Here is a 55082-nt window from a genome sequence, read left to right as displayed (position 1 = left end):
CCAGGGAGACCATGCCGAACCTCTCGATCCCCTCGCCGCAGACCCCCAGCTCGTGAAAGGCGTTGAGGACGCTTCCCCGTGCGGCGCCCGAGCCCCCACCGCGATGCACGATGAGCCGGATGGCGCAGTTCTCCGAGCGACGGACCACGTCGCCGGCCCACCGCACGCCGTCCTCATCCGCCGTGGTCGTCACGATGTCACCGCACGCCACCCCACGGACGAACCACGGGATGTTGTCGAGCTTCACCGTCCCGTCGCCCTGGTCGACGGCCCACAGGCTTTCCACCGTGGCGGGAGGCCAGTCGTCCTCGATCTCCAGGTGGAAGTGAACCTTCACGTGCTGCTCTCGGACCTCTGTCATCCCGCCAGGATGCGCGGCCACTTCGGCCCGACGTCCTGCAGGTCCCTGAACAGACTGAGACCCCCTCGCTGCGAGCTACCGGCGGTGTGACCGCCGAGGTCACCAATCGCGCCACTCGTCCGTGATCTCGAATCGGCCGATGCCGTTCCTCTCCGTCAGGGCCGGGATGTCGATACCGCGCTCGCTCAGGGCCTGGTCGATGTACGCGCACAGCTGCTCACGCTCGTCGGTCTCGTATCCCGCGCCGTCGTGTTCTTCGTTGATCTCGTTGAGCGCCAGAACGACATGCTTGATCGTCTCGAAGACCTGCTCGTCGGAAGGGTTCCGCAGCGCCCTCACGTCCGCTTCGAACGTCTGCAACGTGGTGTCGGTCGCCTCCAACAGGGACTCCGGGAAGAGCTGCGCCATATAGGCACATTCCGGTTTCAGCACCCCGGCCGCAAGATCCCGCGCTTCCTCAGCCACCCGGGCACGCCACTTGTCAGATGGTCTGATCGCCATACCCCGGACCGTATGCCTCGGCACATGAGGAGCACTGTCCCTCACAGTTTTCCCCCGACCAGGACCGTGCGATGGCCACCCAGCACGTGTGCGAATCGACTGAGGAAGCCGGGGCTGAACTCGGGCCAGTCCCAGAACTCAAAGCCCAGGTAGCCGAATGCGTAGTAGTCGTCGTCCCAAGCCCACGTGGTCAGATCGCCGGCTCGGCTGCAGCGCCGGCAGGTGATGGTGGCCCGGCCTGTGTCGTGCCACGTCTCCATGGCTATCCCGAAGGGTTCCCAAGCATCCGCGATCGTGTCCCCCTCCTCGGTGAAGAGGTCCACGTGGGCGGCACAGTGGGGACAAACGGCGTACGTGGCATCGCCCTGGCCACCGTGGAAGACGGTTCGGCCGGTCTCGATCTTGAGTCCGTCGCTGGGCTCCCAGTCCCCTTGACCGACCGCCTTGGCCCAGAGCAGCCCGGGCGGGTGCCCCAGCGGGGCACCGAGAACACAATCCGTACGCTCGGCGCGGACTATGCCTTCCTCGACAAGCCAGTCAAGGCCGCGGGCTGCGAGTGCCGGCGCGTCTGCCGAAGTGGCATCCAGGTCGACGATGGTCTGGAAGTGGCTTCCCATGCCCGTGACAGTAGAAGGCCCCACTGACAATTGACCGTGGGTCACCGCGGGTCACCGCGTCTCTGGTGCGGACGTAGGCGGTGCTACAGACCGCAGAAGCCGGGGCGAAGGCCACCAGAGTTCCTCTCCGAGATGCCTCGGGCGGCCCAGGGACGGCCCAAGACGGCGTGTGGATGGCACGTTCGGTGGCCTGCCAGCCGGCTCTCCACCGCACAGGGTTATCGTGCCGCCGTGACCCACTCAGTGGAGCGCCCCATCCTCTTCCTCGACGTCGACGGCCCCCTCATCCCGTTCGGGCCTTCGCACAGCCGGCTTCAGACGCCTGCCTCCGTCTCTAAAGCATTCCCTGATCAAGGGAACCCCCTGCTCGGGCGGCTCGACCACGCCGTGGGGCCGCGTCTGATGGCGCTGGGGTGCGACCTGGTGTGGGCCTCGACGTGGATGGATGAAGCCAACGAGTCCGTCGCCCCACGGATCGGACTGCCCAGCCTGCCCGTAGTGGAGTGGCCCGAAGCCTCCACCAACGACGGCCCACGCGGCCTGCATTGGAAGACCCGCCCCCTCGTAGAGTGGGCCGACGACCGTCCCTTCATCTGGGTCGATGACGAGATCAGCGGTATGGATCGACTCTGGGTCGCTGCGCAGCACCAGGCACCATCGCTCCTTTACCGTGTCGACCCGACCAAGGGCCTCACCGAAGGCGACTTCTCCGTACTTGCTGATTGGCTCCGTACTACCGCGCCCAACCTCGACTCGGGAACAGACGCCTAGAGGATGAGCGCAGGGCCTGACGGCTTCGTACCGGGCCGTGATCGACCGCCAATGCCGCCGTCGCCCATGCTTACTGCCGTCAGCGCTGCCGTCACTGTTCGGCGTGGCCGTGGAGCTGCGTGGCTGCGTCGCCCGAGCCGGGTTGTGCAAGGGCGCCGACGTACGAGGCCGTTGATGTCACTCGTGGATGTCAGTGCGGGCTAGCGCTTCTTGCGTATCTTGCGCTTCTTCTCCTTGGCTTCCTTCTCCTTGCGCTGGGCTACGCCGTACGCCGACCAGGGCCCTTGGTGGACCGGACACCGGGCGGTACCAGTCATCACCTTCCTCTGACACCGACCGCCTGTCTTCGTCGGCGCGCCACACTTCGTCATGCCGTCTCCCCTTCGGCTTGATGGTGAACTCGTGGTTCTGGTCACCGTGGCCCGGGTCCTGGCGCTTGTGAAGGCGCACGTCGATTCGCGCGGGAGCGCAACGAGCGCACGGTCGCGAACATCAGCTTGGGCCGTGGCCTTGTCGGGCTCGGCTGCCTTCACCGTGATCCCCCGCTGTTACCCGCTGGATCTGGTGCGCTTGTGGTGCGGGGCCGAACGGCGCTGCCATGGTTGCCGAGCGGTTGTCAGCGCCCATGGCTAGGGTCTCAGTCGCGCGGCCGGCTCCGAGGTGTCCAGCTCTGCAGAGCAGCTGCATCCCCGGCACTGTCTGGGGGCGGTCCGGAACAACCCAGGGCCTAACCAACGGTCGGGCTTCGTCGATGGCCAAGAGTGAGACCTGCCAGCGTCGGCCGCGCGCCAATCCCGCCGTACGCCGAGGGCAAACGCACGCAAGTCTGTTGGTGGGCGTGCGGGGTGCGGTTCGGGTCGTTCACCTGAGTTCATGGGCGGTTGACGAACTCGCCCAGCTCGACATCAGCGAGCAGTCCGCCAGCTGATCCAGACGGCCTGGGCCCTCGGCGCACGCAAGCAACTGGAAGACCTCCGGCTCCGCGCATGGGCCCACATGCGCGGCTTCTGCGGCCACTTCTCCATCGAGTCCCGTCGGCTACTCCGTCACCCTTGGCACCCCCGCACCGCCCGCACCGGATGGCCCCGCGCCCAAGCCGCAACAGCCACCGAGGGCGACACCGGCACGACCTCGTCCTCTCGCACAGGGCCTTCGCCGGCACTGGCCTGTCCTCGGCCGAGGCCTGGCTCGCCGCATCCGGTCCGCACGCCGAGCCATGTGAGAACCGCATGCACGCCGTGCGGCACTTCTACGCCGCGGTGCTCCTGGACGCCGGGGAGAGCGTCAAGGCGCTCGCCGAGTACCTCGGGCACTCGGACCTGGGTCTGACGCTCCGGGTGTACGCCCACCTCACGCCGTCCAGCCAGGAGCGGACTCGGAAAGCTGTGGCCTCGGTGCTTGGCAGAGCTGAGGGGAGAAGCGACGAGGACAACGGTTCTGCGTACTCGTGAAGGACTACTAGAAGACGTGGAACAGCGCGTCAGCGAAGTTCGAGTCGGAGAAGAAGAGTCCGAAGACCACTCGAAGAAGAACCCGGATCACAAGCACGGAAACTTGAGGGTATTAGTTACGCGTGAGAGACTCAGATCCAGTTAGCTCTAGTTAGATCTAGGCTTCATCCGGCTCTAGATAGCTCACAAGAGCTGCGAGGACTAGAACGACCGAGGACCTGGATCCGGCAGCAACCAGATCCAGGCCCTCATCCAGTCAGCGAGCCCGGTCGCGTAGGAGCAGACCGGGCTCGCTGCATGTGCAGCACCCGATCCCGACCGTTCTCGCGCGTGACTCGCTCATCGAGCGAACTGCATCACGCTGGTAGCGATGGCTACTAGTAGGCCCCCTCCCGCAAGCCAGACCTGCCACCTCTCGGCACTGGTCCACCCACGGGGCTCGTCCTTCTCAAGACTCACCTCTACCGCCTCCCTTCTCCTCCAGCCGACCCGCTTCTCGGGCCGGAGCCTTAGAACTCACGTGCTCTAGCGCGGAGTTCAGGAGAGTTCAGACGAGGCGGGACAAGCATACCGGTCACATCGCTGTTAACGGAGGTGCTCAGGAACCCTTGAGAACAGTCCTGAATCCCTCCCACGGCCCACAGACGGCCCACAGACGGCCCAGCGCACCAAAAAGCCCCCCACTACGCGGAAAACCCGCAGGTGGGGGGCTTCTTCAGCTCTGGTTACTTCTTCTTGCCCTGGTTCTTGACGGCTTCGATCGCGGCTGCCGCGGCGTCTGCGTCGAGGTAGGTGCCGCCCGGGTTGGTCGGGTGGAAGTCGGCGTCGAGGTCGTAGACGAGGGGGATGCCGGTCGGGATGTTCAGGCCCGCGATGTCGGCGTCGGAGATGCCGTCGAGGTGCTTGACCAGCGCGCGCAGGCTGTTTCCGTGGGCGGCGACCAGGACCGTACGGCCGGTCAGCAGGTCCGGGACGACGTTGTCGTACCAGTACGGCATCATGCGGACGACGACGTCCTTGAGGCACTCGGTCCGCGGGCGGAGCTCCGACGGGATCATCGAGTAGCGGGGGTCGTCGCTCTGCGAGAACTCCGTGCCGTCCTCCAGGACCGGCGGCGGGGTGTCGTACGAACGGCGCCACAGCATGAACTGTTCCTCGCCGAACTCGGCGAGCGTCTGGGCCTTGTCCTTGCCCTGGAGCGCGCCGTAGTGGCGCTCGTTGAGCCGCCAGGAGCGGTGGACGGGGATCCAGTGGCGGTCAGCGGCTTCCAGCGCGAGCTGCGCGGTGCGGATGGCGCGCTTCTGGACGGAGGTGTGCAGCACGTCGGGCAGCAGGCCGGCGTCCTTGAGGAGCTCACCGCCGCGGACCGCCTCCTTCTCGCCCTTGTCGGTGAGGTTGACGTCCACCCAGCCGGTGAACAGGTTCTTCGCGTTCCAGTCGCTCTCGCCGTGGCGGAGGAGGATCAGCTTGTACGGTGCGTCGGCCATGGGCCAAAGCCTAATGGACCCTCCTGACGGCACCCGGCCCCGTCCCGGCTGGCCGGATCCGTCCGGCCGGGCCCGCCCTCGGTCGGCCCCCGCCGTCAATTGACTGGCGCCGGCGAGGGGGCCGTAAGTAAGTTGCGCGTAAGTTGCCTTTGGCCGTCTGGCCACTTACCACCGCTGTCCTGGGGGATGCCGCATGTCCGTCGCCACGTCCGTCGCCGGTCTGAGACGTGCCGCGAGGGAAAGCGTCTCGGGACTGCCCCGGGAGTTCTGGTGGCTGTGGACGAGCACCCTGGTCAACCGGCTCGGGGCATTCGTCGCCACGTTCATGGCGCTCTATCTCACTCTGGACCGGGGCTACTCCGCCTCGTACGCCGGTCTCGTGGTCGCGCTCCATGGACTCGGCGGGGTCGTCTCCTCGCTCGGCGCGGGGGTGATGACCGACCGGCTCGGCCGCCGGCCCACCATGCTGATCGCGCAGTCCTCGACGGCCGCCTCGGTGGCGCTGCTCGGTTTCATGGAGGGTCCGGTGGCCATCGCGGCGGTGGCGTTCCTGGTCGGAGTGACCTCCAGCGCTTCCCGTCCGGCCGTGCAGGCGATGGTGGCGGACATCGTCAAGCCGGAGGATCGGGTACGGGCGTTCTCGCTCAACTACTGGGCGATCAACCTGGGCTTCGCGGTCTCGGCGGCGGGCGCGGGCTTCATCGCGCAGCACAGCTATCTCGCGGGCTTCCTGGGCGAGGGGGCGCTGACGCTCGCCTGCGCCGTACTGGTCTACCTGAAGCTGCCGGAGTCCCGGCCCGAGCGCGCGAAGCCCACACCGGAGAAGCTCGCGGGGGCAGGAGCCGGGGCGGAGGCCGAGGCGGAGGTCCGGATGGGGACGGTCCTGCGGGACGGCCGCTTCATGACGGTCGTCTCGCTGTCCTTCGTCGTCGCACTGATCTTCCAGCAGGGGTACGTCGGTCTGCCGGTGGCCATGGGTACGGACGGGTTCTCCAGCGTCGAATTCGGTATGGCCATCGCGGTCAACGGTGCGCTGATCGTGGTGATGCAGATCCCGGTCACCCGCTTCATCCAGCACCGCGATCCCCGCCGGCTGCTGATCATCTCGTCGCTGGTCGCGGGGTACGGCTTCGGGCTGACGGCGTTCGCCGGGTCGATCGCCGTCTACGCGCTGACCGTCTGCGTCTGGACGCTGGCCGAGATCGTCAACGCCCCCACCCAGACCGGCCTGGTGGTACGGCTCTCCCCCCTCCACGGCCGGGGCCGCTACCAGGGCATGTACACGATGTCCTGGTCGGTGGCAGGCCTGGTGGCCCCGCTGATGGCGGGCTTCGTCATCGACCGCTTCGGCGCGGAGTGGCTGTGGGGGGCGTGCGCGGTGCTGGGTACGGTGGCGGGGCTGGGCTACTGGCTGCTGATGCGGGGACTGTCGGAACCGGAGGCCGAGGCGGCGGTGGAGGTGCGGTCGGCAGCGGAAGCGCGGTCGGCGACGGAGATGCAGTCCGCAGCGAACGCGGGCGGTGAGGCTGCGGCCGGTCAGGCCGCAGATGCTCGGATCGCGGACAGTCAGCTCACGTAAGCCTCGCTCATCGGGACATGCGGCTGATGCCGCATACCCGACCGGATGCTGGCTCTCGCTTATCAGATCGAGGCGTCGTCGGTCAGCGAAGGCACGGCGCAAGGACGCAGGACCATGAGCGAGTCTTCCAAGGTCGCCACCATGGCAAAGGGGAACCGGTCGAGCTCAAGACAGAGTGCGACGTCATCAGGATGGACTCCTTGGCGCACACCCTCCGCCAGCTCGGCGGCGGCGCGCGACGCGGCAGCGCGGCGGAGGAAATCGGCAGCATCCGTCCCAGCCCCGGCGGCTCTCCGAGCGATGTATTGAGCGCACGCCAGATCTTCATCGGCCTGTCCACCTTCGCCAGTGACCACGAACGTGACACTGTCACTCTCGCGTGTCCGCAAGAGCCGAGCCGTTGCCTCCGCCACCACGAAGCTGGCGCACAGCACCAGCGACGCCTCCTTGACCGCGAGGGCGCCGACTGTCCCTGCCGTGGTTTTCTGCACAACGGTCCGTCCGCCAAGGTCAATAGACCGCAGCAGGCCCGGCGAGTTGACGGTGTCGAACCCGGGCGCGGACGGACCGTCTTTGAGCGCCACCCAATCCGGGTGGCGGGCCTTGAGCGCCAGGGCTTCGTCCAGCGACTCAGCAAGAACGATCTTTTCCGCCCCCTGGGCAAAAGCCCAGGCAGCCACGGTGAAAGCACGCATGACGTCGACCACGACCGCCACGGACGGGGCTTCGGCCAGCTCAGCGATACCAAGAAAACGAGTGTCCATTCCGGTCATGATCGCGCATGCCCGTCGCCAGCCGGGTCTCCGCGATCCGCCAGCACGTCCTGGAGATGCCCGCTCCCGTCGTCGCCGACGCCCTCGCCCTCGCCCTCGCCCTCGCCCTCGGCAGATCAACTACCGGTTCGTCGGCACCAGGGCAGGGCCGTGGTCATACCGGCTCGATACGTTCAACATCTCCTACGGCCCCGCCTCGCCCGAGGTCTTCCTCGGCACATCACCGACACGCAGAGTGGACGAGCGCGGCTTCCTGCGCTGAGCCGTGGGGACGCTTGGACGGTCACAGAGGGTCGTCATCAGACCTTTGTCTGCGGGTCAGGGCCGAGGGGTAGTCGGGGTGGGTCGGGTCGTGTTGAGCACTGTGGGGCCGCCCCTTTCTGTGTGAGTGTCGCGGCTCCGGGCCGGGCGTCAAGGGCGCTCCTGCGTCGCGTCGGCTGCGCTCCACCCTTGACCCCCGTCCCTCCACCGCAAGTGACTCTTTGAGGGGGGCGGCCGGGGGAGGGTTCCCCGGGGAAGATCCGCTGTTTCCTGGGGTCCGTTCCCGGCCGCCAGGTTGGTGGGTGGTCTGCGCGGCAGTGGAATGGGGCGGCCCGGCTCGGCTTAGCGGCTGACCACCGTCCGTGGCCGAGGCACAAGCAGGTGTCTGGGCTCCGTGACCGCATGACAGCCCAGAAGCGGGTACGAGAGGCGCTCGGCGCCCTGATATGTACCCATTTGCCCGGCTGGTTGGGGTCCTCGGAGGACTGCGCTGTGTCAGGAGGTGCGTTAAGCGGGTTCCCGAGCACATCGGAGCCCTCTACCGGCCCACTTCCGTCCCATACGTCACACCCACCCCGCCACCCACCCGGCTCAGACACCTGCTTGTGCCTCGGCCACGGACGGTGGTCAGCCGCTGAGCCGGTGCCGGGCCGCCCCATTCCACTGCCGCGTACACCACCCACCGACCCGAGGTCGGCAAAGCGCCCCCGCCCATAGCAAGCCTGCCCGGGGAACCCTCCCCCCGGCCGCCCCCCACTGCCTTCACTTGCGGTGGAGGGACGGGGGTCAAGGGTGGAGCGAAGCGGAATCGGCGCAGCCGACGCGACGCAGGAGCGCCCTTGACGCCCGACCCGCAACCGCGACACTCAAACAGAAAGGGGCGGCCCCACCCGACACCACACAACCCGGCCCACCCCGACTACCCCTCGGCCCTGACCCCTACCGACGCACCTCGCGCTGTGCCTCGTACAGGTTGCGCGGCCTGATGTCCTCCGGACGGCCGTACGCCTCCAGGCGCGCGTGCAGTTCGCCCGCGAAGTCCGGGACGTCGATCTGGTCGAACTCCCTGACCTCGCCGATACCGGCCGTCACGCTGTACGGGGCGATCTCGTCGATCTTGATCAGGCCCGCACGCTCATTGGTGACGGTGACGTTCCAGTGCGCGAACCGCGCTCCGTACAGCGGTCCCGCGATGGCGTCGCCGCCGTGCCGCCCGTCGTTGCTGACCGTGATCTCGGTGCGTACGTTGGCGAACGGCATCCCCCGGTGGGTGTCGAAGGTGCCCATCTCCATCCGCCCGCGCGACCAGACGTTGTAGCTGGACAGCCCCTCGACATTGATGCCGTGCAGCTGCGTGCCCGCGGGCGCCGGGACCGTACGCCCCTCGATCACGAAGTCCTCGATCAGGTTGTCGTGCGAGCCCTCGCGGCAGTAGTACGGATGGTGGGAGCCACGGCCCGCGACGCGCGTACGGCGCAGGGTGCACGCGGACGCGGCGATCAGCCCGAAGCCGTTGTCGACATGGCGTACGACGACGTCCTCGGCCCAGCAGTCGTACGCGCACTGGAACGCGACGCCGTTGTGCCCCTTGTCGAGGAGGTGCGGGGACTGCGGCGTCTCGACCGCTTCGAGGGTCAGCCCCTCGACGCCGGAGCCGGTGAGCGGCGTGGCCAGGGTGGTGAACTTCGGCTCCCACTCCGGGCGTACGTCCAGCGGAAGCGGACGCTCCAGGGTGACCTTCGTACCGTGTACGGCGGTGATGCGCACCGGCCACTCGTAGGGCACGTAGGACGTCAGCTTGGTCATGGCGTTCCAGTCGTACGCCTCCGCGCCCGGGCCGCCGCCCGCCATGTGCTGCAGGAGGGTGTGGTCCGCGTCGTCGGCGAGCCGGAGCAGGACGAGCTGTCCGCGCGTCAGCTTCGAGGCGTCCTCCACGGTCACGGACCGGTCGCCACGATCGGCGCGGGCGACGGCGGTGAGGGTCCGCCACTCGTCGCGCTTGTTGCCCGTCCAGCCCTCGAACGGCCAGGCCCGCTCCTTGATGGCGGTGGTCAGCGTGTTCCAACGCTCCTGCGGGCAGAGCCAGATGAGGCCGCCGGCCCAGGACCAGCTGGACTTGTCGCCGCCGTACCGGCTGCCGTACGGGCCGATCAGCTCGGTCAGGTTCTTCGTCGCGTACAGCTTCGTACGGCCGCTGCCGGCGCCGCGCAGGACGACGTCGCTGTGCCCGATCCGGATCACGTCGTCGATCCGGTACGTGCCGGGCGGGAGGGTGACCGTGCCGCCGCCGCGCGCTCCGGCAGCGGCGAGGGCACGGTTGATCGCGGGGGCGTCGTCCACCGAGCCGTCGCCCTTGGCGCCGTACGCGCGCACGTCGGCCACGACGCGATGCCGGGGGAAGCGGGTGGCACCGGCGCGCTGGCCGGCCTGCCCGACGTACGGGATCTGGGGGTGCGTGTACGGCGACTTGGCGAACTCACGCCATAGCGCTGACGTCCCGGCCGTCCCGGAAGTTCCGGACGTCCCGGCTGTCCTGGAAGTCCCGGACGCGGCGGATGCTCCGGGCGTTCCGGCTACTCCGGCCGCTCCGGCCGCGGCGACGACGACGGCGCTGCCGAGCAATGCCCGTCTGCTGATGGCGCGATGACCGTACTCCATGAGCCGCCTCCATGTATGTGAACGACGTTCAGGTCTGCGTCTGGAGTGAGCATGCCATGGGGCTCAGGCGCCGGGGAAGAGCCGGGAAAGAGGTTGCCGTACGGACGCTGAGACCGCGTCAGGCCGAAGGGCGCTGGGTCAGATGAGCGAACGCGTCCAGGTTCCGGGTGGACTCGCCCCGGGACACCCGCCACGCGTACTCCTTGCGGATCGCGCTCGCGAAGCCCAGCTCCAGCAGCGTGTTGAAGGAACCGTCCGCCGCTTCGAGAACCGAGCCGAGCAACCGGTCGATCTCGTCCTCGGTGACGGCCGCGAGCGGAAGTTTGCCCGTCAGATAGATGTCGCCGAGGCGGTCGACCGCGTAACTCACGCCGTACAGCTTGAGATTGCGCTCCAGCAGCCAGCGGTGGACGGCCTCGGCGTTCTCGTCGGGGTGGCGGATCACGAAGGCGTTGAGGGAGAGCGCGTGCCGCCCGACCAGCAGGGAGCAGGTCGTGGACAGCTTGCGGGTGCCGGGGAGGGTGACGACGTACGAGCCGGGCTGCGGGCTCTCCCACTCCAGCTCCGCGGATGTCAGCGCCAGCTCGATGACGCGGGTCACGAGCGCCGCCTCATCGGTTCGCTGTACGTCAGCCATGGTCCGAGCGTACGTCAGCCATGGTCCGAGCGTTGGTCAGCGCGGACCTCAACCGCTGTCCGCGCGCACGTCAGCCATCGTGCGAGCGTTGGTCAGCGCGGACCTCAGCAGCCGCTGCGCGCACGTACGTCGTACCTCACCCGTGGTGCGCGCGCACGCGGCGGCGGTGATCCTGCATGGCCGCCGTATACACGTCCGCCGTCGCCGAAGCCGCCGTGTCCCAGCCGAAGGACTGCGCGTGGCGTGAGGCCGCCGCGCCCATCCGGTCGACCAGCTCCGGGTGGTCCAGGAAGCCGCGCAGCGCACGCGCGTACGCCGCCGGTTCGTGGCCGGGGACGAGGAAGCCCGTCGATCCGTCCCGTACCGCCACCGGAAGACCGCCCACGGCCGCGGCCACCACCGGGGTGCCCGCCGCCTGGGCCTCTATGGCGACCAGGCCGAAGGACTCGCTGTACGACGGCATGACCAGGACGGACGCCGCCCGGAACCAGTCCGCGAGCCGGTCCTGGCCGACCGGCGGCCGGAACTGGACGATGTCGGCGATCCCCAGGCGCGCGGCGAGCTTCTGTAGCCCCTCGGGCTTGGCCAGACCACTGCCGCTCGGACCACCGACAACCGGTACGACCAGCTTCGTACGCAGCGAGGGATCCTGCTCCAGAAGCACGGCTATGGCCCGCAGCAGCACGTCAGGAGCCTTCAGCGGCTGTATACGGCCCGCGAAGAGCGGTATGAAGGCGTCCTGCGGCAGCCCGAGGCGGGCGCGGGCGGCAGCGCGGCCGTCCGCCGGACAGAAACAGTCCAGGTTCACCCCGGGGTGAACGACGGCGGCCTTCGCCGGGTCGGCGTCGTAGAAGCGGACGAGTTCGTCGGTCTCCTCCGCCGTATTGGCGATCAGCCGGTCGGCGGCGCGCACGATCTGGGTCTCGCCGATGACACGGGCCGCGGGCTCGGGGGTGTCGCCCTCCGCCAGCGCGGCGTTCTTGACCTTCGCCATGGTGTGCATGGCGTGGACGAGCGGGACGCCCCAGCGCTCGGAGGCGAGCCAGCCGACATGTCCGGACAGCCAGTAGTGGGAGTGCACCAGGTCGTAGTAGCCGGGGCGGTGGCCCGCCCAGGCCTGCATCACACCGTGGGTGAAGGCGCAGAGCTGCGCGGGCAGCTCTTCCTTGGCCAGGCCCTCGTAGGGGCCGGCGTCCACATGCCGTACGAGCACGCCGGGCGCCAGTTCCACGGTGGGCGACAGGCCGCCGGTCGTGGCGCGCGTGAAGATCTCCACCTCGATGTCGATGGCGGCCAGCCGCTTCGCCAGCTCGACGATGTAGACGTTCATACCGCCCGCGTCGCCCGTCCCCGGCTGGTGCAGCGGGGAGGTGTGGACGCTGAGCATGGCGATCCGCCGGGGCCGGCGGTGGTGGCCGGGAAGCCGGAGACGGGGTGGTCCGACGAACGTGCCTGCGATACGGGACACGTACTGGCTCACGTCCACGGTCCTCTCGCTCGGAACACTGAGCACGGCAAAGGGAGGGTTTCGAGGCCCTCTGAAGGCGGCCAACAACGGAATGGGCTCCTTCATTCCGCTTTGCCAAATCATTGCCGGTGAGGGCTCAACCCGCTCAACCCTCATCGTCCGACGGGTGGCCCGCCCCGGGACGGCAAGGCCGGACCTCTCGGCAGACCTCTCCGGCCTCTCGTCCGGGTACCCGGGGTCGTTACGCTCATCCGTATGCCGTACGCGTCTGTGCCCTCCCGCCCGGCGTCCCGCCCGGTGGGCGCGGTGACCCGCGGCACCACCCACCAGAACCGGCTGCGCCGCATGGACCGCTGGATCAGCGCCGCGCACGGCCCCGCGCTGCGCCGCTCGGCCGACCCCGTCGTGGTGGATCTGGGGTACGGCGCCGCCCCCTGGACCGCCGTCGAGCTGCTGCGGCGGCTGCGTACGGCGGAGCCGCGTACCGAAGTCGTCGGCATCGAGATCGACCCGGCCCGGGTCGCCGCCGCGCGGCCGTACGAACGCGACGGGCTCCGCTTCCGGCACGGCGGCTTCGAGATACCGCTGGACGGCGGCCGGCGGCCGATGCTCATCCGGGCGGCCAATGTGCTGCGGCAGTACAACGAGGGCGAGGTCGCCGCGGTGTGGGCGCGGCTGTGCGCGCGCCTCGCGCCCGGCGGCCTGCTGGTCGAGGGGACCTGCGACGAGATCGGCCGGCGGCATGTGTGGGTCGCGCTCGGCCCCGAGGGACCGCGGACGGTCACCTTCGCGACCCGGCTCGGCTCGCTCGGCCGGCCCTCCGATCTGGCGGAGCGGCTGCCGAAGGCGCTGATCCACCGCAATGTGCCGGGCGAGCCGGTGCACGCGTTCCTGCGGGACTTCGACCGGGCGTGGGCGGCGGCCGCTCCGTATGCCTCGCTGGGGGCGCGGCAGCGCTGGATCAGGGCCGTACGGGAACTGGCCGCCGACTGGCCGCTCGTGGCCGATCCGCGCCGGCTGAGGCAGGGCGAGGTGACGGTGAAGTGGGCAGCCCTCGCGCCCGGTTCCGGCCGGGGCAGCCAGCGGTGACCGCGGGAACACGAACGGCTGCCCGTTCGTCCCTCATGGGGTGGGTGCGACCTGTGAGGTTCCGTCTGCCTCTGTCGTTTTGCCGGAGGGCATGGCACGATCACGGCGATGGCAGGACGTAACTGACGGTTTATCAGGTATGTCTGGTGTGGGGTTGGCTCGGAGGGGGAGCTTGTGAACCGACGTCGCTGGGCCACTGCCGCGATCACTGTGGCCTGTGCGCTCGCCGTGCTGGCGTCACCCGATCTGATGAATCAGGCGTACGCGGCGCCCGCCCCGCGGCCCGTATCGTCACCGCCCGCCGTCCCCCCGCCGCCGGTCGAACTCCCCCCGGGAGCCGGGACGCCCGCCGGGATGCCCGCCGCCCCCGGCAAGAAGTCCCTCGACGACATACGCAAGGAGATCGACGGCCTCTACCAGAAGGCCGCCTCCGCCACCGACGCGTACAACCTCGCCGAAGAGCGGGCCACGAAGCAGTCCGCCGAAGTCGTCCAGCTGGCCGAGGACATCGTCGAGGGCCAGCTGCGGATCGACGACCTCAAGAAGCGCGCGGGCGCCGCCGCCCGCGCGCAGTACCGGGGCGGCGGGCTGCCGCCCGAGGCGCAGCTCGTCCTCACCGACGATCCGCAGCTCTTCCTGGACGGCGCGGGGCGAATACAGCAGGGCCAGAAGGCCACCCAGGACCTCATCGTCGAACTGTCCCGGGCGCAGGAGGACTTGACGACGTACACGGCGGACGCGGGCACGCAGTGGCAGAAGCTCGAATCCAACCGGGCCAAGAAGGAAAAGGCGAAGAAGGAGATCACGAAGCGGATCGCCGCCGCCAAGAAGCTCGAAGCGAGCCTGGAGAAGGAGGAGCGCGCGCGGCTGGCGCAGCTGGAGAGCGACGCGGCGTTCCAGGCACAGTCGGCCTGGCTCAGTTCCGGCGCGCTCAAGGACATCAACCGCGCGTCGAGCGCGCAGGGCAAGAAGGCGATCGAGTTCGCGACGGGGCAGATCGGCAAGCCGTACGTCTGGGGCGCGGAAGGCCCGTCCTCGTACGACTGCTCGGGGCTGACCTCACAGGCGTGGGCGGCGGCCGGCCGGGGTATCCCGCGCACCTCGCAGGAGCAGTGGCGGCTGCTGCCGCGGATCGACATCAAGGACATGCGGCCCGGCGATCTGATCATCTACCACCAGGACGCCAGTCATGTGGGGATGTACGTCGGCGACGGCGCGATCGTGCACGCGCCGCGGCCGGGGCGGAATGTGACGCTGGCGGGCGCGGGCTCGATGCTGATTCTCGGGGTCGTACGCCCGGACAAATAGGGTGAGCGGGGTTGCGAGCAAGGTTGTGGCGCCGCCGTCCGCAGCGGTAGCCGTGGCGCCGGTCACAGCAGCCATGTGACGCAGCCCACGTTCCCCGGCGCCGGAGCGCGTCCGCGCGCGTGATGTTCGTCATGGAAACGCTCCCATATCGCCATGGATGCCTGATGGTGAGCGGCATATGACAGTGGCTCTTCATCCATACGCCATTCCGCTGAGGCCGTGGCTACCGCTAAGGTCCCCGTCTGGCGGAACGTCGATCGTCGCTCCGCCGCGCCCTCGGGGGGAGGGAAGGAAAACCAGACCGATGCCCGTACCCGTACCGCGGCAGCGCACAGGTTCAACAGTGGAGACCCACCCCGCCGCGGAGACCGCCAAGGGCGGCGACCTCATGCTCCTGGTGATCGAGGACGACCCGGCGGGCACTTTCACCGCTCCGGAGCTGCCCGAGGGGGCCGGTACGCGCGTCCGTATCCGTACCGCGCGCAACCTCACCGAGGCCGAGCGGCTGCTCACGGACGACATCCACTGCATCCTCGTGGATCTCGCCCTGTCGGGCATGAACGACAGCGATGAGCTGGCCCCGCTGAAGCATGTCCTGCGGCTCGCGCCCCGCCATGCCGTCCTCGCGCTGGCGGCGGAGGGCGACGTCGAGCGGGCGGCCGCGGCGGTACGGGTCGGAGCGCAGGACTATCTCTTCCGCGACGAGCTGGACGGGCGGCTGCTGAGCCGAGCCATCCGGTACGCCGTCGAGCGCAAGCGCGCGGACATCGCGCAGCGCCAGCTGACCGAGTCCCGGCTGCGCGCCCAGGAGAACGCCCGGCTGGAGCGCGGCCTGCTGCCCACCCCGCTGCTCCAGGGCTCGGACCTGAGCTTCGCCGCCCGCTACCGGCCCGGCCGCTCCAGAGCCCTGCTGGGCGGGGACTTCTACGACACGGTCCGTACGCCGGACGGCACGGTCCACGCGATGATCGGCGATGTCTGCGGCCATGGCCCCGACGAGGCGGCGCTCGGCGTGGAGCTGCGGATCGCCTGGCGGGCGCTGACGCTGGCCGGGCTCTGCGGCGACCAGCTGCTCTCCACGCTCCAGCAGGTCCTGGAGCACGAGCGGGAGAGCGAGGAGATCTTCGCCACGCTCTGCACGGTCGACATCTCCCCGGACGGGCGGCGGGCCGGACTCTGTCTGGCGGGCCACCCGTCGCCGCTGATCACCCGCCGTGGACGGGCGGCGCAGCTGCTCGCGTACGAGGAGGGCGGCCCGGCCCTGGGACTGCTGCCGCGCGCCCGCTGGCCGCGCCGGCAGGTCGAGCTGGGCGGGTCGTGGAGTCTGATGATGTACACCGACGGCCTGATCGAGGGCCGGATGGGCCCTGGCGCCACGCAGCGGCTGGGCCAAGAAGGCATGGTCGAGATGATCAACCGGCAGCTGGCGCAGGGGCTGGGCGGCGACGACCTGCTGGAGGCGGCGGTCGCTCAGGTGCGCGAGCTCAACGGCGGTGAGCTCACCGACGATGTGGCGGTCCTGCTGCTGGGCCGCGGGGCCTGAGGCCCGGCGGCCGCGCCGCAACCGTTTCAGCGTCCGCCGTTGTAGGGGCCGTAAGGACCGTCGCTGCTCGATCCGCCGCGCCGGCCGCCACCACCACCGGAGATCTGCCGGACGGCGGGCCGTACGTCGACGAGAAAGACGATCGTGGCGACGAGCCCCGCGAGCTGCAGGAACAGGATCTGCAACGGCACGAAGAGGTTCACGACGATCGTGAGACCCAGAATGATCAGCCAGAACTTCTTGGTCTGCTTGTCAGCAGCGCGGTAGGCGTCCTCACGGGCCATCACGGAGAGGCCGAAGGCGAGGACGGCGAGGACGAGCATGCCCAGATTGAGCAGCCAGAGAAATGTGCCGAATCCTGAGAGCAACAAGCTGAGCACCGCCTGATTTGTGGAGGAAAACGCCTCTCGGCCCGGTACGCCAAGGTACCTGGAGAACGGGCCGGACACCCTTGAGGTGCCCGGCCCGTCTCCTTGGATACGTACCTCTTAGCCCCTGCTACCCGCTGCTTACCCGCTGCCTACGCGCCGCTCACTTGGCGGACGGCGGCGTGTTCTTCTTCGCCGTCGTCTTGCGCGGGGCGGGGGTGACCTTCTTGGCCACGGGGGGCTTGGGAGCCGCGGCGGGCTTCTTCGCCTCGGCCACCGGAGCCGGCTTCGCCTTCTGGGCGGGGGCGGGCCGCTGCGCGGAGGCGGGCTTCGGCGTGGGCTTCGGCGCGGGCTCGGGCTCGACGGCGACGGCGATCTCGGTGATCTCGTCCGCGGCCTCACCGCGCCACGACCGTACGGTCTGCTCGCCGCGCTCGGCGACCTTCTCGTACGTCTCACGGGCCCTGACCGCGTACTCCGCGGCCACACCCACGCTCCGCAGCGCCAGGTCCTGAGCGGACTCGCCCAGCTTCTTCAGATCGGTGTCGAACGAACCGAACACCTCGTTGACCTTGGCCTGGACGGTCGCCTGGGCCTCCTTGGCCTGGATGGTGACCCGGTCCTGGACAACCTTGGGGTCGGAGTTGCGTACGGCGTCGAAACGCACCGGGGCCTCGGCCCGCAGCTGCTCGATCAGGCCGGGCACCTTCTTGGCCTGCTCCACGGCGAGATCGGCGGTACCGGCCGCGAAGTAGAGAGGCGTCGGGTCGGTGAGGGTCTTGCGCAGGTCATCGGCGATGGCCATGACTGTGGTCCTCCCGGATCAGTGTGAGGGTGGGCTTTCGGCACCGCCGCCGGCCGTGCCGGGGCCGTCGGCGGAGGTGTCCTCGAAGACCCCGGCGACGTCGACGTCCGCACCGGCCGCCCGTTCCGTGGTCTCCTTACCGTGCGTGCTCTCCGTACTCTCCGCGTCGAGCGCGTTTTCCTTGCGGAACGACTCGTAGATCTGCAGCAGCACCTGCTTCTGCCGCTCATTTATCGAGGGGTCGGCGAGGAGGACGGCACGCGTCTCCAACTCCTCCCGCTCCCGCTCGTCAAGCATCCCGGCCTGCACATACAGCGTCTCGGCGGAGATCCGCAGCGCCTTGGCCAGCTGCTGCAGAATGTCCGCACTCGGCTTGCGCAGTCCGCGTTCGATCTGACTCAGATACGGATTGGACACCCCGGCGGCATCGGCGAGCTGCCGCAACGACAGCTGCGCATTACGCCGCTGCTCGCGCAGGTACCCACCGAGATTGCCGACGTTGAGTGATGCCATACGCCCATACTGCGCCACCCCCGCTAACTTTTGCAAGCGCCCGCTTGCAAAAGTGTTCCCCGCAACATTCGCACCGCGCTGAGCCTGCTCGCTGCCTGATGTCCGTTCCCCAGTGGAAGTGACCAAGTCCCGCTCGATCTGATCGGCGAACTGTCAGGATCTCCCGCCGGTTCTGATCCGACGGGCACGCTTGCCCCGGTTGCATACGGATCTACGGGATTGAGAGACAGCGGCTCGAATCCGACGCTTGTACTCTCCGTGACGAACTGCCGCAGATGGCGGCGGTGGGTCATCGCTTGATGCGGTTGCGGACGGCGAGGACGGCAAGGGCCAGAAGGACGGGTTCGGTCAAGCGGGAGATCATCTCGATGTAGGTGCCGGAGGTGGTCAGGTCCTGGCCGGAGGAGCGGAACACCACCGAGTTGAGCGTGATGTTCAGGGCCTTCTCGAAGCGTTCGCCGGTGAACCGGTTGCCGGTGGGGTTCTTCGGATCGTCCTTGTCGATCTCGAAGGTGACTCTGCCTCCGTCGGCCGGGACGGTGCCGGTCGCGGTCTGCTTCGGAGTGTCCGTGGGGAGGCCGACGGCCATCAGCATCACAATGGTGAGGAGCATGGCGGCGCCGAGCCAGGCCAGGGCCCGGGAGGCGCGCATGCTGTAGCCAGACAACGCCCAGTACGCGGTCAGCAGGCTCCGTTCGCTGCGGGGAATGTCGCCGGCGTGACGGCGCATCTCCATCTCCCCGTAGTAGAAGTCAGCGGCCCCGGGCTCGTGTTTGCCGTCCTCGAAGGCTTTGCGTAACGCCCGGTACACCGGCGCCAGCTGCAACGGCCCAGCGCGTCCGGCGCCCAGGACGGCTACGTTCCAGCCCCGGACTGCCCCCGGCTGGCTGGCACGCCAGTGGTGTTCTTCGGCGAGGGTGCGGCGCTCGGTGAACCGTACGGGCGGCCAACGTCGCCAGTGCACGACGGGCGGGACCGTGTCGAACGTGCATGCGCCTTCCAGGCGCAGTTGGTCCAGGTGCACTGTGCCGACGAACAGACATCCCGACAGATCGACGTCGGCCAGGACCAGGTGGGCCGCATCCACGCCACGGAGCGACGCCAGCCTCACCCCAGGACTAAACGCACTCACGAGGGAAGCCTCTGCCAACTGCTGGCCGTCGGCGAGCACGAACGGATCCGGCTCTGCGGCGATCGTGAGGGGGTACTCAAAAACCGCATGAGCGAAATCCACCGTGGCGTAGCGCAGGCGTACCTCAGCTGTGGACGACCAGCGAGTCCGACGGCACTCCAGACGCTGTGCAGCAAACGAGAGGGTCACCGGACTGCCGAAGGTCGCCCCGGACATTAGGACCCGCCCGGCACATACCAACGGCCCAACGGTGACCGCTTTCTCGAAGGTCGCCGACACGAACAAGGCATCGCGCTCGAAAATCGCTGACCCGAACCCAGCGGCACCCTTGAAAGTCACGGACCCGAACCCTGCGAAGCCTTCGAAAGTCACCGACTGGAACCAGGCGCCGCGCTCGAAGGTCGCCGACCGGAACTCGGCGCCGCCCTTGAAGGTCGCCGACTGGAACCCGGCGCCGCCCTTGAAGGTCGCCGACTGGAAGCGTGCGGAGCCTTCGAAGGTCACCGAATCGAACCGGGTACCGTCTTCGAAAATCGCCAACTCGAACCTGGCGGCGCCCTCGAAAATCGCCAACTGGAACGACACGACGCCCTTGAAGGTCGCTGGCCCGAACACCGCGACGCTCTTGAAAGTCGCTGACTCGAACGACGCGTCACCCTCGAAAATCGCCGCCTCGAAACCGACGCGACCCTCGAAGGTCGCCAACCCGAACTTGGCGTCGCCCAAGTGGGGGTGTCCGGTTGCGGGGTCACGGAGTGCGTTGAGGAGAGCATCGAAGAGGGGTTCGGTGAAGGGCGTGCCGCGGTGGTCAATGTCAGCGCCGGGGGTCAGACCAGCAAGGTAGGCATCGCGGTCGGGGTCGGCCAGGTGGGCGAGACACGCAGTGTGGCCCGGTACGCGGATGCCTGGGCAGCCGAACGTACTTTCTGGACTGGCGTCCTCGGCACAGCGCGGCCAGGTAAGCGGTATTGGAGACGGTCCTTGCGGCGGCTGAGGCATACCCGAGAGACGAGCGAGCGCAGCCCATCGGTTGCCGATCTCACCACCGTGTCGCAGCACTGAAGGATGTAGTGAAAGGATCGTGCCTTGCCGACGTAGTTCGTCACGGAGAGTGCAAGCGCCAGTTCTCGCTCCGAAGTTCATGAGCCCCCGGGATACCGCGATGGTCGACGCCCCAATGGATCTGCTCAGTCCCAGTGAACCGGACCAGCTTCGGGGTGCTCCGCTCACTCCCCCGGGACGGCTAGACCGTCAGTTGTCCCAGCAGAACTGACCAGCTGCTGATCGGCTCCCGTCTAGCCGATCACTTCAATCGGGAACGGACACCTGACGTGTCTCACTGAAGCTGAGCCAGTCTCGGTCTATTTGAACCATCTGGTCACTTGTCACAGTCAACCTTGGCCATCTGTCGATCTGTCTCGCTCTTCTTGACCCACCGCCGCACCCGGCTCCCTACGGTCGTCGTACCAGGTCGGCGCCGAGTGGGGGTGGCTAGTGGAGGCGGAGGACTTCTGGCTGGAGTACGTCGACGCCTGCGGTGAGCAGCATGGTGGGCCGCTTGGGGTGATGTGGCCGACCCGTTTCGAGGCGGCTGGGCAGGTGCGTGGGTTCCCATCGTACCGGGGTCAGCGGAACTTCCCGGGCTGGTACTGGGCTGCTACAGGAGCTGACCTGGTGGGCTATGAGTCGTGGGTGGAGCTCGGGCACCTGATGCGGCTGGACGCCGAGCCAGATGTAGTGGGGGTGGCCTCGCAGCCTTTCCGGTTGTCGTGGCGGGACGGCGGCCGGGGTCGATGGATCCGCCATACGCCGGACTATTTCGTACGCCGTCGGGACGGCACGGCCGTGGTGCTGGACGTGCGCCCGGACAATCGGATCGAGCCCGAGGACGCGGCGAAGTTCGCGGCCACGGCCGTGGCCTGCGCCCAGGTCGGCTGGGACTTCGAGCGGGTCGGGATGCTCGATCCCGTGCTGGCGGCGAATCTGCGCTGGCTGTCGGGTTACCGGCACCCGCGGGTGTGGCGTGGGCCGCTGGTGGCGGACCTGCGAGCGGTGTTCGCCCGATCCCGTGGCCTGTTGAAGGGGGCTCGGATGGTCGGGGATCCCGTCGCGGTGCTGCCGGTGCTCTACCACTTGCTGTGGCGCCGGGAGTTGGTCATGGATTTGGAGGGCGAGCGGCTGTCGGCTGCAACGCTCGTGGGCTCGGCGCCCGCGGTTGCGGAGGAGGATTTCCGGGCCTTCCATGCCGAGTTCACACGGCGGCTCCCCAACGAGAGTTCCCTCCGCACCACCGCCAATCTCTCGCAGTCGAGCAGCGGACCGGCATCACTCTGGATCGCGTCCGTGAAATCGCCGAAGCCGTCCTCCACCCCGCCGACATAGAATCCGAATGACGTCGCACGTGGTTCTGGCTTAGCGTTTCGTCCATGAGCTCACCGGACGACGACACCGACGGCAAGCCCAGCGTGACCATCCGCTGTCAGGACAACACGTCCGTCGCCGTGACATTCTGTGATCGCTTCAGCTTCGACGCGGACTCCGTGCACTATGCCGTCGAGCTGCAGGCGCCGGGCATGACCGCTCGCACCAACGAGGTCGTCGCTTGGATCTGGGACAACGATATGGTCCCGTTCCTCGAAGAGCTTGCCGCCGACTTCCGAGGATGGGACGGCGAACGGAGGTGGCAGACAAACGACAGGGAGCTAACGGTGTCCGCTGTCTTCCGGACCGGCGGTCACGTCGGGCTGACGTGGACCTTGAGGCCATGGCCGAAGTCCACTGGCGGCTGGAGTGCCTCGATGACCACCTGGCTGGAGGCCGGCGAGCAGATGGCTTCCCTGGCAGCTGACACCCGGCAATTCCTCGCCAGGGAGCCGCAGTGACATCCCGCATGCGCATCACCTGGACGCTGGGGGCACATGGATGGGCCGACTGCACCCTTGAGGATCACCAGGCGAAAGCCGAGCTCATTGCGTCCTACATCAGTAATGCCCCCGAGGAGCTCTTGACGGCGGTGGCCCGGCTCATCGTCGGCGAGACGGAGACCCGCGCACAGTTCGAAGCCGAGCCGACGGCCTACCGCTGGATCTTCTATCGCGAAGGCAACGACAGCTGGGTCCGCGTGCTGGAACTGCGACATGGCAGCGAACACGACAACAAGGGCACCGAGATCTGGTCGGCCCAGCTCCCCGTCGACACACTCGCCCGAACCGTGATCCGCTGCTTCGACGAGGTGGCTCGGTCCTACGGCGAGAGCGGCTACCGCAGCAAGTGGGGCGAGCGCTTCCCTCGAACCGAGCTCGAAGCCCTCAGGCGCCTCTGGCGCGCTCACCACCGTGGCGACGACGCATAGCCCGCAGACGCCCGCTGCTCAGGTTGAGTAAGACATCCCAGCCGTTGTCATCGCACTCAACGTGAACCACCCCAGGTCACGGCCTCTCGATGGTCCACTTCTACTGAGACGGGACACCTGCTCGCCGCCCTGTCTCTGTGATGTCCGGGCAGGGTCGGAAGTCTCTGGGCAAGTGAGCTCACGTCTCAGTCAAGTCCGGCTGGACCCGCTGGTGAAGGGGATCACCTCGCAGCCGTCACGACCCGGACGGGTGGACCCTGCGCACCATCGATGGCAGCCGCGTACGCGGAGTACTCCGTCGCCACCACCAAGGACGACCCAGTGATCCCCACGCTTCCGTGAGGTGTGCGTCCGTCTTGCGCCCATGGCGAGTGCGGCTCGTCGACGAGGGCGCCGCGCCGCGAAGGGCTGTTGCTAGGAGGCCTTGCTCAGGGCAGGGTCGGTGCGCCAGACGATGGCGAGTTCGGACAGGGGTACGCCAAGTACCTCGCTGAGCCGGACGATGGTGCCGAACGCGGGCGTCGGCAGCCGGCCCGTCTCGATCTTGCGGAGGGTCTCCGGCGAGATCTCCGCCGCCAAGGCCACTTCAACGGGGCTGCGTCCGGCCCGGGCGGAGCGCAACGCGGCCCCGAGGCGTCGGCCCGCCTCGATCTGTTCGGGGGCGAGCGGATAGCGAACCATGCGCACATGCTAGAGCCGCAGGTATCCAGCGGCAACCACTCCACCCTCTGGTATAAATATACCTGTCGGTCGCCCCGGGGAATCGAGGATCGCAGTGATCGAGCACAAATCTCCCAAAGAGATCGAGCGCATGCACGTCACTGGACGGTTCGTCGGTCAGGTGCTGGCTGAGCTCGGTGACCTCGCCGCAGTAGGGGTCAACCTGCTGGACCTGGAGCATCACGCTCGCCGCCGGATCGAGGAGCGCGGCGCGGAGTCCTGCTATTGGGACTACGCGCCCTCGTTCGGCAAGGGCCCGTTCCGCAACGTGGTGTGCCTCTCGGTCAATGATGCCGTGCTGCACGGATTGCCGCACAGCTACAAGTTGTGCGACGGGGATCTGCTGACCATGGATATGGCGGTGGCCATCGATGGCTGGGCCGCGGACTCGGCCCACTCCGTCATCGTCGGCACCCCGGCCGACGAGGACCTGCGGCTGATCGAGGCCACCGAGGTCGCCCTGGAAGCCGCGATCAAGGTCGCCCAGCCGGGCAACAAGATTGGGGACATCTCGGCGGCCATCGGCGCGGTCGCCGCCGAGTACGGCTACCCGGTCAACCTGGAGTTCGGCGGTCACGGTATCGGCCGCACGATGCACGAGGACCTGCACATCCCCAACGACGGTCGTCCTGGGCGCGGTTGGAAGCTGCGTCCCGGCCTGACGATCGCGATCGAGCCCTGGTTCGCCGCTGGCACCAACAAGATCGTCTTTGACCCGGACGGCTGGACGATCCGCTCGGCCGACGGCTCGCGCACCGCTCATTCCGAGCACACGGTTGCCATCACCGAGACCGGCCCGCTCGTGCTCACCCGGCGCCCTCAGAGCAATAAGGGGCTGGAAGACCAGCGGGAATCATCGGCGACCGGACGCTGAAAAGGGTTTCATCGAGGATGAAGCCCAGATGGCCGACGACACGGCGACCGCGGTGATCAGCCGCGAGCGGGGCCGAGTTCAGCCGCCGGCTGGTCGGCGGTCGATCGCCGGCCACATGCGCACCGGCCTCGTCGCCGGCGCCCGCCAAGACCCATCGCGCTGGCCAAGGCCTCCACGTCCGCTGTCGACCACTACGGGCACGAGCAGATCATCCCAGTTGCACCTATGTGACCATATCTCGCCCCGTTCGACCCGGCGTCGCGACCGTCCGGAGGAGCCTTGCCCGGCACAGGACACCCTGTGCCGCTTCCGACGCCTGATTCTCAGCCGGGTTGCTTGGCCATGACGACCAGACCTGGCCCGCTTTGCTCATCTGCAGGGAGCCGAAGTTCGGCGACCGGGCGCAGTCCAGCCTGCTCGATCAGGTCCACGAGTTGTTCCGGCCGCCATTTGTGCGTCGTCCAACGAACGGATACGCCTCCGTATGCCTCGGTGCGCACCGCGTCTTCGTCGCCGACGTGTGTAGCGGTGATGAAGTGTCCGCCTGGCTTCAGGGCTCGCGCGAAGGCGGCGAGAACCTGAGGAAGGACGTCACGGGGGAGGTTGAACAGTGACCACCACCCGAGCACGCCGCCAAGGGACGCTTCACCAAGGTCGAGGTCGGTGGCAGAGGCGACGCTGAAGCGGCATTGCGGATGAAGACGGCGCGCGTTCTCAATCATGCGAGGAGAGAGATCGACCCCGGACACGTCGAGTCCGCGTTCGGCAAGGTAGGCGGTCACCGTTCCGGGTCCGCAGCCGACGTCGAGGACAGGCCCAAGCTCGCTCACGGTGTCAGCAAAGGCGTCGATTGATGCCTTGAGCCATGGATGGCTGCGGATGTCGCCGAATCCCGTCGTCACCACCATGTGGGCGTAGTTGTCGGCCACGCGGTCATAGGACTCACGGACCACGTCGAGATCGGCTGGGTGGTCAATATGGTGGGCACGCATCAGCCGACGATAGTGTGCGCCGGCCTACTGGCGGGCTCTCGCATTCAACTGTCACCAGTTCCCCGCGGAACCCAACCGGCCGGTGACCGCGTGTGTCCTCCAGCGGCGGAGTGGATCGTCGGCGCGGACAGCCAGTACCCAGGGCAGGATGCAGACCTATGACTCTCTCGTCTCGCATCGCCATGCCTGGCCAGGTCTGGTCCGTGGCTGCACAGAATCCGTCCGGACCGCTCTATGTGACGAGCTACGGGGCAAGCCCTCTGGAGACGGTCGTCACGATGATCGACTCCACGGGCTCGGTAGTTTGGCAGCGCGGGTACGCCGGGACAGGACGGCCGCGGTCCCGCCTGTCAGCGGATGGCACTCTATGGGTCGCGTACCCGAAGCAGGCCGGCCGGGTTCTGGAGGGCGTCCTCCCGGACGGGTCCACCTACCGGGCAGTCGCCCCGGAGAGCGAGGCCGGCGAGGAGGTCAGCGCGTTCGTCCTGCTCGATGACGGGTTCTGCATCGCCTGGGCCGGCGCCTCCCGCATTCTGCGGGTGTCGCAAGACGAGCAACCTGCCTTTCCCCGGCCTCGCGTTGCCCGGTACACGTGGGAGGGGAACTGCGTGTGGTCGACGCCGATCGTGCTCGGCGCCGTATCGCATCCGGGTGTGGCGGGGATGAGCGTGGATACCGGCTGGGAGGTGCGCCCCCTTCGGCCTTGGGTGCCGGAAGACGTAGGTGTCGATCACTGGGAGCCGTTGCTGGTCTCGGGCGACAGGGTCGCGGCCAGTTTCGCCGATGCGCGCGGTGGGCTCGGGAGGACCTTCTTCCTGGACCTGACCGGTGGCGCGATCGTTGCGGCCACCTCTCCTGCTCCCACGGGCCGGAAGGCGATAGCAGGTCCGGGCGAGTTCTTGATCGGGTCTCAGGGATATGGGGAATTCACCACAGGCCGCTACGACCGCGACGGTCGGGAAACAGCCCGATGGGCCAGTCATGGAGCAATGCTCGTTGACGGCCGGGGCACCATCTGCGGCCCTGAGCTGGAGAACTGCCTGCCATCGAAGTCACGGTTCCGGCGGCTGGCGCCGGACAACAGGCTTGTGGACGGACCTCCCCTGACGGGCTACTACACGTCCTGTCCGGCGATGGACCGCGAGGGCACCGCCGTGTTCTGGCGCGACGGCAAGCTCCTCGCAGTCGATACGGACATGGCTGCGGACGAGTTGTTCGCGATGGACGACAGCCGGAACATCATGGGTCGCACGCTGCTGTTGGGCGACGGCCGCGTCGTTGTGTCGTTGGACAGTGAGGTTCTCGCTTTCCACAGCCCTCTGGGGCCCCTGGCTGAGGGCCCCTGGCCGTGCGGGGACGCAAATCTCCTGGGCAACCCCGTGCTGGGCTGACGCCCAGCACGGGGCACCGGACTGCCGACCGCTGGACCGGATCGACGCGCGGTCGGCGGCAACACTGGTGCCTATGAGCAGGACAGGCGACTACAGACTCCGCGGTCGAGCCTGAATCGCAGGTGAACAGGAAAGACTCCCGCAGCAGGCTCAGCGGTGTCCGAGCCGATCGTTAGGATTCCGATCATGACCAATGATCCGGGTTTCACCTGCTCGTGCTGCGGGGCGCACCACGACGAACTCCCGATGAACTACTCGGCCACGGCCCCGTACGTCTGGGATCCGAGCTTCGCTGATGACGCGGACAGCATGCTTGCCTCGGATCAGTGCGTCATCAAAGCCCAGCACTACTTCGTCAAGGGCCTGATCGAGATACCTGTCATCGGCAGCGCCGACGTTTTCTCCTGGGCCGTCTGGGTCTCCCTGAGCCGCGACAACTTCGCTCGCGCGGTGGACAGGTGGAACGCCCCGGGCCGTGAAGCCGAGGAGCCGTACTTCGGCTGGTTGAGCACCGAACTCTTCCTGTACTCGCCCAGCACCATCAACCTGAAGACCCACGCCCACACCCGCCCGGTAGGCCGGCGCCCCTTCATCGAGCTGGAACCCACCGACCACCCCCTCGCCGTCGAACAGCGCACCGGCATCACCCTCGACCGCGTCCGCGAGATCGCGGAGAGCCTCCTCCACCCCACAGCCGACAACGCCTGAACCGGACGGGTAGAGGAGGGCCTGACGGGTGCCCCCGTCTGTTGGTCAAGGTCCGGGCCTTGCTCGCCTTCGACTCCGGGCGCACGTCGATCAAGCAGACTCCCGTCCGGGTCACGGCCAAGAAGGCCGGCGTGTGCTCACGCCACCCGTTCGTCGTACGAAGTCGCAGCCCCAGCGGCTGCGAAAGTACGTCGACGAGATCGGCCGCGATCGGGACCTCGGTCGCGACTCGCCACCGGACTGAACATTTCACCAGCCGGCGTACCCCCAGTCGATCACCACCCCCTGCCGCTCGGCACCAGCACCAGCATCGCTCAACCGGCCTCGCCTGATGAGCGGCAGAGGCAGTCACACGCGCTGAGCCTGAGCCCGAGCACGAGCCCGAGCCCGAGCCCGACAGGTGACAGCTGCGCGCTCAGCTGATGGCGGTGCCGAACCACTTGGGTAGCTGGCTGAGCAGATCCTGCTGGTCTTCGCCGGCCCATGCCACGTGGCCGTCCGGTCGCAGCAGTACGGCGGGCGCGTCCAGTTCCTCGCTGACGTCGACGACGTGGTCGACCCGATCTGCCCAGCCCGCCACCGAGAGCCGGCCGGTCTGGTCGAGCAGCAGGCCGCGGCCGCCGTGCAGCAGCTCGTAGAGGCGTCCCCGTTTCAGCCCCACGTCCCGCATCCGCCGGCCGAGCAGTTCGTGGCCCTCGCCGAAGTCGTAGCGGACCTCGACCGCGGTGATGATCCCGGTGACGTACCGGTTGACCTCCTCGAAGTCCATCAGCTTCGAGAACATCTCCCGCAGCGCGGTGGCACCCGGATCGGTACCCAGCAGCGTGATCTGCGCGCGGGTGTTGTCCAGCACGCGGGCGCCCACCGGGTGCCGTTCGGCGTGGTAGCTGTCCAGCAGCCCCTCCGGTGCCCAGCCGTTGACCTCGGCGGCCAGCTTCCAGCCGAGGTTGAACGCGTCCTGGACGCCGAGGTTGAGCCCCTGCCCGCCGGTCGGCGGGTGGATGTGCGCCGCGTCGCCGGCCAGCAGCGCCCGGCCGACCCGGTAGCGCTCGGCCTGCCGGGTGGCGTCGCCGAACCGGGACAGCCAGCGCGGCGAGTGCGCGCCGAAGTCGGTGCCCGCGAAGGTTCGCAGCTGCTGCTTGAACTCCTCGAGGGTCGGCGCGGTCGTACGGTCCTCGGCCACCCCATCGGCGGGCACGACGAGGCGGTACACCCCGTCTCCGTCGAGGATGGCGCCGAACCGCAGTTGGGTCTTGCGGACTTCCGTGACGATGGCGGCGATCGTCGCCGGATCCTCGGTCACCTCCATTTCGCCCAGCAGCGTCTCGACCGTTGCGGGCTCACCGGGGAAACCGACCCCGAGCAGCTTGCGCACCACACTGCGGCCGCCGTCACACCCGACGAGGTAGCGCGAGCGCAGGTGCGTGCCGTCCGCCAGCTCGACGGTCACCCCGTCCTCGTCCTGGCTCAGCCCGACCACTTCGCAGCCGCGCCGGATCTCGGCACCGAGTTCGAGGGCACGCTCGTTGAGCAGCCGCTCGGTGACCGGCTGCAGGGTGGTGAGGCCGTACGGGTGCGCGGTGTCCAACCGGTCCGGCCACGGCTTGTGGATGCCGCCGAAGAAACCGCCGACCTGGAACTTCTCACTGACCGCGAGGAACCGGTCCAGCAGGCCGCGCTGATCCATCACCTCGACGCTGCGCACGTGCAGGCCGCGCCCGCGGGTCTGCCCGGTCGGCTCGGCCAACTTCTCCAGCACGACCACGTGCACTCCGGCCAGCCGCAATTCGCCGGCCAGCATCAAGCCGGTCGGTCCGCCGCCGACAACGATCACGTCGATCATCACAAATCCCCATTTATTTCCGCAGGTTCTGCCTTCGGCTGGCGATTCTGCGCCACGACCCGGGTCTTGCCGCAAGCCCCCCGGTGCGCTATACCTTGAGAGTGGCGAGGAGTGGGTAACCTCCTTTCCGTCATCTGCTTTCCCTTATCGCGGGCGGCCGCGGCCGGGCCTTCGGCCCCGACGCCGGAGCAGCAGCGGGCTTACCTGGCGAGTTCGGCCGGTTCATCCATGCGCGTCAGCTTCCGTGGGTTTCTCATCACGTAGATCCGGGCCACCCGTCCGTGCTCCACCACGAGACTCACCGCGGCCGGCTCGCCGTCGATCTCTATCCGGCCCGCAGGCGCCCCGTTGAGCCATACGGGCTTCGCCTCGAACGCGGCCACCACCTGGTTCGCGCGCGCGAGCAATTTCGCCACTGGCCCTGCCCCGTGGATCGGAGCCCGAGCGGCGGCCGCGAACCCACCACCATCGGCGATCAGGACCACGTCCGGCGCCATGAGCTCCAGCAGCTCCTGCAACTGCCCGGTTCGCAACGCGATCAGGAACCGCTCCACCACGGCCTGCTGCTCCGACCGGCTCACCGGCACCCGCGGCCGCCGGGCCGCCACATGCTCGCGTGCCCGCCGCGCGATCTGCCGCACCGTGGCCGTGGACTTCCCGATGGCCTCGGCGATCTCGCCGTACGGCATCTCGAAGACCTCGCGCAGCACGAACACCGCCCGCTCCGCCGGCCCGAGCGTTTCCAGCACGGTCAGCATCGCGATCGAGACGCTCTCCGCGAGTTCGACATCCTCGGCGACATCGGGGCTGGTCAGCAGGGGTTCCGGCAGCCACTCGCCCACGTATTCCTCGCGGCGGCGCGACAGCGTTCGCAGACGGTTGAGCGCTTGCCGCGTGACGACTCGGATGAGGTACACCCGCGGGTCACGCACCTGCGACTGGTCGACGTCGGCCCACCGCAGCCAGGACTCCTGCACCACGTCCTCCGCGTCGGCCGCCGACCCGAGCATCTCGTAGGCGACCGTGAACAGCAGGCTGCGATGGGCGACGAACGGGTCCTCGGTCATGCCGTCGACGCCACGCCGGAATTCTCAGGACGCGCGGCGAGCGGAATCTCGCACGCGGCGGAGAAGCCCTGCGACTCGATCCCGAGCGCCGTGTTGCTCCTGGTCGCGAAGTTGGCGAAGGCGATGTACACGGTGAGCTCGATCATCGCCGCCGGGCCGAGCCGGTCGAGCAGACGCGCGGACAGTTCGTCGGTGACGGTCGGCGGCGTGTTCGTCATGGCCTCGGCGTACTCCAGTACGTCCCGCTCCAGCGGCATGAACACCTCCGACTCCCGCCAGCGCGGCACCTGGCTCGCCTTGGCCATGTCCAGGTGGTGGTTCCGCGCCTGGAAGTAGCCGATGTCGAGGCACCAGCCGCAGCCGATCTGTGCCGCGACGGCCATGTGCGCGAACGACTTGAGGCTCTGGTCTGCCGCGTCCCACTCGCTCGTCCTGCCCCCGAACTCCAGGGATGCCTCGGCGACCTTGGGGTTGTGCCACATCACCTCGACGGGTTCGGGCACGGCACCGAGCTGCTTGATCATGCTTTCGCTGAGCCCGGTGGTGAGCTCCGCCTTCGGAACGCGTAGCGCCATGGTGTTCTCCCTGTACGTGTGCCTGCTGGACATGCGTGCCTGTTTGACACATGTGCCCGTTTGACACATGTGCCTGTTCGACATGAAGACACCGCGGGGCCCGCGAATGTGACAACCGTCGGCAGGCAGGCCGCTCAACGCGCCATGGACGGCTGCCGGCCGCCGGGCGTCGTCGATCCGGCCTGCGGGCTCCTCGGCGAAATCCGCCACCACGGGCGGGGCCGGACGCTGCGTACGTGTCGTACAGCGCGCGGCGAACGCCTCCCGGTCCCCTGCCCGTATGCGCGCACGCAGCTCGTCTTCTCGCTCTGTGTCTCTCACATCGCTTACTCTCCGTGGCCCACTCGGAGTTCCCGTGGCCTGCGTCACGTTCACGTCCGGATCGCCGCCCCCTCCGGATCGCCGCCCCATCCGGTTGGCCGCCGCGAAAAATTCCCCGAAGAATTTCGGGGGGAGCTGTCGATCCGGCCGTCTCCCGTTCGACGCAGGGGTGAGGGACAGGGAAAAGCCCCCGCCCTCCCGATCGAGGAGTCACCATGCCGCGCTACCTGACGATGATCCACGTCGACGAGCAGAACCCGCCCACCGACAACCCCGGCCCCGAGTTCGACGAGCGCATGGGCGCACTGCTCGAGGAGATCACCAAGGCCGGGGTCATGCTCGACACGGCCGGTCTCGCCCCGACCTCCGAGGGCACCCGCCTCACCTGGGCCGACGGCAAGGTCAGCTACACCGACGGTCCCTTCACCGAGAGCAAGGAAGTCATCGGCGGTTACTCCCTCATCCAGGCCAAGGACAAGGCCGAGGCCCTGGAGTGGGCCTCGCGATTCCTGCAGGTCCACCCGAAGCACTGGACGGTCACCGCCGAGGTCCGCGAGATCGCCGAAGGCTGATCCGGCTGCGCTTGCCCCGCTCCCATACGGCTGTTCTGATGGGTTGCCGTGACGGCAGCAAGCGCGACCGAGACGGTCGAAGCGGTATTCAGGATCGAGTCCGCGCGGATCATCGCCGGTGTCGCCCGCATCGTGCGGGACGTGGGCATCGCCGAGGAACTCGCGCAGGACGCCCTGGTCACCGCGCTGGAGCAGTGGCCGGAGTCAGGTATCCCGGACAGGCCGGGCGCCTGGCTCATGGCCACTGCCAAGCACCGGGCGATCGATCTCGTACGCCGCAAGGAGACGTACGCGCGCAAGCTGGCGGAGGTCGGGCGCACGCTGGAGGACGTACCGCCGCCCGAGCCGGCGGACGTGGACGACATCGACGACGATCTGCTGCGGCTGATCTTCACCGCGTGCCATCCCGTGATGTCGACGGAGGCCCGGATCGCGCTCACGCTGCGGTTGCTGGGCGGGCTGACGACGGAGGAGATCGCCCGCGCGTTCCTGGCCTCGGAGCCGGCCGTCGCCCAGCGCATCGTCCGCGCGAAACGGACGCTCGCCAAGGCCGGGGTTCCCTTCGAGGTGCCGTACGGCTCCGACCGGGCCGCCCGGGTCTCGTCGGTCCTTGAGGTCATCTACCTGATATTCAACGAGGGCTACTCCGCGACGGCCGGCGACGACCTGGTGCGCCCGGCCCTGTGCGAGGACGCGCTCAGGCTGGTTCGCGTCCTGGCGGCCCTCATGCCCGAGGAGCCCGAGATCCATGGCCTGGCCGCGCTGCTGGAGTTCCAGGCGTCCCGTATCGCTGCCCGTACGGGCCCCGACGGCGAGCCGGTGCTGCTCGCCGACCAGAACCGCGCCAAGTGGAACCGCATGCTGATCCGCCGCGGCGTCGAGGCCCTGCACCGCGCGGGGCACGGCCCGTACTCCGTCCAGGCCGCCATCGCCGCGTGCCACGCGCAGGCGGTGCGCTACGAGGACACGGACTGGACGGCCATCGCCGCACTGTACGGACGGCTGATGGCACTGACCCCGTCCCCGGTGGTGGAGCTGAACCGAGCGGTCGCCGTCTCGATGGCGGAGGGCCCCGCGGCCGGCCTGAAGCTGGTGGACGCCCTGGCGGACGGACCGGCCCTGAAGGACTACCACTGGCTGCCGAGCGTCCGGGGGGATCTGCTGGAGCGCCTGGGGCGGGGGAAGGAGGCGCGCGCGGAGTTCGAGCGGGCGGCGTCCCTGACCCGCAACGCGCGGGAGAGAGAACTCCTCCTGGAAAGAGCCTCACGCTGCGACGTTTCCGGTCCCTAGCGCCGTCGAGGGGGACCTAGCCTGGGGATCGTGACCGCCTTCTCCTCTTCGCCGCCGCCCATGTACACCTGGCTCGACTTCAACTCGCCGCTCTCGGCGGCGCGAGCGGCCGGCCTGGTCGATCGGCTCGGCAGGAGTGGGCCGGCCACGGTGCTCGATCTGGGCTGTGGGTGGGGGGAACTGATGCTTCAGGTGCTGGCGGCGGTGCCCGGTGCGGTCGGTATCGGGATCGACACCAATGCGGACCATCTCGCCAGAGGCCGCGAGAACGCCGAGAAGCGAGGGCTCGGCGATCGGGTCCAGTTCGTCGAAGAGCCTGTCGCCGGCTTCTCCTCCGAGCCCGGCGACCTCGCCCTCTGCGTCGGATCAAGCCACGCGTTCGGGGACGCCGAGCCGCCGGCCCACACCGCCGTGGCGCTGCGAGCGCTGAGGGGCAGGGTGAGGACGGGCGGCCGGGTGCTGTTCGGTGAGAGCTTCTGGCAGCGGCCTCCGACGGCCGGCGAACTCGCGGGAATGTGGCCCGACGCGTCAGCCGACGAGCACACCGACCTCACCACGCTCGTCGGTCTCGCGGCCGCCGCTCGATTCCGCCCCCTGTGGATCGAGACGGCCACCCTCGACGAGTGGGAGCAGTTCGAATCCGGATACCTCGCCGGCAAGGAGGAGTGGCTCGCATCTCACGGCGACCACGCCGAGGCGGACACGGTCCGCGCCACGGCCGACGCGCATCGGGACATGTGGCTGGGCTACCGCGGCATCCTCGGCTTCGCCTACCTCACGCTCGTGGCGTACTGATTACGGCGTTCTGATCCATGGTGTACGGCCAGGGCGGCGGCTCACGCCGCTTTTCGCGGGTTCCGGAGCAGCCCGAGTCGTACCAGGCTCTCGGCTGTCGCGACGATGGTCTCCTCGTTCGATCGCGGCGCCCAGCCGAGCACGCGTCCGGCCTTCTCGCTGCTGGCCTTTCTGACCTTTCCCAGGTCGGGGACGATCGGCTTGAGCGAAGGGGCGATCAGGGAGGTGAGCCGCACCATCACGTCGGGCAGCATTCTGGTCGGGACGCGTTTCGCCGCGTCGCCCATGCGAGCCTTCAGTAGGAGGGCGATGGCATTCATCGTCATGCCGTCGCCCGCGACGGCCAGGAATCGCTCGCCCTTGGCAGCGGGGCTGGTCATGGCGCGCAGGTGCAGGTCCGCCACGTCCCGTACGTCGACGACGCCGAAGGAAAGCCGGGGAGTGCCCGGCATCGCGCCGTCCATCAAAAGCCGTACGAGCTGGATGGAGCCCGAATAATCCGGCCCGAGCACAGGACCGAACACCCCGACCGGATTGACGACCGAGAGCTCAAGAGAGCCACCTTCACGGGCGATGAAATCCCACGCCGCGCGCTCGGCCAATGTCTTCGATTTCACATAGGCGCTCACGTCAGCGTTCGGGTCCGTCCAGCTCTCCTCGGAAAAGGGCCGGTCCGTGTGCTGGTGGCCGTACCCGATCGCGGCGAAGGAAGAGGTCTGTACGACGCGTCTGACGCCCGCGTCCCGCGCGGCCCGCAGCACACGCAGCGTTCCTTCCCGCGCGGGGACAATGAGTTCGTCCTCGTGTTTCGGCACGCCAGGAGGGAAGGGCGACGCGACATGAAGCACAAAGTCGCAGCCAGAGACGGCTTCCGGCCAGCCCGCGTCGGACAAAAGGTCGGCGACGGCGAATGAGAGAGCCTCTCCCGGTTCGGCACCGCCCGCCTTCACCATTGCGCGCACATCGGCTTCACGCGTGAGGGAACGCACAGTCGTCCGTACGCGATAGCCCGCGTCCAGAAGCCGCACGACGCAATGCGCGCCGACGAATCCCGATCCCCCGGTTACCAGCACCAATTCGCCGCTCATGCCCGGCCTCCTCGTTCATTCATTCTCATGGTGTCGATAATGCGGCGGATCATCACCGACAGTAAGTCCCCACTGACACTGGTACTCGCAGGGACAGGATGAACCGCGCACCTGGCCCTACCCTGGAAATCATGGCTACGGGACGTACGGGAAACGGACTCGGTGAATACCTGCGGATTCGCCGCGAGCGGGTGCGCCCGGACGATGTCGGTCTGCCCACGGGCACGCGCCGGCGGGTACCCGGACTGCGGCGGGAAGAGGTCGCACTGCTCGCGGGCATCAGCGTGGAGTACTACCTGCGCCTGGAACAGGGCCGCGACCAGCACCCCTCCGACCAGGTCCTCGACAGCATCGCCCGCGCCCTGCGGCTCGACACCGACGCCGAGACGTATCTGCGCCAGCTGGCCCGCCCGGCGCGAGCCGGCAGGCGCAGGCCCGCCCGGCCGGAGCGGGTCAGCGCGAGCGTGCAGAGCCTGATCGACAACTGGACCACCACGCCCGCCCATGTCCACGGCCGCTACATGACCACCCTGGCCGCCAACGCGATGGCCGTCGCGCTCAGCCCGTACTACTCACCCGGAGTGAACAGCCTGCGCGCGGCGTTCCTGGAGCCGGAGGCGCGAGAGCTCTACCGCGACTGGGACGAGATGACCGCCAAGGCCGTCGCGTACCTGCGCTCGGTCATCGGAGGCGCCGTCGACGATCCACAGCTGACCGAGCTGATCGGCGAACTCAGCCTGCGCAGCGAGCGCTTCCGGACGCTCTGGGCCCGCCAGGACGTACGGCAGAAGACGAGCGGGGTCACGCGCCTGCTGCACCCGCAGGTCGGCTCCCTCGATCTCCACTACGAGAAGCTGGCGCTCCCCGGCGCACCGGGTCAGATGCTGGTCACGTACCACGCGGAGCCCGGCTCCCCGTCCCACGAACGGCTTCAGCTGCTCGCGCACCTGGCCACGCAGCCGCCGTCCGGCCGGGCCGCCGCGACTGCCCGGACCACTACGCCGAGCACGTCGTCGGGATAGCCGCTGCGACAGCCGCGACAGCCGTTACGGATCTACAGAGCCACGGAGAGAGAAGGACATGACCGAGTCCGCGCCGTTCAACGCCCGAACCACCGCCGCCGAGGTCGTGGCCGGTATCGACCTGACCGGCCACCGCGCCGTCGTGACCGGCGCGGCATCCGGCATCGGTGTCGAGACCGCCCGGGCGCTCGCGGCCGCGGGCGCGGAGGTGACCCTTGCGGTACGGAGCGTCGAGGCCGGTGAGCGGACCGCCGAGGACATCAGCACGACCACCGGCAACAAGCATGTCCTCGTCGCGCCGCTGGATCTCGCCGACCAGGCCTCCGTCGCGTCTTTCACCGCCGCGTGGGACGGCCCCCTGCACATCCTCGTCAACAACGCCGGCGTGATGATGACGCCCGAGACGCGGACGCCGGAGGGCTGGGAGCTGCAGTTCGCCACCAACCATCTCGGCCACTTCGCACTCGCCACAGGGCTGCACCCGGCCCTCGCGGCAGCCGGCCGGGCCCGAGTCGTGGCGCTCAGTTCGGTCGCGCATCTGCGGAATCCGGTGGACTTCGACGACATCCACTTCCGGGTGCGCGCGTACGACCCCCGGGTCGCCTACGCCCAGTCCAAGACCGCCACCGTCCTGTTCGCGGTCGAGGGGAACAGGCGCTGGGCCGGCGACGGCATCACCGTCAACGCGGCACACCCCGGGGCGATCTTGTCGAACCTGACGCGACATCTGAGCCCGGCGGAGCTCGACCGTACGGTCGCCACCGGCGGCTATGTGTTCAAGACGCCGCAGCAAGGCGCGGCCACATCCGTACTGCTCGCTGTCTCACCCCGGCTCGAAGGCGTCGGCGGCCGGTACTTCGAGGACTGCGACGAAGCGCGTCGCCATCTGCCGGGGGCCTCCGAAGGCGTCGCGGACCATGCCCTCGACCCCGACGCGGCGGCGCGACTGTGGCAGGTTTCCCTCGACATGATCGCCTCGGCGTAGCGCGCTCGGCCGGAGCCGGTTGAGGGCGCGGCCCGGTCGGGGAGGCGCGGCCCGCCCGGAGGGGGCGCGGCCGGTGCGCGGCTGGCTGTCGGGCACGAGGTCAACCGGACGGCGTGACCGAGGACCACACGCCGAACCACTGCTCGGCGCCGTACTCCTCGAACCGCTCCACCTCGGTGAACCCCAGCTTCGCCGCGAGGCGCATCGAGCGGTCGTTGGCGGTCTGGGTGCAGAGCACCACCGGCTCGCCGGGAAGTGCGTCGGCGAACCAGTCGAGTGCCGCCGCGCACGCCTCGGCGGCATACCCGCATCCCCACGCCTCCGGCAGGAACATGTAGCCGAGCTCGGCCTCCCCGGCATCCGGACGGACGTGACCCGGACGCTCTGCGTCGCGCCGATCGATCGTGATCATGCCGATCATCGCTCCGTCGAGATCGATCACGAAAAGGCCAGGGCGCCGCCCGGGCACCTCAGGCACCGTGCGCTCAAGCTCGTCACGCGGTCGAGGGCCACCGAGGTAGGTGCCCACCTCTGGCGAGGCGAACAGCTCGACGAACGCCGCACGGTCCTGGGCCTCGGGCTCGCGGAGCACGAGCCGCTCGGTCCCGATCGGGGCAGGTGGCCAGGCGACGGGTCCGAGCTCAGTCATGGCGGGCAACCTATCGCGCGCCCGCCGCGCAGGAGCATCAGACGACCCACAGCGGCAGCGGCTTCTGACCCGTCGGCCCCATCCGGGCCGCCAGCCGACCGCGGACGCCGGGCCGGTCCTTGAAAGGCCCGCAGTTGGCGCGACCTCTCATCGAACGTCACCGCGTACCGCCGGAAACCGAGAAGTCACCTCACCCGGGCCAAGGCGACGTGCCACGCCCCGAAAACGCCCGCGAGTAGGCTCCCCCGCATGATTGTCTGGCTGAACGGAACCTTCGGAGCGGGCAAGACGACCACCACGAAGGAGCTGACCGCACTCCTTCCGCAGTCGAGGGCCTTCGACTCCGAGGAGGTCGGCTACATGCTGCGGGACGTCCTCAGCTCCGTCCCCGTGACGAACTTCCAGGAATGGCGGCCCTGGCGCGGACTCGTCGTGGAGACGGCCGCGCAGGTTCTCGACTACGTCGGCGGTGCGCTCGTCATCCCGCAGACCGTGCTCACGGAGCAGTACTGGACGGAGATCCGCGCCGGCCTGGAGAACAAGGGCATCCCGGTGCATCACTTCGTCCTGCACACCGACCGCGACACCCTTGTCGAGCGCATCCACACGGACCCGAAGCCCGAGAGCTCCGGCGCCGTGCAGTGGCGGCTCGACCATCTCTCCGCCTACGAGGACGCCCTTCCCTGGCTACGGCGGGAAGCCACGGTCATCGACACGACCGAGATCTCACCCGCGCGCGCCGCTCAGCTGATCGTCGACAGCGTCGGGGCCACACCCTCCTGAGGCGGGCCCGTGTCGCCCGCCGGTCCGTGCCGCCGCCCGCCGCCCGTGTCGCCCGCCGCCTCCCCCAGCACCCCCGGCAGCGGGCGGCTGTGCACGATGTCCAGGCGGGACACCGCGCGGGTGAGGGCCACGTACAGCCGGTGTACGCCGCGCGCCTCCGCCTCCGCGACGGCGGCCGGTTCGGCGAGGACGACATGGTCGTACTCCAGGCCCTTCGCCGCCGTCGCGGGCAGCACCGTCACCCGGGCGGCCGTCGCGCCGAGGTCGTCCGCCGTCGCCGTGGCGATACCGGCCGCCCTCAGGGCCGTACGGATCCGGTCCGTGTCGGGGCCGTCCGCGATCACGCCGATCGAGCCCTCGTGGGTGAGCGCCGCCCGTACCGCCGCGGTCACCCCCGTTGGCAGATCGTCCGCCTGACTGATCGTCAATTCACCGTCCCGGCGCAGCGAACGGGCCGGCGGTACGTCGACGTCCAGCGAGGCCAGCAGCCGGTTGGCGAGTTCCACGACGGCTCCCGGCACCCGGAAGCCGATGGTCAGCGGAACCACGGCCGCCTCCGGTCGGCCCAGATGCGCCAGAAGTCCCGGCCAGGATCGGGCGGCCCACGGGGTGGTGCCCTGGGCCAGGTCGCCCAGCACCGTCAGCGAACCGAACGGCGCGCGGCGGGCGATGGCGCGGCACTCCATCGGGGAGAGGTCCTGGGCCTCGTCGATGACGATGTGGCCGTAGCCGGCGGGGTGTTCGATCAGCCCGGCGAGTTCGTCCAGCAGCACCAGATCCGCCGCCGACCACGGAAGGGCTCTGGCCGCCCGCGCGGACGGTGGGCCACCGCGTCCCCGCCGGGGCCTGTGGATCGCCTGCCGCTCCTCGGCGGTGAGGATGCCGTCGGACGGCGCCGCCGGATCGGCGAGCAGCGCCGCGAGCACCTCCTCGGGGCCCGCCTTCGGCCAGACCGTGTCGAGGTACGCGGTGACCGCCCGCGACCGGCCCACCCACTGCGCCCACAGCGCGGACTGCGGACCGGCCCGCCGTTCCGCTTGGAGCTGGACGGCCCGTACGGCGCGGCTGCGGACGCGTTCCCGGCCGGTGGCGTACGGCGGCGCCTCGGCCCGTACCTCGGCGACGATCCGCTCCAGCTCGTCGAGCCCCAGCCGCCAGCGGTACGAGCCGTCCGGGACGGTGAGCGGCTCTGCGGGCGGCGCGATCCTCCCGTACAGCGCCCGGCGCAGCACCTCGGCCATCCTGGCGTCGTGTTTGACGACCGCCGCGGCCTCCGTGTCCTCGGTACGCACCGGATGACGCGCGATCTCGTCACCGACCGTCGACTGGCGGATGCCGATCTCTCCGAGGGCGGGCAGCACTTCGGAGATGTACGAGAGGAACGTGCGGTTCGGGCCGAGGATCAGCAGGCCTCCGCGCTGGATCCGCTGCGGATAGGTGTAGAGGAGATACGCGGCACGGTGCAGGCCGACGGCGGTCTTGCCGGTGCCGGGGGCGCCCTGGACACAGATGGACTCGCCGAGAGCGGACCGTACGAGATCGTCCTGTTCGGGCTGGATGGTGGCCGCGATGTCGCGCATCGGGCCGACGCGGGGGCGCTCGATCTCACCGGTGAGGATGGCGCTTCCGGCTGTGTCCCCGCTTCCCGGCGCCGCATCCTCCTCCCTCAGCCGCTCGTCCAGCGGCTCGTCCTCCAGGCTGGTCAGATCCTCCGGCGCCCCCTTGCTCCACGGCGCCCAGCCGAACCGGCGGCGGACGGCGACGCCCATCGGGTCGCGCGCGCTCGCCCGGTAGAAGGCGCGCGAGACGGGCGCGCGCCAGTCCACGACCAGGGGCGGCGCGGAGGGATGTTCGCTGATACGGCGACGGCCGATGTGGTAGCTCTGCCCACGGTGTTGGCTCGGCCCGCCGTGGTTGGCGGCGGTGTCCGTACCGTCCGCACCGTCTGCCGCCACCGCCGCCGCCACCGCCACCGCCGAGAAATCCAGCCGGCCGAAGAAGAGCGGACTGTCCGGCTTCAGCCGCAGTTCCTTGGCGCGGCTGCGCAGATGGCGGCCGAGGACTTCTGCGTCCGCGCCGGAGGCGAAGGCGTTCTCACCGGTGATGACCTGCTCGGCGGCGTCATCCACCATGCCGGTCAGCGCGGCGCGGCAGGTCTCGTGGTAGGTCCGTTCCCGGTCGAGTTCGCCGGCGAGGTCGGGGTCGGGTGCCGTCATTCCACCGAGAATAACGTAACCAAGTTAAAAACGTTACCGAGTATCACCTTCCTTCCCGCCTGCTTGTCTGCCTGCCTACCCGTCTCCGAGGCCGGTGCGCAGCCGCTCGAAGGCCAGCTCCGCCGCCGCGACCGCCTCGGGGTACAGCTGCTCGGCGCCCTCGCCCGCTGCGATCCGCCGCCAGTTCTCCAGCGCGAGGACGCGTTGTACGGCGATGATCTGCCCGGCCGCGAGCGCGCCCTCGATCCCGCCGCCGAGGGCCACGGCCAACGCGTCCTCGGAGCGCTGCTGGAACCCGTACATCCTGGCCACCAGGCTCGGCGTCCCGTACAGCAGCCGGTGGTAGGCGAGCACCTCTCGGTGGTCATTGAGCCCGGTCACCGGGTCGCGCCGGTCGAGCCCGGCCAGGAAATGCCGCCGCAGGGCGTCGAGCGGGCCCGCGCCCTCGGGCCGCCCCGCCACCACCCGGGCCGCCTCGTCGGCGTGGTCGGCGAAGCGGTGCAGCGCCAGGTCCTCCTTGGCGGGGAAGTACCGGAAGAGGGTGGGCTTGGAGATCTCGGCCGCGGCCGCGACCTCCGCGACGGAGACGCGATCGAAGCCCTTCGCGAGGAAGAGCGTGATCGCGGCGTCGGAGATGGCCTGATGCCGCTGCCGCTTCTTACGCTCCCGCAGGCCGAGGTCGCGGTCCTCGTGCTCGTCGCCGTTCATGACCATGAAGCGTACGCAGCGCTTGACCGCACGCTCGACCGCACGCTTGACCGCACGCTTGACCTCAACCGAACTTGACGTTCAAGACTCGTCGTACGAAGCGGGATGCGGCGTGGGAGAGGTGTGATCGGGATGCGGGTGGCACGGGTGACGGCGTTCGGCGGTCCTGAGGTGCTCGTGACGGCCGAGGCCCCCGATCCGGTGGCGGGGCCCGGCAAGGTGGTGGTCGCCGTCGCCGTGGTGGACACGCTCTTCGTGGAGACACAGATCCGGACGGGCTGGGGACAGGAGTACTTCCCGGTGCGGCCGCCGTACATCCCTGGCAGCGGCATCGCCGGCACGGTCCGCGCGGTCGGCGAGGGAGTGGACGGCGACTGGACCGGTCGCCGGGTGGTGGCCTCGATCGAATCCGGCGGCGCGGCGGAGCTGGCCGTGGCCCCGGTGGAGTCGCTGGTACCCGTACCGGACGGCCTCCCGCTCACGACCGCCGCCGCCCTGATCCACGACGGCGTCACCGCGGCCGCCCTCATGGAGATCACGAAGCCGGCCGCGGGCCAACGCGTACTGATCCTGGGAGCGTCGGGCGGTATGGGCACCCTGCTGGTCCAACTCGCCAAGGCCCGGGGCGCGTACGTCGTCGGGGTCGCGCGGGGCGAGCGGAAGACCGCTCTCGTAAGGGAGTTGGGCGCGGACGCCGTGGTCGACGGCGCCGACCGGGACTGGCCGGCGCGAGCCCGCGAGGCGCTCGGCGCGGCGGGTGCGGATGTCGTCCTGGACGGGGTGGGCGGCGAAGTGGGCCTGTCCGCCTTCCCGCTGACGGCCACCGGCGGCCGCTTCTCGGCCCACGGCGCCCCGACGGGCGGCTTCACCCCGGCGGACCCCCGGGAGGCGGCGGCCCGCGGGATCACCCTGCTGGGCATCGAGGACGTACAGATCCCGGAGAAGGACCGCGTACGCCTGACGGCACAAACCCTGGAGGCAGCCGCGACGGGCCACCTGCGCCCGGTGATCGGCGCCACGTTCCCCCTGGAACAAACGGCCCAGGCGCACCGAGCGATCGAGGAACGCGCCCTGCTGGGAAAGGCACTCCTGACCTGCTGACCGGCCACGCCGCCCCCGACCCGGCCCCCGGGCCCGGTCGCCGACCAAGAACCGACCGGGCCCGGAGGCCCGCAGGAACCAGCTCACGGAACTCATCGCGTTCAAGACGTCGGCGCTGTCGCGGCTGGGCGATGCGCCGCGCAGGCAGCGCCATACGATCACGCGGAAGCCGGTCGGCCTGCCTCAGCCCTCGGCCGAGCCCGAATTCGGCGTCACAGCCGCTGACACCGCTTGGAGCAGTGCCTCGGGCCCGGCGCCCCAGCGCGAGCTGATCACCAGGTCCCGGGCCGGGTCGACCCAGAGCAGGTGCGCGCCGCCGTTACCCCGGGCGCAGCGTCCGGTCGAGGGGGCGTCGGGCCATACGGTGCGGTCGTCGTTGAGCCACCAGGACAGGCCGTAGTTCGGCTTCACCGGGCAGGGCGTCCACAGTTCCTCGATCCAGCGCCGGGAGACCACCTGGCGTCCTTCCCAACTCCCGCCCTGCAGGGAGAGCTGGCCGATACGGGCCAGGTCGAGGGCGTTGATCCACAGTCCGCCGCCCCAGTGCGCGCCCCCGGACACGACGGGCACGCGGCCATCGGCAACGTCGGCCCAGGAGTTGGCGTATCCGTGCCAGGACCAAAGGGACGAGGCGCCTATTGGTTCCGCGACACGGGTGCGCAGTATCTCCGGCAGGGACTTGCCGAGGAGCACCGTAAGTGCCAGGGCGGCCAGGTTCACGCGTACGTCGTTGTACGCCCAGCCCTCGCCGGGCGGGCCGCCCGGCGACTCGGTGCCCTCCCGGGCGCTCTGCGCATCGACCGAGGTGGGTTTGGACCAGAGTTCGCCCTCCCACTGGCTGGTCTGGTCCAGGAGGTGCCGCCAGATGATGGCCCGTCCGTGGGAGTCGGCGAACTGCGGCAGGTCCACGGAGCGGTGCACCGGCTCGTCGAGTCGCAGCAGCCCGTCGTCGTACGCCGCTCCGGCGGTCAGCGCCAGGACGCTCTTGGTCGCGCTGAAGGCCATCTCCACCCGGGCCGGATCACCCCAGGAGGCGATGACCGCACCGCGCCGCAGGACGACACCGCTCGGGGGGCCGCCGTCCAGCAGCGGACCCACGACCTCACGGTGAGAGGTGTCGGACACCTGGGCCGCCAGGTACGACTCCATGTCCGCCACGCCGCGTACGACCCGTTCCGACTGCTCTCGGGTTGCTCGCGCCAGGGCGTCCGTGTTCACTCCGGTCCACGGATCGCCCGCGGTGTCATGCCGCTCCAGCCGTTCGCCCACCCGCGTCACGCTCCGACACCTCGTTCCGTGCACTTTTCGCCGTGCGCCGAGGCCCGTTCACGCCTACCCGGCGAGCCAAGATCGCTTTCCAGTGACTGTACTGCGCGCGAATCGGCCGGCCCGAGCCCCGGCTGATCTCACCTCTCCTCGACCGCCTCCTTGCCCGCCCAAGTCCATGTGCTTGGCGAGGCCAAGGGTTCACGGCCGAGCAACGGCCTGTCAGGCACCGCCTTCAGGCACTGACGTCATTTCTCGTGAACATCCACGACCCTCAAGATCGCCGCCCGCTGCCCGCCACCGCCGTCTGCCCGAGGTGGGAGCGACAGCTGAGCCCACACCGTCTTCCCGGGCCCGTTCCGGTCACTGACACCCCACTCGTCCGCCAGCGCGTCCACGAGGACAAGCCCCCTGCCGTCGCACGCGTCCAATTCCGCCGTCCGCGGCTCCGGCAGCTCGGACGATGCGTCGTGCACCTCGATGCGCAGGCTGTCGGAGATCCGGAGATAGCGCGTCTCGATCTCCCGCCCGGGCGACACATGAGCGTGACGCAGGTGGGCGCGAAGGACGGCGGTCGGTTCTCGCGGCAGGCAGTCCGGAGCCTCCGTACGCTCCGGTCCGCCACGGCCTGACCAACAGTCAACTGACTGCGCGCCTCCGCCGGTACGGTGGCCGGGGGGTCGGCGCGCGCTTGGCCATGTGACCGTCCCGTATACCCGATATACCGTTCCGGGATGACAGCATCGGACTGGGCCTCGGGGCAGATCCGTTGGACACCCTGCTGCCGATGTGGAGGTACGAGTTGGACCGGCGACGCTTCCTCTCGGCCTCCGCCTACTCCGTGGCCGCGGCCGCCCTGCCCCTCTCGTACGTGCGGGAGATCGCTGGCCGGACGGCGGCCGCCCGCACCGGCCGGACCGTGGGGATGGCCGAGGTCGCCGCAGTCCGGGACATGGTGCGTGTCTTCTCCGAGATGGACGAACGCCACGGCGGGCAGCACGGACGCACCGCTCTGATCCAGTACCTGCGCGACGACGTCGCGCCGCTGTGCCGGGGACGGTTCCGCACCGAGGAGGCTCGCCGTCTGATGCTCTCCGCCGCCAGCCGCGGCGTGCATCTGGCCGGGTGGAAGGCGTATGACGTGGGTCATCAGGGCCTGGCCCAGCGCTACTACCTGCAGTCGTACGCGCTCGCCGTCGAGTCCGGCGTCACGGGTCATGACGGGTTCGTGATGCGCACGATGGCCATGCAGGGCCTCAAGCTGCACCGGCCGGAACACTGCCAGGGTCTCGCCGAGACCGGCCTGAACCTGGCCAAGGGCAAGGTCGACACGCAAACCGAAGCCCTCTTCAGGGTCGTTCACGCGCACACGCTGGCCAAGGCCGGGCACCGGAAGGCCGCCGTCGCCGAGGCCGACCAGGCGCGCGCGCTGCTGGCTGCCGATCGTGGGGACGAGGTGCCGTTCTGGGCTCTGGCCTGGGGGCCGCCGACCGCGTCGGTGCATTCGCGGACCGCGAAGGTTTTCGAGACCCTGGGCGATCACCGGGCCGCGGCCGAGCAGTACGCGCGCGCTGCGGCATCCCGCCCCGGCGACACCTACGCGCGGATCGTCGCGCTCGATCTGGTCGCCGGGGCCGAGATGCAGCTCAAGCGCGGGAGCATCGAGGAGGCGTGTGCCACCTGGGGGCGGGCCATGGACCACATGGACGGCGTGCGGTCCGTCCGTACCCGCAAGGCCGTCACCACCATGCGCGCCGAGCTCGCCCGCTTCCGGGCCCGCGGGGTGCGGTGTGCGGGCGAGCTCGACCAGCGGGCTGTTGACTTCCTCGCCGGGGTCTGACGCGCTTCGGTGGGTTCGTCAGTGCGGGGCCGTCGTGGGGGAGACCGTTGCGGAGCGCTCGATCAGGGCGTTGACCGTTTGGTCACCGTTTCCGTTCATCGGCGTGGAGTAGTCGCCTACGGCCCAGAAGTCACCGGAGCTGCCCACCGGTGCCAGGTCGTAGAAGGAGTAGCTCGGCCACTGGGTGGCGCCGTCGGGCGCTGTCGCTCCGGGCTCCTTGGTCCAGGTGGTGCCGTCGTAGTGCCAGAAGACCGGTCCGGAGTCGACCGGGGAGGTCTTGTCGGTGCCCGTGACCCACAGACCTCCGCGGCCGTCGGAGTTGATCGCGTGGAGGTAGAGGTCGGTGAGCGAACCGGTGACGTCGGTCCAGGCCGTACCGTTCCAGTGCGCGACGCTCGGGATGGGCGGGTCGGCGTCGGGGCCCTCGGCCCATCCGGCCACGTACACGCTGTCCGGGGCGTCCACCGTGATCTTGGCGGTGTCCGTGCCGGCGGGCACCGGGGGCTGGTCCATCAAGGTCCAGGTCGTCCCGTCCCAGTGGTAGGTCACCGGGTGGCCGCCGCGCACCGGGTACCTCATGCCGGTCGCATAGGCGTCGTCCGCCGACAGGGCGTCGATGTCCCGGATGTCGACGAGGTCCGGCAGCGAGAAGGTCTGCCATGCGCCGTCCGCGTAGGTGTACAGGGCCTTGCCGCCCTTGAAGAGCCGTCCGGGGACGGCGTCGAGCGGGACCTCCGGCCAGGAGTCGTCAAAGGCGCCGGTGGTGGGAACGATGGTCCAGCGTGCGCCGTCGTAGTGCACGAGAGCCTGGCGCCTTTCCACCGTGCCGTAAGCCCAGACGTCGTCGGCCGAGACGGCGCTGACCGCCGACCACTCCCACACGTCGGGAAGCCCCGGGGCGGTGTCCTTGCTCCATCTCTCCCCGTTCCAGCGCATGATGACGCCGTGTTGGGCCTTTCTGCCGACCGCCCAGGCCAGATCCTCGTTGACGGAGGAGATCGACATCAGCGATCCCACCGGGGTGTTTCCGGAGAGGGAGACCTCCCAGGTGGTCGTGGTGGCGGCCTCGGCGCCACTGGCCGTGAACAGGGTGGCGGCGAGAGTCAGCGAGGTAGCGGCCGTACGCAGCAGGTGCCGTGCGTGCATCGGTGGGCTTTCCTTCACAGTGAGAGCCTCTGCCCTGGTGAAATCCGTACAGACGGAAGGCAGTTGGACGACGAGCCAGACTCTCGGCACCGTTGGATGGTTGTAGGGGGCGAGAAGGGTGGGGCCACCCTCAGGAGTTGCCGGTCCGGCGGGCGCGGAAGTAGGCGTTGGCCGCTGGGAGGAACATCAGCACCACGGCGGTGAGCACCGCTGCCACGTGCAGCGCTCGGCTGGCCCCGAACGCGAGGTCCATCGCTCCGGCCTCCTCGAATGCCGCGCCGAGGGTGCGTCCCCCGGCCAGGGCGCGGATCGGGTCGATCACCATCGAGGCCGTACCTACGACGCCGAGGCCGAGGGCCAGAGTGAGCCGGGCCCAGCCGCGTCCGCTCCGCATCCGAAGCGCGATCAGCAGCGCGGCGGTGAAGACGGACAGCCGTAAAGCGAGCCCGACGGCGATCTCGGCGGCCGAGCCCGATGGGCAGCACGCCGGGGGCCGTTGGGGCCGTTCAGGCGGTTCCCGCGCCGCCACCGCAACCGCCCGGGTCCGCGCCGGCTCGCCTTCGTACCAGCACTTCCACGCCGTCCAGCAGGCAGTCGAGGCCGAAGGTGAACTCCGCGTCCGGGGCGTCAGGTTCGTCCAGGACGCCGGTGGTCAGCAGTTCGGCGACCGCCGGGTAGCGGGCCGGGTCGGCGAGCCTTCGTAGCGTACGGGCGTAGCCGGCCATCACCTCCTGGGCCGAGGCGCCGCTCGCCTCGATGGCCGCGTCCAGGTCCGCCATCAGCGTGGCCTCATTCCGTACGTAGCCGCTGACCAGCAGAATCACCGAGATCTTGGCGCCGTCGTCCAGCCCGGTGCCGGCCAGGGCCATCAGCCCGCGCTCCCACCACGCCACCGAGTTCGGGGTGGCGGGCGGGCCCGAGATCGGGATGCGCAGTGCCCACAGATTCCGGTGGAACACCACACGCTGCGCCCACGCCCACTGCGCCAGCGCCTCGCGCCAGCCGGTGCCGGGCTCCGGCGGGGCGGGAGGTTCGCCCATGGACTCCTCCTGCATCAGGATGTACAGCTCGTTCTTGGCCGCGACATACCGGTACAGCGACATCGTGGAGACACCCAGCTCCTTGGCGACCCGCCCCATGGAGACCGCGCCGAGGCCCTCGGCCGCCGCGATGCCGACCGCCGCGTCCACGATCCCCCGCAGGCTCAGTCCGGGCTTCGGCCCCTTCGCCGTGCGTTCGCGCAGCCCCCAGGCGGCCTCGATGCTGGCGGGCAGCCCCGTTCCGCCGCTGTTGTCCGTCATCGCCTCCGCCTTTCGCCCGCGCCCCACTTGACGCCCATCCTAGTAATGCGTAACCCTTACGCAATAACGCGTATGCCATACGCAGTAGCGGAGCGGCAGGGTCCGCGCATGACGACAAACGAAGGAGCGGCGGCCATGACCACACAACCGGCCATCGAGGCCACCGGCCTCGAAAAGTCCTACGGAAGCGGAAAAGCGCGGGTGAGAGTCCTGCGCGGGATCGATCTCCGCGTCGAACGCGGCAGCGTCTTCTCCCTCCTCGGCCCCAACGGCGCGGGGAAGACGACCACCGTACGGATCCTCGCCACGCTCACCACCGCGGACAGCGGCTCCGCCCGGGTCGCCGGGTACGACGTCGCCGCCGACCGGAGCCGGGTGCGGGGCGCCATCAGCCTGACCGGACAGTTCGCGGCCGTCGACGAGAAGCAGACCGGCGAGGAGAACCTCCGCATGATGGGCCGCCTCGGCGGACTGTCCAGGACCGGCGCCCACCGCCGCGCCGCCGAACTCCTTGACCGCTTCGACCTCGCCGCCGCGGGCCGCCGCCTGGCCGGCACCTACTCCGGTGGCATGCGGCGCCGCCTCGACCTCGCCGCGGGCCTGGTCGGGAACCCCGAGGTTGTCTTCCTCGACGAGCCGACGAGCGGCCTCGACCCGCGCAGCCGCCAAGAGCTCTGGCAGGTCGTACGGGACCTCTCCGCGCAGGGCGCCACGGTCTTCCTGACCACCCAATACCTGGAAGAGGCAGACCAGTTGGCCGACCGGATCGCGGTCGTCGATCACGGCCGGCTGGTCGCGGAGGGCACGGCGGACGAGCTGAAGAGGCAGGTCGCGGGCCACCGGCTCGATCTCGTACTCACGGACGCGGCGGCCTATCTGCGCCTCGCGTCCCGGGCCGTGCACCACTCCCCCGAGACCCTCACCCTCGGCCTGCCGACCGACGGAAGCGCCGCCCATGTACGCGCCCTGCTCGACGAGATCGACCCGGACGGTACGGACGTGACGCGCTTCGCCGTCCACAGCGCCACGCTCGACGACGTCTTCCTCGTGCTGACAGGCGAGCGCCGCGGGGACACCACGAAGGAGCCCACCCATGTCTGATGTCTCCGCCGTCCCTGCCCCCTCTGCCGTCTCCGGCGTCACAGGCGTATCCGGCGTGTCCGGCATGTCTCAGGCGCTCACGATGGCCGGCCGCAGCATCCGCCTCAGCCGGCGCAACACCGACGCCGTCATCACCTCGATGATGCTGCCGATCATGCTGATGCTGATCTTCGTCTACTTCTTCGGCGGGGCCATCGACACCGGTACGGAGTACGTGACCTACGTCGTCCCCGGCGTCCTGCTCCTCTGCGCCGGCTTCGGCTCCTCCACCACCGCGGTGAGCGTCAGCGAGGACATGAAGGGCGGCATCATCGACCGCTTCCGCTCGGTGGACATCGGCAGCGGTCCCATCCTCGCCGGACACGTCACCGCGAGCGCCGCCCGCAATCTCGTCTCCACGGCGCTCGTCCTCGGCGTCGCCTTCCTGATCGGCTTCCGCCCCTCGACGACCCCGGCCGCCGCACTCGCGGCGGCGGGCATCCTGTTCGCCTTCATCGTCGCGATCTCCTGGCTCTCGGCGGTGGCCGGACTGCTCGCGAAGTCCCCCGAGGCGGCGGGCGGGTTCACCTTCTTCATGATGTTCCTGCCCTACCCGAGCAGCGCCTTCGTCCCCATCGACACCATGCCCGGCTGGCTCCACGGCTTCGCCGACCACCAGCCGGTCACTCCGGTGATCGAGTCCCTCCGCGGCCTGCTCCTGGGCATGCCGGTGGGCTCCACACCCTGGGTCGCACTCGCCTGGTGCGCCGGGATCCTGGCCGTGGCGCTGGGAATGTCCGGCGTGCTGTTCCGGATCCGGACGGCGTGAGCGCACGGCGGACGGCGGACGGCGGACGGCGGACGGCGGACGGCGGACGGCGGACGGCGGACGGCGTGAACGGCGACCGGACCGCGTGAGCGCTCAGAAGGTGTCCGGGCACCAAGGGCGGCGCGGCGTACGGAAGAGCGCGTCCGCGACCGCCGCGGCGCCCGGCCGCTCCTCCGTCACGGTGCCCAGCGCCACCAGCCGTGCCACCGATTCGTCGCCCAGGTACAGCGTGCCCAATTCCCTTACGTCCAGGGCGAGACCGGGCGCGTCCGTGGTCGGGGTGCAGGTGGCACCCGCCGGCGAGGCGTCGAGGCGGAAGCGGCCGCCCGCCAGGCCGGCGCCGTCGTGGATCTCCAGGACCATGGCGCCGGGGACGGCGTACGTACGGGCCTCCAGGGCCCGTACGGTGTCGAGGATCCGCACCCACAGGAAGTCGGCCTGCGTCACGATCCGCGCCGCGCGGGGGTCGGGAAGCAACTGGGGCAGCAGATCGTCCGGGGCACGGTATCCCGACCTGACCGTCGTGATCCAGTCGATCGAGCAGACGAAGTGCCACAGGGCGCGCTCCGCGGCCGGGGTCACCGCGGTCAGCCATCGCACGGACGCGGTGTTCATCGGCTGCTTGCCGTCGCCCCACACGCTGTCGGCGGTGTAGGAGACCAGCCCCTCGACCTCGCCCGCCGCCGAACGGTACGCGGCGTGGAAGGGCTCGGTCCGGGAGAGGTCGGTGGGCGCCCGGCCGGTGCTCCGCTGCCACCAGCGCTCGTCGCGGTTGATCGCACCGGGCTGGAGCACCCGGAACCGGTCATGGAACTCGGCGCCGAGTTCGGGTACGTCCGCGATGTCGACCAGGTCGATCCGGCCGCCGCGGTCCGGGCCCGCCCAGCGCGGGTCGAGGCCCGCCCGCGTCACATCGACCGTCCACTCGGTGGTCCAGGTAGCGGGGCCGAAGCCGTACCTCCCGTAGATCGGGTACTCCGCCGAGATCAGCGTGGCGACGGCGTCACCGCGCTCCTTCGCGACCGCCAGATCCGCGGCCATCAGCCGGCTGAGCAGCCCGCGCCTGCGGTGCGTGGGCGACACGGTCACATTGGAGATCCCGTCCGCGCTCAGCACAGCGCCGCCCGGCACCGTGAGCTCCTGGGCGAGGGACCGGAAGGTCGCGACACAGCGGCCGTGGTCGAACGCCCCCCACGTACGGTTCAGATCGGTGGAGGCGAGCCGGTACGCCAGCACCTGGTCCGAGGTGACGGGCGGGCGCAGAAAACCGGTGTCCAGCGCGCGGGTCCAGTCGGGAAACTCGGATGCGGTGATGGTACGGACCTCAAGGCTCCTGGTCATGGTCATCACGCTATGCCGTGCCCGGGCCCGGCCGCACGCGCGTTTTCCACCCGCGCCACCTGCCCCACTGGATCGCCGAACGCCGCGCCCCGAGCCCCCACCACAGTGCCAACCCCACCACTCTCAGAACGCCGCGCGAACCCCGCCGACCTCCACGCCGCCGCCCAGCAGCGGCGCCCGCCCGATCCGGAACAGCGCCTCGGCCTCGACACCCAGCAGTTGGAGCGCACGCGCCAGCACCGGGCCCAGCGCCCGCACCCCGCCGTCGTCGATCTTGAACGCCAGCGCACGGCCGTCCGCCAGGGCCACCGCCTGGACGCCCTCCGCGCCCATCTTGGAGAGCGTGCCCGGCACCTCGCTCATCAGCCAGGTGTCGATACGGCGCGTGCCCGCCACGTACTCGGGGTGCTCGCGCATCGCGTCCGCCACCCGCCGCTCCGCCGTACCCGGCGCGGCGAGCACGAAGTGGCGGAAGGAACGGGCGAGTCCGGTGAGGGTGAGCGCCATCAGCGGGGCGCCGCAGCCGTCCGTACCGATCGCGGAAACCCGCTCCCCCGCCGCCTCCTCGACCACCATGCGGACGAGCTTCTGCAGCGGATGGGCCGGGTCCAGATAGCTGTCCTTGGGCCAGCCGTTCAAGGCGCAGGCCGCCAGCATCGCCGTGTGCTTGCCCGAGCAGTTCATGACGACCCGGTCGCGCACCCCGCCACCCGCGAGATACGACTCCGCCTCGACCCGGTCCAGCGGAAGATCCGGCGGTGTTCTGAGGTCGTCGGCCGTCAGCCCGTGCTCGGCGAGCATCTCGCGTACGAGAGCGAGGTGGAAGCCCTCGCCCGAGTGGCTCGCGGCCGCCAGCGCCAGCCGCTCCCCCGACAGACCCAGACCGGCCCGCAGCACGGCTGCCGCCTGCATCGGCTTGTTGCTGGAGCGGGGGAAGACGGGGACCTCGGGATCGCCGAGCTCCAGTTCCACACTGCCGTCGGCCGCGAGGAGCACCAGCGTCCCGCGGTGCAGGCCCTCGACGAATCCGGACCGTACGACCTCCGCGAGAACCGGAGACACGGCGGCGCTACCTGAGGTCATCATCAGCCTTCCGGGGCGGGACGACCCGCTCCGGAAGGCATCAGCGGCATAGGGCGTGTCCGGCCGTTACGTGAGCAGGTCGTCTACTTGTGCTTCACCTTCACGGTACCTGCGGGTGATCTCGGCGCTGCAATCGTCGACGGTCCGTTGCAGCTGGTGACGGCGGCGCGAGATCTGCTGCTCATTGCCGACCAGCCGTGCCATCGCCGAGCCCAGCTCCTCGTCCGTACGGGCCTCCAGGTCCGACAGCTCCACCTCGGCGAGCGTCTCCGCGGCCAGCTGCCGGTACTCCTCGCCGCGCGGCGTGGAGAGCGTGACATGGCGGGCGGAGGAGCGGTGCCGCGAAGGGGCGTCGGTGAGAATCTCGGAGAGCCGGTGGACCACCGGCGTCTCGGGGGCGGTACGGCGGGCCAGCTCGGCCCGCAGGATGTCGATACGCCCCTGGAGCAGCCGGCGCAGATAGCTGAGATCGGCCTCGTCGCGCTGCGAGTCACGGCGCAGCGTGCGCAGCTCGGGCAGTTCCAGCACCCCGAAGTCGTACGGCCTGGGCGCGGGCAGCGACCCCTCGGCGCCGAGTCGCTGGACGGGTGGCCGCTTCCCCGCGGGGCCCGCCGCGGCGCCGCTGCCGGTTCCGCTGGTCGTACGGGTCGTCGGTACGGGTCCGGGCGGTTGCCCGGCGCCAGATGTGGTCATCGCGTGTACTTCCCCTCACTCCGCTGGGGAGACCCCGTCCCTCGCTCCGCTGGGAACCCCCATCCCTCGACCGGTGCGCGAACGCACCGCCTCCGTGCATGGTGCCACTCCCGCACCCGCGCAGGGGGGCACTCTGCACCCGTTCGGCCCCCGATAGGTTGGTCTGTATGCGTGCAGTGGTGCAGAGGGTCGACGGCGCGAGCGTCGTCGCCGTGACGGAGTCCGGGACCGAAACCGTCGGGGAGATCATCGGGGAGGGGCTGTGTGTACTGGTGGGAGTCACCCACGAGGACACGAAGGAACAGGCCGAGCGGCTCGCCCGCAAGCTCTGGTCGATACGGATGCTGGCGGACGAGAAGTCCTGTTCAGAGGTGAACGCCCCGCTCCTGGTGATTTCGCAGTTCACTCTCTACGGGGACGCCCGCAAGGGACGCCGCCCCACCTGGAACGCGGCCGCGCCGGGCCCGGTGGCCGAGCCGCTGGTCGACGAGGTGGTGGCGCGGCTGCGCGCGCTGGGGGCGCATGTGGAGACGGGCCGGTTCGGAGCGGACATGCGCGTCTCGCTCACGAATCACGGCCCGTTCACGGTGCTGCTGGACATGTGACGCGCGCGTCCCGGGCCAGTCGCGTTCTGGGTCGGTCGCTCCCGGGCCAGTCGCGTCCTGTGCCGGTCGCTCCCGGGCCGGTCGCGTCCTGTGCCGGTCGCTCCCGGGCCGGTCGCGTCCTGTGCCGGTCGCGTCCAGGCTCGTCGGGTTCCGGCCGGTCGCGTCCCGCCCGGGCCTGGTCTCTCAGGCCTCCACGACCACTTCCTGCGCCGCCGCCGTGTCCCCCGCCAGCAGTTCCGCGTCCAGCGGCACATTGCGCTTGACCAGAGCCAGCGCGATCGGCCCCAGCTCGTGGTGGCGGGCCGAGGTGGTGATGAAGCCCAGCTGGCGCCCCTCGGCGCCGTCCGCCGCGAGACGGACCGGGGTGCCGTGGCCCGGCAGATGGACGTCGCTGCCGTCCAGATGCAGGAAGACCAGCCGGCGCGGCGGCTTCCCCAGATTGTGGACGCGCGCCACCGTCTCCTGGCCGCGGTAGCAGCCCTTCTCCAGATGGACCGCCGTGCCGATCCAGCCCAGCTCGTGCGGGATGGTGCGGTGGTCGGTCTCGAAGCCGAGGCGCGGCCGGTGGCCCTCGATGCGCAGGGCCTCGTACGCGAGGATCCCGGCGAGCGGGCCGTGCGCCGTGGCGTACGACTCCAGGTCGGCGCGGGGCAGGAAGACGTCCCGGCCGTACGGGGTCTCCCGTACGACGACGCCCTCGGGCGCCTCGGTGATGGAGCCGGCCGGCAGATGGACGACCGCGAAATCGTCCGTACGGTCCGCGACCTCGACCTGGTAGAAGAACTTCATCGACTCCAGATAGCCGATGAGCGCCTCCTGCGTCCCCGGCTCGACATGCGCCCAGACCGTCTCGCCGTCGTCCACGAGATACAGGGCGTGTTCGATGTGGCCGTGCGCGGAGAGGACCAGTGCCTCGGTGGCCTGTCCGGCGGGCAGCTCGCTGACATGCTGCGTGAGCAGCAGATGCAGCCAGCTCAGCCGGTCGGGGCCGGTGACGGTGATGACCGCGCGGTGCGAGAGGTCGACGAGACCGGCGCCCTCGGCGAGGGCGCGCTGTTCACGGAACAGGTCGCCGTAGTGCGCGGCGACACCTTCGTCCTGGCCTTCGGCGGCGACGGCTCCGGGCTGGGAAAGCAGAGGGCTGATCGTTGAATGTCGCTGCATACCGATCAGCCTACGACTCGCCGTTCACCGCGCGGGCGGTGCAGCTCCCGCAGCGGCCGAAGATGGCGAAGTGCTTCATGTCCGTCGTGAAGTCGAAGGTCTCGCGCAGCTTGGCGGTGAACTCCGCGGCGATCTCGATATCGGCCTCGATGACATTCGTACAGTCCCGGCAGACCAGGTGGATGTGGTGGTGGCGGTCGGCCAGGTGGTACGTCGGGGCGCCGTGCCCGAGATGGGCGTGGGAGACCAGCCCCAGCTCCTCCAGCAGCTCCAGCGTCCGGTAGACGGTGGAGATGTTCACCCCGGAGGCGGTCCTGCGCACCTCGCCGAGGATGTCGTCCGGAGTCCCGTGTTCCAGGG

At 69.5% G+C, this 55082-nt stretch carries 51 protein-coding genes and 4 pseudogenes (2 of these 55 running past the window's edge); 25 read left to right on the top strand and 30 right to left on the bottom strand.

The features are described 5' to 3' along the window. The 3 genes from ACZ6MZ_RS32040 to ACZ6MZ_RS32030 form a co-directional block, all read right to left on the bottom strand. Positions 1 to 361, bottom strand: partial view of a DUF4265 domain-containing protein gene (locus ACZ6MZ_RS32040; protein ID WP_389793269.1) — the 5' portion only. Its footprint begins 125 nt before the window's first position; the window shows 361 of its 486 coding nt (coding positions 1-361); its start codon is at positions 359 to 361; its stop codon lies off the left edge, out of view. A 99-nt stretch (positions 362 to 460) separates the two neighbouring features. Next, a complete protein-coding gene (locus tag ACZ6MZ_RS32035; protein WP_389793271.1) occupies positions 461 to 862 on the bottom strand; it encodes a hypothetical protein in 402 nt (133 codons plus the stop codon). A gap of 41 nt (positions 863 to 903) precedes the next feature. Next, positions 904 to 1479 (bottom strand): hypothetical protein, encoded by a 576-nt coding sequence (locus ACZ6MZ_RS32030; protein ID WP_469355982.1) that lies wholly within the window; start codon positions 1477 to 1479, stop codon positions 904 to 906. A gap of 231 nt (positions 1480 to 1710) precedes the next feature. On the opposite strand from ACZ6MZ_RS32030, the gene ACZ6MZ_RS32025 reads away from it, so the two are divergent. From ACZ6MZ_RS32025 to ACZ6MZ_RS32015, 3 genes and pseudogenes are all read left to right on the top strand, one after another. After that, positions 1711 to 2250, top strand: a complete 540-nt coding sequence (locus tag ACZ6MZ_RS32025) for an HAD domain-containing protein (RefSeq protein ID WP_469355981.1) — start codon at positions 1711 to 1713, stop codon at positions 2248 to 2250. Between the two features lie 924 nt (positions 2251 to 3174). Beyond that, a pseudogene (locus ACZ6MZ_RS32020) lies at positions 3175 to 3309 on the top strand (hypothetical protein); the annotation flags it as partial. 140 nt (positions 3310 to 3449) lie between these two features. Next, positions 3450 to 3701: pseudogene (locus tag ACZ6MZ_RS32015) on the top strand (tyrosine-type recombinase/integrase); the annotation flags it as partial. Between the two features lie 725 nt (positions 3702 to 4426). Here the strand turns inward: ACZ6MZ_RS32015 and ACZ6MZ_RS32010 are convergent. Further along, positions 4427 to 5188, bottom strand: coding sequence for a phosphoglyceromutase (locus ACZ6MZ_RS32010; protein WP_469355979.1), 762 nt, complete (start codon positions 5186 to 5188; stop codon positions 4427 to 4429). 193 nt (positions 5189 to 5381) lie between these two features. On the opposite strand from ACZ6MZ_RS32010, the gene ACZ6MZ_RS32005 reads away from it, so the two are divergent. Then, on the top strand, positions 5382 to 6767 hold the full coding sequence (locus tag ACZ6MZ_RS32005; RefSeq protein WP_469355977.1) for an MDR family MFS transporter: 1386 nt from the start codon (positions 5382 to 5384) through the stop codon (positions 6765 to 6767). A 62-nt stretch (positions 6768 to 6829) separates the two neighbouring features. On the opposite strand, the gene ACZ6MZ_RS32000 is transcribed toward ACZ6MZ_RS32005, so the two are convergent. The 4 genes from ACZ6MZ_RS32000 to mshA all read right to left on the bottom strand — a co-directional run bounded on the left by ACZ6MZ_RS32000 (position 6830) and on the right by mshA (position 12576). Next, on the bottom strand, positions 6830 to 7531 hold the full coding sequence (locus ACZ6MZ_RS32000; RefSeq protein WP_469355975.1) for a 2-phosphosulfolactate phosphatase: 702 nt from the start codon (positions 7529 to 7531) through the stop codon (positions 6830 to 6832). A 1209-nt stretch (positions 7532 to 8740) separates the two neighbouring features. Next, complete coding sequence (locus ACZ6MZ_RS31995) at positions 8741 to 10459, bottom strand: glycosyl hydrolase family 28-related protein (RefSeq protein ID WP_469355974.1); 1719 nt, start codon at positions 10457 to 10459, stop codon at positions 8741 to 8743. 118 nt (positions 10460 to 10577) lie between these two features. Further along, complete coding sequence (locus tag ACZ6MZ_RS31990) at positions 10578 to 11096, bottom strand: type III secretion system chaperone family protein (RefSeq protein ID WP_469355973.1); 519 nt, start codon at positions 11094 to 11096, stop codon at positions 10578 to 10580. Between the two features lie 136 nt (positions 11097 to 11232). Further along, positions 11233 to 12576 carry a D-inositol-3-phosphate glycosyltransferase gene (gene mshA / locus ACZ6MZ_RS31985; RefSeq protein WP_384337197.1) on the bottom strand — a complete coding sequence of 448 codons (1344 nt, stop codon included), beginning with the start codon at positions 12574 to 12576 and terminating at the stop codon, positions 11233 to 11235. A gap of 243 nt (positions 12577 to 12819) precedes the next feature. On the opposite strand from mshA, the gene ACZ6MZ_RS31980 reads away from it, so the two are divergent. The 3 genes from ACZ6MZ_RS31980 to ACZ6MZ_RS31970 all read left to right on the top strand — a co-directional run bounded on the left by ACZ6MZ_RS31980 (position 12820) and on the right by ACZ6MZ_RS31970 (position 16504). Next, positions 12820 to 13653 carry a class I SAM-dependent methyltransferase gene (locus ACZ6MZ_RS31980; protein ID WP_469355971.1) on the top strand — a complete coding sequence of 278 codons (834 nt, stop codon included), beginning with the start codon at positions 12820 to 12822 and terminating at the stop codon, positions 13651 to 13653. A 174-nt stretch (positions 13654 to 13827) separates the two neighbouring features. Beyond that, positions 13828 to 14961 carry a C40 family peptidase gene (locus ACZ6MZ_RS31975; RefSeq protein ID WP_469355970.1) on the top strand — a complete coding sequence of 378 codons (1134 nt, stop codon included), beginning with the start codon at positions 13828 to 13830 and terminating at the stop codon, positions 14959 to 14961. Positions 14962 to 15265: 304 nt separating this feature from the next. After that, positions 15266 to 16504, top strand: coding sequence for a PP2C family protein-serine/threonine phosphatase (locus ACZ6MZ_RS31970; protein ID WP_384185324.1), 1239 nt, complete (start codon positions 15266 to 15268; stop codon positions 16502 to 16504). A gap of 26 nt (positions 16505 to 16530) precedes the next feature. Here the strand turns inward: ACZ6MZ_RS31970 and ACZ6MZ_RS31965 are convergent, their stop codons facing one another. From ACZ6MZ_RS31965 to ACZ6MZ_RS31950, 4 genes are all read right to left on the bottom strand, one after another. Next, positions 16531 to 16875: a DUF2516 family protein gene (locus ACZ6MZ_RS31965; RefSeq protein WP_384185352.1), complete on the bottom strand. Its 345-nt coding sequence runs from the start codon at positions 16873 to 16875 to the stop codon at positions 16531 to 16533. Between the two features lie 160 nt (positions 16876 to 17035). Next, positions 17036 to 17677, bottom strand: a complete 642-nt coding sequence (locus ACZ6MZ_RS31960) for a hypothetical protein (protein ID WP_469355968.1) — start codon at positions 17675 to 17677, stop codon at positions 17036 to 17038. An 18-nt stretch (positions 17678 to 17695) separates the two neighbouring features. Further along, complete coding sequence (locus ACZ6MZ_RS31955; protein ID WP_469355966.1) at positions 17696 to 18190, bottom strand: helix-turn-helix domain-containing protein; 495 nt, start codon at positions 18188 to 18190, stop codon at positions 17696 to 17698. Positions 18191 to 18479: 289 nt separating this feature from the next. Then, positions 18480 to 20048, bottom strand: a complete 1569-nt coding sequence (locus ACZ6MZ_RS31950; RefSeq protein WP_469355964.1) for a pentapeptide repeat-containing protein — start codon at positions 20046 to 20048, stop codon at positions 18480 to 18482. A gap of 840 nt (positions 20049 to 20888) precedes the next feature. On the opposite strand from ACZ6MZ_RS31950, the pseudogene ACZ6MZ_RS31945 reads away from it, so the two are divergent. The 4 genes and pseudogenes from ACZ6MZ_RS31945 to ACZ6MZ_RS31930 form a co-directional block, all read left to right on the top strand. Continuing rightward, positions 20889 to 21509 (top strand): annotated as a pseudogene (locus ACZ6MZ_RS31945) (TnsA-like heteromeric transposase endonuclease subunit); the annotation flags it as partial. Between the two features lie 113 nt (positions 21510 to 21622). Further along, a pseudogene (locus ACZ6MZ_RS31940) lies at positions 21623 to 21715 on the top strand (DUF2199 domain-containing protein); the annotation flags it as partial. A gap of 33 nt (positions 21716 to 21748) precedes the next feature. Further along, on the top strand, positions 21749 to 22204 hold the full coding sequence (locus ACZ6MZ_RS31935; RefSeq protein WP_389787093.1) for a DUF6228 family protein: 456 nt from the start codon (positions 21749 to 21751) through the stop codon (positions 22202 to 22204). Between the two features lie 8 nt (positions 22205 to 22212). Beyond that, positions 22213 to 22674, top strand: coding sequence for a hypothetical protein (locus ACZ6MZ_RS31930; RefSeq protein WP_469355962.1), 462 nt, complete (start codon positions 22213 to 22215; stop codon positions 22672 to 22674). A gap of 414 nt (positions 22675 to 23088) precedes the next feature. Here the strand turns inward: ACZ6MZ_RS31930 and ACZ6MZ_RS31925 are convergent, their stop codons facing one another. Then, a complete protein-coding gene (locus ACZ6MZ_RS31925) occupies positions 23089 to 23355 on the bottom strand; it encodes a helix-turn-helix domain-containing protein (protein ID WP_384185311.1) in 267 nt (88 codons plus the stop codon). A gap of 94 nt (positions 23356 to 23449) precedes the next feature. Between ACZ6MZ_RS31925 and map the strand changes: the two genes are divergently transcribed. Beyond that, positions 23450 to 24268, top strand: a complete 819-nt coding sequence (map, locus tag ACZ6MZ_RS31920; RefSeq protein WP_469355960.1) for a type I methionyl aminopeptidase — start codon at positions 23450 to 23452, stop codon at positions 24266 to 24268. 323 nt (positions 24269 to 24591) lie between these two features. Here map and ACZ6MZ_RS31915 read toward each other — a convergent pair whose 3' ends face one another. After that, the gene (locus ACZ6MZ_RS31915) at positions 24592 to 25260 is read right to left on the bottom strand and encodes a class I SAM-dependent methyltransferase (protein ID WP_389787086.1); all 669 of its coding nucleotides are present in this window, start codon (positions 25258 to 25260) and stop codon (positions 24592 to 24594) included. A 203-nt stretch (positions 25261 to 25463) separates the two neighbouring features. On the opposite strand from ACZ6MZ_RS31915, the gene ACZ6MZ_RS31910 reads away from it, so the two are divergent. Both ACZ6MZ_RS31910 and ACZ6MZ_RS31905 read left to right on the top strand, forming a co-directional pair. Next, on the top strand, positions 25464 to 26651 hold the full coding sequence (locus ACZ6MZ_RS31910; RefSeq protein ID WP_469355959.1) for a hypothetical protein: 1188 nt from the start codon (positions 25464 to 25466) through the stop codon (positions 26649 to 26651). Between the two features lie 186 nt (positions 26652 to 26837). Next, positions 26838 to 27359, top strand: a complete 522-nt coding sequence (locus ACZ6MZ_RS31905) for a DUF2199 domain-containing protein (RefSeq protein WP_469355957.1) — start codon at positions 26838 to 26840, stop codon at positions 27357 to 27359. A gap of 415 nt (positions 27360 to 27774) precedes the next feature. On the opposite strand, the gene rox is transcribed toward ACZ6MZ_RS31905, so the two are convergent. The 3 genes from rox to ACZ6MZ_RS31890 all read right to left on the bottom strand — a co-directional run bounded on the left by rox (position 27775) and on the right by ACZ6MZ_RS31890 (position 30844). After that, positions 27775 to 29202, bottom strand: coding sequence for a rifampin monooxygenase (gene rox / locus ACZ6MZ_RS31900; RefSeq protein ID WP_469355955.1), 1428 nt, complete (start codon positions 29200 to 29202; stop codon positions 27775 to 27777). A 200-nt stretch (positions 29203 to 29402) separates the two neighbouring features. After that, positions 29403 to 30269, bottom strand: coding sequence for an RNA polymerase sigma-70 factor (locus ACZ6MZ_RS31895; protein ID WP_469355953.1), 867 nt, complete (start codon positions 30267 to 30269; stop codon positions 29403 to 29405). Next, positions 30266 to 30844: a carboxymuconolactone decarboxylase family protein gene (locus ACZ6MZ_RS31890; RefSeq protein WP_469355951.1), complete on the bottom strand. Its 579-nt coding sequence runs from the start codon at positions 30842 to 30844 to the stop codon at positions 30266 to 30268. Before ACZ6MZ_RS31890 ends, ACZ6MZ_RS31895 begins: the two co-directional genes overlap by 4 nt. Positions 30845 to 31380: 536 nt before the next feature. Here ACZ6MZ_RS31890 and ACZ6MZ_RS31885 point away from each other — a divergent pair. From ACZ6MZ_RS31885 to ACZ6MZ_RS31875, 3 genes are read left to right on the top strand one after another with little or no spacing between them, the layout of a single operon-like run. Further along, on the top strand, positions 31381 to 31737 hold the full coding sequence (locus tag ACZ6MZ_RS31885; RefSeq protein ID WP_384185293.1) for a YciI family protein: 357 nt from the start codon (positions 31381 to 31383) through the stop codon (positions 31735 to 31737). Positions 31738 to 31785: 48 nt separating this feature from the next. After that, positions 31786 to 33027 (top strand): RNA polymerase sigma factor, encoded by a 1242-nt coding sequence (locus tag ACZ6MZ_RS31880; RefSeq protein WP_469355949.1) that lies wholly within the window; start codon positions 31786 to 31788, stop codon positions 33025 to 33027. A 60-nt stretch (positions 33028 to 33087) separates the two neighbouring features. After that, positions 33088 to 33822, top strand: a complete 735-nt coding sequence (locus tag ACZ6MZ_RS31875) for an SAM-dependent methyltransferase (protein WP_469355987.1) — start codon at positions 33088 to 33090, stop codon at positions 33820 to 33822. 41 nt (positions 33823 to 33863) lie between these two features. Here ACZ6MZ_RS31875 and ACZ6MZ_RS31870 read toward each other — a convergent pair whose 3' ends face one another. Then, a complete protein-coding gene (locus tag ACZ6MZ_RS31870) occupies positions 33864 to 34910 on the bottom strand; it encodes an SDR family oxidoreductase (RefSeq protein ID WP_469355947.1) in 1047 nt (348 codons plus the stop codon). Positions 34911 to 35041: 131 nt separating this feature from the next. Between ACZ6MZ_RS31870 and ACZ6MZ_RS31865 the strand changes: the two genes are divergently transcribed. Beyond that, positions 35042 to 35932 (top strand): helix-turn-helix domain-containing protein, encoded by an 891-nt coding sequence (locus tag ACZ6MZ_RS31865; protein WP_469355946.1) that lies wholly within the window; start codon positions 35042 to 35044, stop codon positions 35930 to 35932. A gap of 58 nt (positions 35933 to 35990) precedes the next feature. Then, positions 35991 to 36917 (top strand): SDR family NAD(P)-dependent oxidoreductase, encoded by a 927-nt coding sequence (locus ACZ6MZ_RS31860; RefSeq protein ID WP_469355944.1) that lies wholly within the window; start codon positions 35991 to 35993, stop codon positions 36915 to 36917. Positions 36918 to 37017: 100 nt separating this feature from the next. On the opposite strand, the gene ACZ6MZ_RS31855 is transcribed toward ACZ6MZ_RS31860, so the two are convergent. Next, positions 37018 to 37566 (bottom strand): GNAT family N-acetyltransferase, encoded by a 549-nt coding sequence (locus ACZ6MZ_RS31855; RefSeq protein WP_469355942.1) that lies wholly within the window; start codon positions 37564 to 37566, stop codon positions 37018 to 37020. 249 nt (positions 37567 to 37815) lie between these two features. Here ACZ6MZ_RS31855 and ACZ6MZ_RS31850 point away from each other — a divergent pair, with 249 nt between their 5' ends. Continuing rightward, on the top strand, positions 37816 to 38349 hold the full coding sequence (locus tag ACZ6MZ_RS31850) for a P-loop nucleotide/nucleoside kinase family protein (protein ID WP_469355940.1): 534 nt from the start codon (positions 37816 to 37818) through the stop codon (positions 38347 to 38349). Here ACZ6MZ_RS31850 and ACZ6MZ_RS31845 read toward each other — a convergent pair. Both ACZ6MZ_RS31845 and ACZ6MZ_RS31840 read right to left on the bottom strand, forming a co-directional pair. Then, entirely contained in the window at positions 38310 to 40565 is a 2256-nt protein-coding gene (locus ACZ6MZ_RS31845; protein ID WP_469355939.1) for a HelD family protein, read from the bottom strand. The genes ACZ6MZ_RS31850 and ACZ6MZ_RS31845 overlap by 40 nt on opposite strands. A 75-nt stretch (positions 40566 to 40640) precedes the next feature. Beyond that, a complete protein-coding gene (locus tag ACZ6MZ_RS31840) occupies positions 40641 to 41279 on the bottom strand; it encodes a TetR family transcriptional regulator (protein ID WP_389787055.1) in 639 nt (212 codons plus the stop codon). A gap of 126 nt (positions 41280 to 41405) precedes the next feature. Between ACZ6MZ_RS31840 and ACZ6MZ_RS31835 the strand changes: the two genes are divergently transcribed. Next, the gene (locus ACZ6MZ_RS31835; RefSeq protein WP_469355937.1) at positions 41406 to 42374 is read left to right on the top strand and encodes a zinc-binding dehydrogenase; all 969 of its coding nucleotides are present in this window, start codon (positions 41406 to 41408) and stop codon (positions 42372 to 42374) included. Between the two features lie 183 nt (positions 42375 to 42557). Here the strand turns inward: ACZ6MZ_RS31835 and ACZ6MZ_RS31830 are convergent, their stop codons facing one another. Continuing rightward, a complete protein-coding gene (locus ACZ6MZ_RS31830; RefSeq protein WP_469355935.1) occupies positions 42558 to 43652 on the bottom strand; it encodes a serine hydrolase domain-containing protein in 1095 nt (364 codons plus the stop codon). Between the two features lie 790 nt (positions 43653 to 44442). Here ACZ6MZ_RS31830 and ACZ6MZ_RS31825 point away from each other — a divergent pair. Beyond that, positions 44443 to 45480: a hypothetical protein gene (locus ACZ6MZ_RS31825; protein WP_469355933.1), complete on the top strand. Its 1038-nt coding sequence runs from the start codon at positions 44443 to 44445 to the stop codon at positions 45478 to 45480. An 18-nt stretch (positions 45481 to 45498) separates the two neighbouring features. On the opposite strand, the gene ACZ6MZ_RS31820 is transcribed toward ACZ6MZ_RS31825, so the two are convergent. From ACZ6MZ_RS31820 to ACZ6MZ_RS31810, 3 genes are all read right to left on the bottom strand, one after another. After that, on the bottom strand, positions 45499 to 46626 hold the full coding sequence (locus tag ACZ6MZ_RS31820; protein ID WP_469355931.1) for a hypothetical protein: 1128 nt from the start codon (positions 46624 to 46626) through the stop codon (positions 45499 to 45501). A gap of 130 nt (positions 46627 to 46756) precedes the next feature. Beyond that, complete coding sequence (locus tag ACZ6MZ_RS31815; protein WP_389787037.1) at positions 46757 to 47020, bottom strand: hypothetical protein; 264 nt, start codon at positions 47018 to 47020, stop codon at positions 46757 to 46759. A gap of 112 nt (positions 47021 to 47132) precedes the next feature. Then, on the bottom strand, positions 47133 to 47927 hold the full coding sequence (locus ACZ6MZ_RS31810; RefSeq protein ID WP_469355929.1) for a TetR/AcrR family transcriptional regulator: 795 nt from the start codon (positions 47925 to 47927) through the stop codon (positions 47133 to 47135). 135 nt (positions 47928 to 48062) lie between these two features. Between ACZ6MZ_RS31810 and ACZ6MZ_RS31805 the strand changes: the two genes are divergently transcribed. Together ACZ6MZ_RS31805 and ACZ6MZ_RS31800 are read left to right on the top strand one after the other, a co-directional pair. Next, entirely contained in the window at positions 48063 to 49028 is a 966-nt protein-coding gene (locus ACZ6MZ_RS31805) for an ATP-binding cassette domain-containing protein (protein WP_469355927.1), read from the top strand. Positions 49029 to 49092: 64 nt separating this feature from the next. Beyond that, the gene (locus ACZ6MZ_RS31800) at positions 49093 to 49836 is read left to right on the top strand and encodes an ABC transporter permease (RefSeq protein WP_469355985.1); all 744 of its coding nucleotides are present in this window, start codon (positions 49093 to 49095) and stop codon (positions 49834 to 49836) included. A 93-nt stretch (positions 49837 to 49929) separates the two neighbouring features. Here ACZ6MZ_RS31800 and ACZ6MZ_RS31795 read toward each other — a convergent pair whose 3' ends face one another. The 3 genes from ACZ6MZ_RS31795 to ACZ6MZ_RS31785 form a co-directional block, all read right to left on the bottom strand. Beyond that, entirely contained in the window at positions 49930 to 51183 is a 1254-nt protein-coding gene (locus ACZ6MZ_RS31795) for a GNAT family N-acetyltransferase (protein WP_469355925.1), read from the bottom strand. Positions 51184 to 51300: 117 nt separating this feature from the next. Further along, positions 51301 to 52263, bottom strand: a complete 963-nt coding sequence (locus ACZ6MZ_RS31790) for an asparaginase (protein ID WP_389787025.1) — start codon at positions 52261 to 52263, stop codon at positions 51301 to 51303. Positions 52264 to 52326: 63 nt separating this feature from the next. Then, entirely contained in the window at positions 52327 to 52953 is a 627-nt protein-coding gene (locus ACZ6MZ_RS31785; RefSeq protein WP_384185229.1) for an RsiG family protein, read from the bottom strand. A gap of 167 nt (positions 52954 to 53120) precedes the next feature. Here ACZ6MZ_RS31785 and dtd point away from each other — a divergent pair, with 167 nt between their 5' ends. Next, the gene (gene dtd / locus ACZ6MZ_RS31780; protein WP_384185225.1) at positions 53121 to 53558 is read left to right on the top strand and encodes a D-aminoacyl-tRNA deacylase; all 438 of its coding nucleotides are present in this window, start codon (positions 53121 to 53123) and stop codon (positions 53556 to 53558) included. Between the two features lie 183 nt (positions 53559 to 53741). On the opposite strand, the gene ygfZ is transcribed toward dtd, so the two are convergent. Both ygfZ and ACZ6MZ_RS31770 read right to left on the bottom strand, forming a co-directional pair. Further along, positions 53742 to 54722: a CAF17-like 4Fe-4S cluster assembly/insertion protein YgfZ gene (gene ygfZ / locus ACZ6MZ_RS31775; RefSeq protein ID WP_384185222.1), complete on the bottom strand. Its 981-nt coding sequence runs from the start codon at positions 54720 to 54722 to the stop codon at positions 53742 to 53744. Positions 54723 to 54732: 10 nt separating this feature from the next. Continuing rightward, positions 54733 to 55082, bottom strand: the 3' portion of a protein-coding gene (locus ACZ6MZ_RS31770; RefSeq protein WP_469355922.1) for a Fur family transcriptional regulator. 88 nt of this gene lie beyond the right edge of the window; the window shows 350 of its 438 coding nt (coding positions 89-438); the start codon falls outside the window, past its right edge — the gene reads right to left on this strand; the stop codon is at positions 54733 to 54735.

The sequence above is a fragment of the Streptomyces sp. NPDC042201 genome, assembly GCF_055582185.1.
The sequence above is the reverse complement of the archived record's forward strand: the minus strand, read 5'-3'. Positions and strand labels throughout refer to the sequence as shown.

What these genes read in the sequence shown, in the direction of transcription:
- ACZ6MZ_RS32035 (WP_389793271.1), bottom strand. Translation starts at nt 862, where the DNA reads ATGGCGATCAGACCATCTGACAAGTGGCGTGCCCGGGTGGCTGAGGAA.
- ACZ6MZ_RS32030 (WP_469355982.1), bottom strand. Translation starts at nt 1,479, where the DNA reads ATGGGAAGCCACTTCCAGACCATCGTCGACCTGGATGCCACTTCGGCA.
- ACZ6MZ_RS32010 (WP_469355979.1), bottom strand. Translation starts at nt 5,188, where the DNA reads ATGGCCGACGCACCGTACAAGCTGATCCTCCTCCGCCACGGCGAGAGC.
- ACZ6MZ_RS32005 (WP_469355977.1), top strand. Translation starts at nt 5,382, where the DNA reads ATGTCCGTCGCCACGTCCGTCGCCGGTCTGAGACGTGCCGCGAGGGAA.
- ACZ6MZ_RS32000 (WP_469355975.1), bottom strand. Translation starts at nt 7,531, where the DNA reads ATGGACACTCGTTTTCTTGGTATCGCTGAGCTGGCCGAAGCCCCGTCC.
- ACZ6MZ_RS31995 (WP_469355974.1), bottom strand. Translation starts at nt 10,459, where the DNA reads ATGGAGTACGGTCATCGCGCCATCAGCAGACGGGCATTGCTCGGCAGC.
- ACZ6MZ_RS31990 (WP_469355973.1), bottom strand. Translation starts at nt 11,096, where the DNA reads ATGGCTGACGTACAGCGAACCGATGAGGCGGCGCTCGTGACCCGCGTC.
- ACZ6MZ_RS31980 (WP_469355971.1), top strand. Translation starts at nt 12,820, where the DNA reads ATGCCGTACGCGTCTGTGCCCTCCCGCCCGGCGTCCCGCCCGGTGGGC.
- ACZ6MZ_RS31970 (WP_384185324.1), top strand. Translation starts at nt 15,266, where the DNA reads ATGCCCGTACCCGTACCGCGGCAGCGCACAGGTTCAACAGTGGAGACC.
- ACZ6MZ_RS31960 (WP_469355968.1), bottom strand. Translation starts at nt 17,677, where the DNA reads ATGGCCATCGCCGATGACCTGCGCAAGACCCTCACCGACCCGACGCCT.
- ACZ6MZ_RS31955 (WP_469355966.1), bottom strand. Translation starts at nt 18,190, where the DNA reads ATGGCATCACTCAACGTCGGCAATCTCGGTGGGTACCTGCGCGAGCAG.
- ACZ6MZ_RS31935 (WP_389787093.1), top strand. Translation starts at nt 21,749, where the DNA reads ATGAGCTCACCGGACGACGACACCGACGGCAAGCCCAGCGTGACCATC.
- ACZ6MZ_RS31930 (WP_469355962.1), top strand. Translation starts at nt 22,213, where the DNA reads ATGCGCATCACCTGGACGCTGGGGGCACATGGATGGGCCGACTGCACC.
- ACZ6MZ_RS31925 (WP_384185311.1), bottom strand. Translation starts at nt 23,355, where the DNA reads ATGGTTCGCTATCCGCTCGCCCCCGAACAGATCGAGGCGGGCCGACGC.
- ACZ6MZ_RS31915 (WP_389787086.1), bottom strand. Translation starts at nt 25,260, where the DNA reads ATGCGTGCCCACCATATTGACCACCCAGCCGATCTCGACGTGGTCCGT.
- ACZ6MZ_RS31905 (WP_469355957.1), top strand. Translation starts at nt 26,838, where the DNA reads ATGACCAATGATCCGGGTTTCACCTGCTCGTGCTGCGGGGCGCACCAC.
- rox (WP_469355955.1), bottom strand. Translation starts at nt 29,202, where the DNA reads ATGATCGACGTGATCGTTGTCGGCGGCGGACCGACCGGCTTGATGCTG.
- ACZ6MZ_RS31895 (WP_469355953.1), bottom strand. Translation starts at nt 30,269, where the DNA reads ATGACCGAGGACCCGTTCGTCGCCCATCGCAGCCTGCTGTTCACGGTC.
- ACZ6MZ_RS31890 (WP_469355951.1), bottom strand. Translation starts at nt 30,844, where the DNA reads ATGGCGCTACGCGTTCCGAAGGCGGAGCTCACCACCGGGCTCAGCGAA.
- ACZ6MZ_RS31885 (WP_384185293.1), top strand. Translation starts at nt 31,381, where the DNA reads ATGCCGCGCTACCTGACGATGATCCACGTCGACGAGCAGAACCCGCCC.
- ACZ6MZ_RS31875 (WP_469355987.1), top strand. Translation starts at nt 33,088, where the DNA reads ATGTACACCTGGCTCGACTTCAACTCGCCGCTCTCGGCGGCGCGAGCG.
- ACZ6MZ_RS31870 (WP_469355947.1), bottom strand. Translation starts at nt 34,910, where the DNA reads ATGAGCGGCGAATTGGTGCTGGTAACCGGGGGATCGGGATTCGTCGGC.
- ACZ6MZ_RS31865 (WP_469355946.1), top strand. Translation starts at nt 35,042, where the DNA reads ATGGCTACGGGACGTACGGGAAACGGACTCGGTGAATACCTGCGGATT.
- ACZ6MZ_RS31860 (WP_469355944.1), top strand. Translation starts at nt 35,991, where the DNA reads ATGACCGAGTCCGCGCCGTTCAACGCCCGAACCACCGCCGCCGAGGTC.
- ACZ6MZ_RS31855 (WP_469355942.1), bottom strand. Translation starts at nt 37,566, where the DNA reads ATGACTGAGCTCGGACCCGTCGCCTGGCCACCTGCCCCGATCGGGACC.
- ACZ6MZ_RS31850 (WP_469355940.1), top strand. Translation starts at nt 37,816, where the DNA reads ATGATTGTCTGGCTGAACGGAACCTTCGGAGCGGGCAAGACGACCACC.
- ACZ6MZ_RS31845 (WP_469355939.1), bottom strand. Translation starts at nt 40,565, where the DNA reads ATGACGGCACCCGACCCCGACCTCGCCGGCGAACTCGACCGGGAACGG.
- ACZ6MZ_RS31840 (WP_389787055.1), bottom strand. Translation starts at nt 41,279, where the DNA reads ATGGTCATGAACGGCGACGAGCACGAGGACCGCGACCTCGGCCTGCGG.
- ACZ6MZ_RS31835 (WP_469355937.1), top strand. Translation starts at nt 41,406, where the DNA reads ATGCGGGTGGCACGGGTGACGGCGTTCGGCGGTCCTGAGGTGCTCGTG.
- ACZ6MZ_RS31820 (WP_469355931.1), bottom strand. Translation starts at nt 46,626, where the DNA reads ATGCACGCACGGCACCTGCTGCGTACGGCCGCTACCTCGCTGACTCTC.
- ACZ6MZ_RS31815 (WP_389787037.1), bottom strand. Translation starts at nt 47,020, where the DNA reads ATGCGGAGCGGACGCGGCTGGGCCCGGCTCACTCTGGCCCTCGGCCTC.
- ACZ6MZ_RS31810 (WP_469355929.1), bottom strand. Translation starts at nt 47,927, where the DNA reads ATGACGGACAACAGCGGCGGAACGGGGCTGCCCGCCAGCATCGAGGCC.
- ACZ6MZ_RS31805 (WP_469355927.1), top strand. Translation starts at nt 48,063, where the DNA reads ATGACCACACAACCGGCCATCGAGGCCACCGGCCTCGAAAAGTCCTAC.
- ACZ6MZ_RS31800 (WP_469355985.1), top strand. Translation starts at nt 49,093, where the DNA reads ATGTCTCAGGCGCTCACGATGGCCGGCCGCAGCATCCGCCTCAGCCGG.
- ACZ6MZ_RS31795 (WP_469355925.1), bottom strand. Translation starts at nt 51,183, where the DNA reads ATGACCATGACCAGGAGCCTTGAGGTCCGTACCATCACCGCATCCGAG.
- ACZ6MZ_RS31790 (WP_389787025.1), bottom strand. Translation starts at nt 52,263, where the DNA reads ATGATGACCTCAGGTAGCGCCGCCGTGTCTCCGGTTCTCGCGGAGGTC.
- ACZ6MZ_RS31785 (WP_384185229.1), bottom strand. Translation starts at nt 52,953, where the DNA reads ATGACCACATCTGGCGCCGGGCAACCGCCCGGACCCGTACCGACGACC.
- dtd (WP_384185225.1), top strand. Translation starts at nt 53,121, where the DNA reads ATGCGTGCAGTGGTGCAGAGGGTCGACGGCGCGAGCGTCGTCGCCGTG.
- ygfZ (WP_384185222.1), bottom strand. Translation starts at nt 54,722, where the DNA reads ATGCAGCGACATTCAACGATCAGCCCTCTGCTTTCCCAGCCCGGAGCC.